Origin of the sequence: Deinococcus seoulensis (assembly GCF_014648115.1) — a bacterium.
Taxonomy (GTDB): domain Bacteria; phylum Deinococcota; class Deinococci; order Deinococcales; family Deinococcaceae; genus Deinococcus; species Deinococcus seoulensis.
Genome location: NZ_BMQM01000003.1, coordinates 110,106 through 166,275 on the forward strand (window position 1 = coordinate 110,106; position 56,170 = coordinate 166,275).

55 protein-coding genes (2 of these 55 only partly in view) are annotated in these 56,170 nt (G+C 70.3%); 26 read left to right on the plus strand and 29 right to left on the minus strand.

What is annotated here, in order from left to right; genetic code table 11:
- From IEY70_RS03875 to IEY70_RS03890, 4 genes are all read right to left on the minus strand, one after another.
- Window positions 1-1,482, minus strand: partial view of an AAA family ATPase gene (locus tag IEY70_RS03875; RefSeq protein WP_189063687.1) — the 5' portion only. 759 nt of this gene lie to the left of the window's left edge; the window shows 1,482 of its 2,241 coding nt (coding positions 1-1,482); the start codon lies at window positions 1,480-1,482; its stop codon lies off the left edge, out of view.
- Entirely contained in the window at window positions 1,479-1,796 is a 318-nt protein-coding gene (gene clpS / locus IEY70_RS03880) for an ATP-dependent Clp protease adapter ClpS (protein WP_189063688.1), read from the minus strand. The genes IEY70_RS03875 and clpS overlap by 4 nt, the downstream gene beginning before the upstream one ends.
- A gap of 122 nt (window positions 1,797-1,918) precedes the next feature.
- Entirely contained in the window at window positions 1,919-2,476 is a 558-nt protein-coding gene (locus IEY70_RS03885; RefSeq protein ID WP_189063689.1) for a desiccation-associated late embryogenesis abundant protein, read from the minus strand.
- Between the two features lie 95 nt (window positions 2,477-2,571).
- On the minus strand, window positions 2,572-2,943 hold the full coding sequence (locus tag IEY70_RS03890) for a hypothetical protein (RefSeq protein ID WP_189063690.1): 372 nt from the start codon (window positions 2,941-2,943) through the stop codon (window positions 2,572-2,574).
- A gap of 95 nt (window positions 2,944-3,038) precedes the next feature.
- Between IEY70_RS03890 and IEY70_RS03895 the strand changes: the two genes are divergently transcribed.
- Both IEY70_RS03895 and IEY70_RS03900 read left to right on the plus strand, forming a co-directional pair.
- Window positions 3,039-4,013 (plus strand): DUF1517 domain-containing protein, encoded by a 975-nt coding sequence (locus IEY70_RS03895; RefSeq protein ID WP_189063691.1) that lies wholly within the window; start codon window positions 3,039-3,041, stop codon window positions 4,011-4,013.
- Window positions 4,014-4,105: 92 nt separating this feature from the next.
- Complete coding sequence (locus IEY70_RS03900) at window positions 4,106-4,432, plus strand: HNH endonuclease (RefSeq protein ID WP_189063692.1); 327 nt, start codon at window positions 4,106-4,108, stop codon at window positions 4,430-4,432.
- 58 nt (window positions 4,433-4,490) lie between these two features.
- Here IEY70_RS03900 and IEY70_RS03905 read toward each other — a convergent pair whose 3' ends face one another.
- Together IEY70_RS03905 and IEY70_RS03910 are read right to left on the minus strand one after the other, a co-directional pair.
- Complete coding sequence (locus IEY70_RS03905; protein WP_189063693.1) at window positions 4,491-5,237, minus strand: c-type cytochrome; 747 nt, start codon at window positions 5,235-5,237, stop codon at window positions 4,491-4,493.
- A 144-nt stretch (window positions 5,238-5,381) separates the two neighbouring features.
- A complete protein-coding gene (locus IEY70_RS03910; RefSeq protein ID WP_189063694.1) occupies window positions 5,382-6,209 on the minus strand; it encodes a phosphatase PAP2 family protein in 828 nt (275 codons plus the stop codon).
- Between the two features lie 102 nt (window positions 6,210-6,311).
- On the opposite strand from IEY70_RS03910, the gene IEY70_RS03915 reads away from it, so the two are divergent.
- A complete protein-coding gene (locus tag IEY70_RS03915) occupies window positions 6,312-7,889 on the plus strand; it encodes an ABC transporter ATP-binding protein (RefSeq protein ID WP_189063695.1) in 1,578 nt (525 codons plus the stop codon).
- A 209-nt stretch (window positions 7,890-8,098) separates the two neighbouring features.
- Here IEY70_RS03915 and IEY70_RS03920 read toward each other — a convergent pair whose 3' ends face one another.
- The 3 genes from IEY70_RS03920 to glgP all read right to left on the minus strand — a co-directional run bounded on the left by IEY70_RS03920 (window position 8,099) and on the right by glgP (window position 12,318).
- Window positions 8,099-9,013, minus strand: a complete 915-nt coding sequence (locus IEY70_RS03920; protein WP_373290743.1) for an EamA family transporter — start codon at window positions 9,011-9,013, stop codon at window positions 8,099-8,101.
- A 104-nt stretch (window positions 9,014-9,117) separates the two neighbouring features.
- Entirely contained in the window at window positions 9,118-9,630 is a 513-nt protein-coding gene (locus IEY70_RS03925; RefSeq protein ID WP_229777600.1) for a carboxymuconolactone decarboxylase family protein, read from the minus strand.
- Between the two features lie 171 nt (window positions 9,631-9,801).
- Window positions 9,802-12,318 carry an alpha-glucan family phosphorylase gene (gene glgP / locus IEY70_RS03930; RefSeq protein WP_189063696.1) on the minus strand — a complete coding sequence of 839 codons (2,517 nt, stop codon included), beginning with the start codon at window positions 12,316-12,318 and terminating at the stop codon, window positions 9,802-9,804.
- Window positions 12,319-12,464: 146 nt separating this feature from the next.
- Between glgP and IEY70_RS03935 the strand changes: the two genes are divergently transcribed.
- Window positions 12,465-12,983 carry a hypothetical protein gene (locus IEY70_RS03935; RefSeq protein WP_229777601.1) on the plus strand — a complete coding sequence of 173 codons (519 nt, stop codon included), beginning with the start codon at window positions 12,465-12,467 and terminating at the stop codon, window positions 12,981-12,983.
- Between the two features lie 391 nt (window positions 12,984-13,374).
- Here IEY70_RS03935 and IEY70_RS03940 read toward each other — a convergent pair whose 3' ends face one another.
- The 3 genes from IEY70_RS03940 to IEY70_RS03950 form a co-directional block, all read right to left on the minus strand.
- On the minus strand, window positions 13,375-13,635 hold the full coding sequence (locus IEY70_RS03940) for a hypothetical protein (RefSeq protein ID WP_229777602.1): 261 nt from the start codon (window positions 13,633-13,635) through the stop codon (window positions 13,375-13,377).
- A 111-nt stretch (window positions 13,636-13,746) separates the two neighbouring features.
- Window positions 13,747-14,838: an enolase C-terminal domain-like protein gene (locus IEY70_RS03945; protein ID WP_229777603.1), complete on the minus strand. Its 1,092-nt coding sequence runs from the start codon at window positions 14,836-14,838 to the stop codon at window positions 13,747-13,749.
- Window positions 14,835-15,620 (minus strand): ATPase, encoded by a 786-nt coding sequence (locus tag IEY70_RS03950; protein ID WP_189063699.1) that lies wholly within the window; start codon window positions 15,618-15,620, stop codon window positions 14,835-14,837. Before IEY70_RS03950 ends, IEY70_RS03945 begins: the two co-directional genes overlap by 4 nt.
- A gap of 117 nt (window positions 15,621-15,737) precedes the next feature.
- Here IEY70_RS03950 and IEY70_RS21245 point away from each other — a divergent pair, with 117 nt between their 5' ends.
- The 3 genes from IEY70_RS21245 (at window position 15,738) to cysK (ending at window position 18,985) form a co-directional block, all read left to right on the plus strand.
- Complete coding sequence (locus tag IEY70_RS21245) at window positions 15,738-15,872, plus strand: hypothetical protein (RefSeq protein WP_268243801.1); 135 nt, start codon at window positions 15,738-15,740, stop codon at window positions 15,870-15,872.
- A 140-nt stretch (window positions 15,873-16,012) separates the two neighbouring features.
- Window positions 16,013-17,908, plus strand: coding sequence for a PRC-barrel domain-containing protein (locus tag IEY70_RS03955; RefSeq protein WP_189063700.1), 1,896 nt, complete (start codon window positions 16,013-16,015; stop codon window positions 17,906-17,908).
- Window positions 17,909-18,028: 120 nt separating this feature from the next.
- Window positions 18,029-18,985: a cysteine synthase A gene (gene cysK / locus IEY70_RS03960; protein ID WP_189063701.1), complete on the plus strand. Its 957-nt coding sequence runs from the start codon at window positions 18,029-18,031 to the stop codon at window positions 18,983-18,985.
- Between the two features lie 73 nt (window positions 18,986-19,058).
- Here the strand turns inward: cysK and IEY70_RS03965 are convergent, their stop codons facing one another.
- A complete protein-coding gene (locus tag IEY70_RS03965) occupies window positions 19,059-19,796 on the minus strand; it encodes a DUF937 domain-containing protein (protein ID WP_189063702.1) in 738 nt (245 codons plus the stop codon).
- Between the two features lie 409 nt (window positions 19,797-20,205).
- On the opposite strand from IEY70_RS03965, the gene IEY70_RS03970 reads away from it, so the two are divergent.
- The 5 genes from IEY70_RS03970 to IEY70_RS03990 all read left to right on the plus strand — a co-directional run bounded on the left by IEY70_RS03970 (window position 20,206) and on the right by IEY70_RS03990 (window position 23,929).
- Window positions 20,206-21,069 (plus strand): ABC transporter permease, encoded by an 864-nt coding sequence (locus tag IEY70_RS03970; protein ID WP_189063703.1) that lies wholly within the window; start codon window positions 20,206-20,208, stop codon window positions 21,067-21,069.
- Window positions 21,062-21,880, plus strand: coding sequence for an ABC transporter permease (locus IEY70_RS03975; protein ID WP_189063704.1), 819 nt, complete (start codon window positions 21,062-21,064; stop codon window positions 21,878-21,880). Before IEY70_RS03970 ends, IEY70_RS03975 begins: the two co-directional genes overlap by 8 nt.
- A 115-nt stretch (window positions 21,881-21,995) precedes the next feature.
- Entirely contained in the window at window positions 21,996-22,952 is a 957-nt protein-coding gene (locus IEY70_RS03980) for an ABC transporter ATP-binding protein (RefSeq protein WP_189063705.1), read from the plus strand.
- Between the two features lie 4 nt (window positions 22,953-22,956).
- Entirely contained in the window at window positions 22,957-23,328 is a 372-nt protein-coding gene (locus IEY70_RS03985) for a hypothetical protein (protein WP_189063706.1), read from the plus strand.
- 34 nt (window positions 23,329-23,362) lie between these two features.
- Window positions 23,363-23,929 carry a DUF2179 domain-containing protein gene (locus tag IEY70_RS03990; protein WP_229777604.1) on the plus strand — a complete coding sequence of 189 codons (567 nt, stop codon included), beginning with the start codon at window positions 23,363-23,365 and terminating at the stop codon, window positions 23,927-23,929.
- 127 nt (window positions 23,930-24,056) lie between these two features.
- Here the strand turns inward: IEY70_RS03990 and IEY70_RS03995 are convergent, their stop codons facing one another.
- Entirely contained in the window at window positions 24,057-25,709 is a 1,653-nt protein-coding gene (locus tag IEY70_RS03995; protein ID WP_229777605.1) for a glycine betaine uptake BCCT transporter, read from the minus strand.
- Window positions 25,710-25,961: 252 nt separating this feature from the next.
- Here IEY70_RS03995 and IEY70_RS04000 point away from each other — a divergent pair, with 252 nt between their 5' ends.
- Window positions 25,962-26,600, plus strand: coding sequence for a DNA-3-methyladenine glycosylase (locus IEY70_RS04000; RefSeq protein WP_189063707.1), 639 nt, complete (start codon window positions 25,962-25,964; stop codon window positions 26,598-26,600).
- On the opposite strand, the gene meaB is transcribed toward IEY70_RS04000, so the two are convergent.
- The 4 genes from meaB to scpA form a co-directional block, all read right to left on the minus strand.
- Window positions 26,584-27,555 carry a methylmalonyl Co-A mutase-associated GTPase MeaB gene (gene meaB, locus IEY70_RS04005; protein ID WP_189063708.1) on the minus strand — a complete coding sequence of 324 codons (972 nt, stop codon included), beginning with the start codon at window positions 27,553-27,555 and terminating at the stop codon, window positions 26,584-26,586. The two genes, IEY70_RS04000 and meaB, sit on opposite strands and share 17 nt — an antisense overlap.
- Window positions 27,531-28,067 carry a hypothetical protein gene (locus IEY70_RS04010; RefSeq protein ID WP_189063709.1) on the minus strand — a complete coding sequence of 179 codons (537 nt, stop codon included), beginning with the start codon at window positions 28,065-28,067 and terminating at the stop codon, window positions 27,531-27,533. Before IEY70_RS04010 ends, meaB begins: the two co-directional genes overlap by 25 nt.
- Window positions 28,061-28,411, minus strand: coding sequence for a hypothetical protein (locus tag IEY70_RS04015; RefSeq protein ID WP_189063710.1), 351 nt, complete (start codon window positions 28,409-28,411; stop codon window positions 28,061-28,063). The genes IEY70_RS04010 and IEY70_RS04015 overlap by 7 nt, the downstream gene beginning before the upstream one ends.
- Window positions 28,412-28,526: 115 nt before the next feature.
- The gene (gene scpA, locus IEY70_RS04020) at window positions 28,527-30,680 is read right to left on the minus strand and encodes a methylmalonyl-CoA mutase (RefSeq protein ID WP_189063711.1); all 2,154 of its coding nucleotides are present in this window, start codon (window positions 30,678-30,680) and stop codon (window positions 28,527-28,529) included.
- Between the two features lie 248 nt (window positions 30,681-30,928).
- Between scpA and rpe the strand changes: the two genes are divergently transcribed.
- The 4 genes from rpe to nspC all read left to right on the plus strand — a co-directional run bounded on the left by rpe (window position 30,929) and on the right by nspC (window position 35,309).
- On the plus strand, window positions 30,929-31,603 hold the full coding sequence (rpe, locus tag IEY70_RS04025) for a ribulose-phosphate 3-epimerase (RefSeq protein ID WP_229777606.1): 675 nt from the start codon (window positions 30,929-30,931) through the stop codon (window positions 31,601-31,603).
- A gap of 1 nt (window position 31,604) precedes the next feature.
- Complete coding sequence (locus IEY70_RS04030; RefSeq protein WP_189063712.1) at window positions 31,605-32,333, plus strand: 2-phosphosulfolactate phosphatase; 729 nt, start codon at window positions 31,605-31,607, stop codon at window positions 32,331-32,333.
- A 112-nt stretch (window positions 32,334-32,445) separates the two neighbouring features.
- Window positions 32,446-34,038: a hypothetical protein gene (locus IEY70_RS04035; RefSeq protein ID WP_189063713.1), complete on the plus strand. Its 1,593-nt coding sequence runs from the start codon at window positions 32,446-32,448 to the stop codon at window positions 34,036-34,038.
- Between the two features lie 47 nt (window positions 34,039-34,085).
- Window positions 34,086-35,309 carry a carboxynorspermidine decarboxylase gene (nspC, locus tag IEY70_RS04040; protein ID WP_189063714.1) on the plus strand — a complete coding sequence of 408 codons (1,224 nt, stop codon included), beginning with the start codon at window positions 34,086-34,088 and terminating at the stop codon, window positions 35,307-35,309.
- Window positions 35,310-35,980: 671 nt separating this feature from the next.
- Here nspC and IEY70_RS04045 read toward each other — a convergent pair.
- A complete protein-coding gene (locus IEY70_RS04045; protein WP_189063715.1) occupies window positions 35,981-37,267 on the minus strand; it encodes a DUF4384 domain-containing protein in 1,287 nt (428 codons plus the stop codon).
- Window positions 37,268-37,559: 292 nt separating this feature from the next.
- Between IEY70_RS04045 and IEY70_RS04050 the strand changes: the two genes are divergently transcribed.
- Window positions 37,560-38,072, plus strand: coding sequence for a hypothetical protein (locus IEY70_RS04050; RefSeq protein ID WP_229777607.1), 513 nt, complete (start codon window positions 37,560-37,562; stop codon window positions 38,070-38,072).
- A 4-nt stretch (window positions 38,073-38,076) separates the two neighbouring features.
- Here the strand turns inward: IEY70_RS04050 and IEY70_RS04055 are convergent, their stop codons facing one another.
- Entirely contained in the window at window positions 38,077-38,853 is a 777-nt protein-coding gene (locus IEY70_RS04055) for a DUF554 domain-containing protein (RefSeq protein ID WP_189063716.1), read from the minus strand.
- A 357-nt stretch (window positions 38,854-39,210) separates the two neighbouring features.
- Between IEY70_RS04055 and IEY70_RS04060 the strand changes: the two genes are divergently transcribed.
- The gene (locus IEY70_RS04060; RefSeq protein ID WP_189063717.1) at window positions 39,211-39,414 is read left to right on the plus strand and encodes a helix-turn-helix domain-containing protein; all 204 of its coding nucleotides are present in this window, start codon (window positions 39,211-39,213) and stop codon (window positions 39,412-39,414) included.
- 112 nt (window positions 39,415-39,526) lie between these two features.
- Window positions 39,527-40,333 (plus strand): hypothetical protein, encoded by an 807-nt coding sequence (locus tag IEY70_RS04065; protein ID WP_189063718.1) that lies wholly within the window; start codon window positions 39,527-39,529, stop codon window positions 40,331-40,333.
- Here the strand turns inward: IEY70_RS04065 and IEY70_RS04070 are convergent.
- The 4 genes from IEY70_RS04070 to IEY70_RS04085 are packed head-to-tail and all read right to left on the minus strand — an operon-like array spanning window position 40,272 to window position 44,163.
- Window positions 40,272-41,249, minus strand: coding sequence for a phosphotransferase (locus IEY70_RS04070; RefSeq protein ID WP_189063719.1), 978 nt, complete (start codon window positions 41,247-41,249; stop codon window positions 40,272-40,274). The two genes, IEY70_RS04065 and IEY70_RS04070, sit on opposite strands and share 62 nt — an antisense overlap.
- On the minus strand, window positions 41,246-42,502 hold the full coding sequence (locus IEY70_RS04075) for a cytochrome P450 (RefSeq protein ID WP_373290745.1): 1,257 nt from the start codon (window positions 42,500-42,502) through the stop codon (window positions 41,246-41,248). Before IEY70_RS04075 ends, IEY70_RS04070 begins: the two co-directional genes overlap by 4 nt.
- 33 nt (window positions 42,503-42,535) lie before the next feature.
- Window positions 42,536-43,501, minus strand: coding sequence for a DivIVA domain-containing protein (locus IEY70_RS04080; protein WP_189063720.1), 966 nt, complete (start codon window positions 43,499-43,501; stop codon window positions 42,536-42,538).
- Entirely contained in the window at window positions 43,498-44,163 is a 666-nt protein-coding gene (locus IEY70_RS04085) for a YggS family pyridoxal phosphate enzyme (RefSeq protein WP_189063721.1), read from the minus strand. Before IEY70_RS04085 ends, IEY70_RS04080 begins: the two co-directional genes overlap by 4 nt.
- A gap of 373 nt (window positions 44,164-44,536) precedes the next feature.
- Between IEY70_RS04085 and bamA the strand changes: the two genes are divergently transcribed.
- The 4 genes from bamA to IEY70_RS04105 all read left to right on the plus strand — a co-directional run bounded on the left by bamA (window position 44,537) and on the right by IEY70_RS04105 (window position 51,146).
- Complete coding sequence (gene bamA / locus IEY70_RS04090) at window positions 44,537-47,119, plus strand: outer membrane protein assembly factor BamA (protein WP_308425506.1); 2,583 nt, start codon at window positions 44,537-44,539, stop codon at window positions 47,117-47,119.
- Between the two features lie 345 nt (window positions 47,120-47,464).
- Window positions 47,465-49,027, plus strand: coding sequence for an Rqc2 family fibronectin-binding protein (locus tag IEY70_RS04095; RefSeq protein ID WP_189063723.1), 1,563 nt, complete (start codon window positions 47,465-47,467; stop codon window positions 49,025-49,027).
- Window positions 49,028-49,094: 67 nt separating this feature from the next.
- Window positions 49,095-49,460 carry an aspartate 1-decarboxylase gene (gene panD, locus IEY70_RS04100; RefSeq protein WP_189063724.1) on the plus strand — a complete coding sequence of 122 codons (366 nt, stop codon included), beginning with the start codon at window positions 49,095-49,097 and terminating at the stop codon, window positions 49,458-49,460.
- 330 nt (window positions 49,461-49,790) lie between these two features.
- Complete coding sequence (locus tag IEY70_RS04105; protein ID WP_229777609.1) at window positions 49,791-51,146, plus strand: HD-GYP domain-containing protein; 1,356 nt, start codon at window positions 49,791-49,793, stop codon at window positions 51,144-51,146.
- Between the two features lie 217 nt (window positions 51,147-51,363).
- Here IEY70_RS04105 and IEY70_RS04110 read toward each other — a convergent pair whose 3' ends face one another.
- Window positions 51,364-52,257 carry a carbohydrate kinase family protein gene (locus tag IEY70_RS04110; protein ID WP_189063725.1) on the minus strand — a complete coding sequence of 298 codons (894 nt, stop codon included), beginning with the start codon at window positions 52,255-52,257 and terminating at the stop codon, window positions 51,364-51,366.
- 235 nt (window positions 52,258-52,492) lie between these two features.
- Here IEY70_RS04110 and IEY70_RS04115 point away from each other — a divergent pair, with 235 nt between their 5' ends.
- Both IEY70_RS04115 and IEY70_RS04120 read left to right on the plus strand, forming a co-directional pair.
- Window positions 52,493-52,816 (plus strand): hypothetical protein, encoded by a 324-nt coding sequence (locus IEY70_RS04115; RefSeq protein ID WP_189063726.1) that lies wholly within the window; start codon window positions 52,493-52,495, stop codon window positions 52,814-52,816.
- Between the two features lie 44 nt (window positions 52,817-52,860).
- A complete protein-coding gene (locus IEY70_RS04120) occupies window positions 52,861-53,901 on the plus strand; it encodes a vWA domain-containing protein (protein WP_189063727.1) in 1,041 nt (346 codons plus the stop codon).
- Window positions 53,902-53,931: 30 nt separating this feature from the next.
- On the opposite strand, the gene IEY70_RS04125 is transcribed toward IEY70_RS04120, so the two are convergent.
- The 4 genes in view from IEY70_RS04125 to IEY70_RS04140 are tightly spaced (each overlapping or abutting the next) and all read right to left on the minus strand, a layout consistent with a single transcriptional unit that may run on beyond the window.
- The gene (locus IEY70_RS04125) at window positions 53,932-54,450 is read right to left on the minus strand and encodes a GNAT family N-acetyltransferase (protein WP_189063728.1); all 519 of its coding nucleotides are present in this window, start codon (window positions 54,448-54,450) and stop codon (window positions 53,932-53,934) included.
- Window positions 54,447-55,061, minus strand: a complete 615-nt coding sequence (locus IEY70_RS04130) for a QcrA and Rieske domain-containing protein (protein ID WP_229777610.1) — start codon at window positions 55,059-55,061, stop codon at window positions 54,447-54,449. Before IEY70_RS04130 ends, IEY70_RS04125 begins: the two co-directional genes overlap by 4 nt.
- Window positions 55,037-56,095 carry a c-type cytochrome gene (locus tag IEY70_RS04135; protein ID WP_229777611.1) on the minus strand — a complete coding sequence of 353 codons (1,059 nt, stop codon included), beginning with the start codon at window positions 56,093-56,095 and terminating at the stop codon, window positions 55,037-55,039. Before IEY70_RS04135 ends, IEY70_RS04130 begins: the two co-directional genes overlap by 25 nt.
- On the minus strand, window positions 56,092-56,170 hold the 3' portion of the coding sequence (locus IEY70_RS04140; protein WP_189063729.1) for a cytochrome c-type biogenesis protein. The gene runs 467 nt beyond the window's last position; 79 of the gene's 546 nt are visible here — the last part of the coding sequence; the start codon falls outside the window, past its right edge; its stop codon occupies window positions 56,092-56,094. Before IEY70_RS04140 ends, IEY70_RS04135 begins: the two co-directional genes overlap by 4 nt.

The following is a 56,170-nucleotide window of genomic DNA, read 5'->3' on the forward strand; positions in this document are numbered from 1 at the left end:
GAACGCCCCCTGCGGTTTCTGCGGGTCGCGCAGGCCCGCGCGGGCCAGTTTCACGGCGCTTGCCACGGCGTCCACGGCCGCGTCCTGCCCGAACACCCGCGCCCGCAGGTCCGCGCCCAGCGTCGCCAGTGACGTGACCTCCTCGGCCCGCACCGCGCCCAGCGGCACGCGCGCCATGCGGGCCACCGTGCCCTCGATGTCCGGCACGTCGATGGTGCCGCCCTTCCCCGTACTGCTGCGCGCCGCGCCGGACTCGTCGAGCACGTCGATGGCCTTGTCCGGCAGGAACCGGTCCCGCAGGTACCGCACCGAGAGCCCCACCGCCGCCTCCAGCGCGCCCGGCGTGAACGTCACCCCGTGATGCGCCTCGTAACGCCCGGACAGCCCCTGCACGATCTTCAGGGCGTCCTCCTCGGACGGCTCGGGCACCTCGACCGTCTGGAACCGCCGCCACAACGCCCGGTCCTTCTCCAGGAAGCGCAGCTCGGCCGGCGTGGTCGCGCCCAGCACCCGCAGGCCATGCCCGTGCGCGCTGCCGCGTGCCAGCGCGGGCTTGAGGAGGTTCGCGGCGTCCACGTTCCCGCCCTCGGTCGCCCCGGCCCCCACCAGCGTGTGCAGCTCGTCGATGAACAGCACCGCGTTCCGCCCGTCCAGCGCCGAGAGGACCGCCTTCAGCCGCGCCTCGAAATCGCCCCGGTAGCGTGTGCCCGCCAGCAGGGCCCCCAGGTCCAGCGCGAACACGCTGGCGCCCTTCAGGAAGCCCGGCGCCCGCCCGTCCGCGATCCGCTGCGCCAGCCCCTCGGCCAGCGCGGTCTTGCCCACGCCCGGCTCGCCGACCAGCACCGGGTTGTTCTTCCCGCGCCGCGCCAGAATGTGCACCGTGCGCTCCAGTTCCGCCTCGCGCCCGATCACCGGATCGAACTGCCCGGCCCGCGCCAGTGCCGTCAGGTCCGACGCGTACGCCTCCAGCGGGTCCACCTCCGGCGCCGCGCCCTCAGCGCCGTCCGGGGCCGCGCCGTCCACGCCCGCCACGCGCCGCTCCCGTTCACGGCCCGGCACCTTCGCCGCCCCGTGAGACACGAAATTCAGCACGTCCAGCCGCGACGCCCCCTGCGCCTCGATGGCCGCGCGCGCCGGACTGTCCTCCTCCTCCAGCAGCTCGACCAGCACCCGCGCGCCGTCCGCCTCCTGCCCGCCCTTCCCGCTGGCGTGCAGTTGCAGCACCGCGCCCTCCACGACCCGGTGAACGCCCAGCGTGAAATCCGGCTCGGCGTCCGGCACGGCGTCCAGCGCCGACAGCACAGACTGAAGATCGTCCCGCAACCGCTCCACGTCCACGCCCACGGCCAGCAGCGCCTCGCGGCCCTCCGGGTCGTGCGTCAGGGCCAGCAGCAGGTGCTCCAGCGTCACCAGCTCATGCCCCGCCTCCCGCGCGTAATCCGCCGCGCGGCCAATCGTCACCTGTAAGTGATCACTGATCATTCGCCCGCCTCCGGTTCGGCCACCACGCGCAGCGGGAATCCCTCGTGCCGCGCGGCCGCCATCACCTGCGCCACTTTCGTCTCGGCCACGTCCCGCGAGTACACGCCCGCCACGCCCTGCCCCTTGTGATGCACGGCCAGCATGATCAGCTCGGCCTCCTGTTCGGACTTGCGGAAGAAGCGGCGCAGCACCTCCACCACGAATTCCATCGGGGTGTAATCGTCGTTCAGCAGCAGTACCCGGAACAGGCGGGGCCGCTGCGTTCGCGTGCGCTCCAGCGTCTGGGTTCCAGAGTCAAGGTCCCGGCGTGTCATGCCGCCGAGTGTAGCGGCCCCGCGCCGCCCCTGCCGGAGCGGGCGTCACGGTCCAGCGGGGCAGATCGAGAGGCCGCGCCCCCTCCGGTGGGGGAGGGGGCGCGGCGCTGGCAGAAAATGGATCAGGATTTCTTGGCGTCGCGGGCAGCACCCTTGACGTCGTTGGCGGCCTTGGTGGCGTCGGCCTTCACCTCGGCGACCTTGGCCTGCGCGTCGGCCTTGACCTCGGCGGCCTTGTCGGCAGCGGCGTCCTTCGCGTCGGCAGCGGCGTCCCTGGCCTTGTCAGCCACGTCGGCGGCCTTGTCGCTGGCGGTCGCGGCGGTGTCCCTGGCGGCGTCGGCGGCTTTGCCGGAGGCGTCGGCCACGGCGCCTTTCACGTCACCGGCGACTTCCTTGACCTTGTCGGCGGCGGCCTGCGCGCCACCGGCGGCGGCGTCCTTGACCTCGCCTGCCTTGTCGGCAATCACGGCCCCGGCGTCCTTGGCGGCGTCCTTCGTCTTCTCCCAGCTCTTGGTGACGCTCTGGCCGACGTCCTGCGCGGCGTCCTTGAGGCCCAGGTCCGCCAGTTTGGCGTCCAGGGCGCGGCGGTTCTGCTCACGGCTGAAGTAGTAAGCGCCGGCGCCCACCAGGGCACCCAGGACCAGCAGACGTTTCACGGGAAAATGACGATCACTTTTCATGAGAGTCAGCCTACGCCCCGCTCATCTGTGCAGGATGAGCCACGATTCAGGGGCAGTTCACGCCCCCGCCGTTCCCCGCGCGGACCGCCGGGCGTTCAGAGCAGACCCAGGCGGCGCGCCAGTTCACGCCCCAGCACCCATTCCTCGGGTTCCTCGGTGTCCTCCACGCGCACCAGCACGCACTCGCGGCCCAGGTAGAACGCCACGATCTTCTCCCAGGCTTCATCCTCGGTGTCGGCCGTCTCCTCGATGTCCTCCAGGGTGCCCCACACGTCGCCGTCCACGTCGGCGCTGCGCAGCGCCTCGGCGTGCCCGCTGAGCACGTAGGCGTCCACGGCCTCGTCCCGGCGGTACGATTCGCCCTCCTGGCGCAGGTCCAGGCGTTCATCCCGTTCGAACAGGCTGTCCAGGAAGGCGTCCCACTGCCCGGCACTCAGGGTTATCACGTCGCGTCGCTCGTCACTCACGCGGGCAGTGTACCCGCCCCGCACACCCGCGCATGAAGCCCGCCCAAAGACCCGCCCCTGGAACGCCCCGCCGCGCCGACCCGTACACTGCACCCATGCAGCCCGCCCAACTCAGTCCCGGCGTCCGTCGCCCCCTCCTTCTGAGCGCCCTGCTGCTGACGCTGCTGGCCCTGACGGTTCTGCTGCTCACTCCTGCCCACGCGCAGTCCGGCGGGGGTTTCGGCGGTAGTTCCCGCAGCTCCGGTGGTTCCAGCAGCTCCGGAGGTGGGTACAGCGGCGGCAGCTCCAGCCGGGGCGGCGGGTACAGCGGCGGCGGCTATAGCGGAGGCGGGTACAGCGGCCCGATCATCATCAACGGCGGCGGCGGGTACGGGTACAGCAGCGGTGGCGGCGGCGGCCTGATCACCATGATCATCTTCGGCGTGGTGATCTTCGTGGTGATCAGCAGCATGCGCCGCAGCCTCGGCGGGGGCGGCAAGGGCCTCGCCGGGCTCAGCGGGACCGCGCAGGCCGTCAGCGTGCAACTGCTGCTGGCCGAGGGTGACGAGGTCAAACGCGCCCTGCAACGCGTCGCGCAGAACGGCGACCCCGACACCAACGCCGGACTGACCCGCATGATGCAGGAAGCCGCGCTGGTTGCGCTGCGCCACCCGGAACGCTGGGTGTACGGCAACGTGCAGCGCGCCCAGGGCTCCGCGAGCACCGCCGACAGTCAGGTGGGCGCCTGGGCCACCGAGGCCCGCGCCGCCTTCACCGAGCAGACCACCAGCAACTACCAGAACCGCGACCCCAACAGCGGCTACGCCCGCCGCGACGACTACACCTTCAAGCACGACGCCGCCGACCAGTACCTCGCCGTGACGCTGGCCGTCGCCGCACATACCCTGGCCGCCCTGCCGCCCGCCGGAGCCACCAACGCCGCCGAGGCCCGCGCCGCCCTGAGCGCCATCAGCGCCGTCGCGCCCGGCGACCTGATCCGCGCCGAGGTCGTCTGGAGCCCCGACGCCGAGGGTGAATTCCTCAGCGAGGACGAGGCCATCCAGAAGTACCCCAACCTGACCCGCCTGTAACGGCCTTCGACTAACGGCCTCCAACCCATCTGCCCGGCCAGACTGTTCAGCGTCAGACAGTCCGGCCCTCGCGTGCGCCCGTATCCTCACGCATGGCCCGCCGGTCCCCCGCACCCACCTGGCCCCCGCCACCCAGCCCCGCGCCCACCTGCGCCCTGTGCGGCCGGGCCGTGCCGAACCTGACCGAACACCACCTGCTGCCCCGCTCGCAGGGCCGCCGCCAGGGCGTGCGCGTGGCCGACCTGCCCACCACGCTGCTGTGCCGCCCCTGCCACAGTTTCCTGCACCGCACCTTCAGCAACGCCGAACTGGCCCGCGACTACCAGGACATCGGTGCGCTGCGCGCCCACCCGGACGTGCAGCGCTTCGTGCGCTGGCTCCGCACGCAACCCGCCAGCAAGGGCGTGCGGGTGCGCTGATACGGACTCCGGGAAGTGGCCCGCCTCTGCGGTGCAGGGCGGGCCATTCCCCGGTGCGTCACTTCAGGGTGGCGACGTACGCGGCGACGGCGTTCAGGTCGGCGTCGGTCATGGGCGCCAGGGCAATGTGCATGGCGTCCGGGTAGGGAATGCCGGTCACGGGACCGCTCTTGTAGGCCCGCAGTTGCTCCAGGACGGACGCGGCGGTGCGGCCCGTGATGGCGGGCACGCCCACGGCCTCGGCCCCTGCGCCGGTCTCGCCGTGGCAGACCGCGCAGGCGATCACGCCGCGCGCCGCCGCGCCCACCTGATACAGGGTCTCGCCGGTGGGGGCGGCTCCCGTCGCGGGCGGAGTCGCGGGTGGGGTGGTGGGCGGCGCGGGTTCCGTGGTCGGTGGGGGAGTCGCCGGGACGGGGGTGGGGGCCGGAGCGGCCGCCGGGGCGCTGCTGTCGCCGGAGTAGAAGGCCGCGATATCCACGATGTCCTGGTCGCTCAGGCGCGAGGCGACGTTCTGCATGGTGCCGTTCGGCCGGGTTTTCGCGCGGAACGCCAGGAGTGCGGTGCGGATCTGCGGGGCTGGCTGGCCCTTCAGGACCGGGGCGCGCCCGGTGGGGGCGTGGCAGCCGGCGCAGCCGCCGCTGAGGGTCTCGCCACGCGCGGCGCTGGGCGTCAGGGCCGCCAGGGCGCTGTCGGTGGTGGCCGGAGTGGTGGTCGGAGAGGTGGCCGTCTGCGCCAGGACCACCGGAGCGCCGAGGGCCAGCAGGCCGGGAAGAAGGAACCGTGAGAGCCGTTCGCGTGTCTGCATGTGCCTGACCTCCACTCTGAGAAGAACGCCGTGTGCCTGCCGAACCGATGATCCCGCAACTGAATTGCTTGTTGAAACGTGCAGATAGTGTACGCCTTCTCACGGTTCAGTGCAGCGCGAACCCGCCCCCGGGCGCACCCAGGGTCAGTGGACGACCCGTTCACCCGTCACGGCGGCCTGTGCCGGCCCCACGGGCAGCCAGCGGCGCAGCAGCAGCGGCACGCCCTCGGCCGCCACCAGCACCAGCAGCGCGTACCGCAGCGCCCGCACCAGCCCGACCTCCTTGATCCCGTCCGGCAGCGCCCCCAGCCCGAAGTACACCGCGAACACCACCACCAGCCCGGCCACCGCCACGATCAGGCGGCCGCTCACCGTCGTGGGCGGCGTGAAGCGCGGCTGCACGAACCAGAACCCGGCCGCCATGCCCAGCCCCGCTGCGAACTCGCGCGGCGTCCCGGCGGGCAGCAGCGCCGCCACGATCAACGCGCCCAGCGGCGGCGCCCAGCGCAGCGCGCCGCCCTGCGGGAAGGTCACGCGGGCCGCCACCAGCGCGAACAGCGCGCCCAGCGTCAGGCCCACGATCACGTCACTGGGGTAGTGCACGTTCAGGACCAGCCGCGACGCGGCAATCAGCACGATCAGCGCGGCGGCCGCCCAGGTCACCCACGGGCGGCGCAGTTGCAGCGCCACGCCGCCCCACAGGGTCGCGGCCATCTGCGAGTGCCCGCTCGGCAGGCCCGGCCCGCCCGCCGTGGCCCGCGCCGCCTCCGACGCGGCCGCCGGGTCGTTCGTGAACGGGCGCGGCAGGTTCAGGCCGTACTTCAGCGCGGCGTTCACCAGGTAACTCAGCGCGAACGCCGTGCCCAGGTTCCGGCCGCCGCGCGGACTGACCAGCCATGTGTACAGTGCGAGTGCCACGATAAAAACCTCGTCGCGTCCCAGGTTCGTGACGGCCAGCCAGAAAGATTCCATGATGCCCGTATTGTGACCCAACCCGCGCGCGGGGGTACACCCGGCCGGGCGGGTGGGGGCAGAGGATGCGCGGCCGCCTGTCTGGACAGTAAACTGAGGGGTATGACCGTTCCCACTGCCGACGTGCTGCGCGAGGTGCAGCACAACTCCCCGAACGCGCTGGAGTTGCGCGGCGTCACCAAACGATTCCCGCTGGTTCTCGCCAACGACAACATCTCCATGGAAGTCCGCTGGGGCAGCGTTCACGCCCTGTGCGGCGAGAACGGCGCCGGCAAGAGCACCCTGATGAAGATCGTGTACGGCATCCAGCCCCCCACCAGCGGGCAGATCGTCGTGGACGGCGAGAGCGTCGACCTGACCGACCCCAGCGAGGCCATCAAACGCGGCATCGGCATGGTCTTCCAGCACTTCATGCTCGTCGAGACGCTGACCGTCACCGAGAACGTCATCCTGGGCATGGAACCCACCCGTGGCGGCGCCATCGACTACGCCGGCGCCCGCAGGCGCGTGGCCGAACTGATCCGCCAGTTCAACTTCGACCTGAACCCCGACGCCATCGTCGGTGAGCTGCCCGTGGGTCTCCAGCAGAAGGTCGAGATTCTCAAGACCCTGTACCGCGGCGCGCGCATCCTGATCCTCGACGAACCCACCGCCGTCCTGACCCCCAGCGAAACCGACGAACTGTTCGACTTCCTGAAAAACCAGTACGCCGCCAGCGGCAACGCCGTGATCTTCATCAGCCACAAGCTGCACGAGGTGCTGCACATCAGTGACACCATCAGCGTCATCCGTGACGGCCGGATGATCGGCACCATCCCCGCCCAGGGCGCCACGACCGAACTCCTGGCCCGCATGATGGTGGGCCGCGACGTGAGCCTGAAAGTCAGCAAGGCCCCCGCCCAGCCCGGCGAGGTCGCCCTGAACGTCCAGAACGTCGTCGTGAAGGGCGAGCACGGCAACGCCGTGGACGGCGTGAGCTTCCAGGTACGCGCCGGGGAGATCGTGGGCATCGCGGGCGTCGAGGGCAACGGCCAGAGCGAACTGGTCGAGGCCATCACCGGCCTCCAGACGTACCAGGGGCAGATCACGTACCTCGGGAAGGTCGCGCGCGGCGTGCGGGAAGTCGAAGCGTCCGGCCTGTCACACGTGCCCGAGGACCGCAACGAACGCGGCCTGGTGCTCGACATGACCACCGCCGAGAACTACATCCTGGGCGAACACGACCGCGCCCCCTTCGCCGGACGCGGCGGCCTGCTGAACCGCGACGTGATCGAACAGAACGCCCGCGACCTCAGCGAGAAGTACGACGTGCGCCCCCGCTCCACCAGCCTCCAGGCCGGACGCTACTCGGGCGGCAACGCCCAGAAACTCATCGTGGCCCGCGAGATGCGCAAGGGCCCAAAAATCCTGGTCGCCAGCCAGCCCACGCGCGGCGTGGACATCGGCGCCATCGAATTCATTCACGCCCGCATCGTCGAGGCGCGCGACCAGGGCCTCGCCGTGCTGCTGATCAGCGCCGACCTGGGCGAGGTCATGAACCTCAGCGACCGCATCCTGGTCATGTACGAGGGCCGCGTCGTCGGTGAAGTCGACGCCGCCGGAGCCACCGAAACGCAACTGGGCCTCCTGATGACCGGCAGCGGCGAGGCCATCAACACCCAGGTCAGCTGGCAGGAGTAACAGGGTAGAAGGGGAGTGGGCAGTGGAACGGAGGCAGGCCGCCGGGCCACTGCCCACTCCCTGTTGCCCTCCTCATACGGGTTCCGTTTGTTTCGCCAACAATCCGGAACTTCACCGCCCCTGCCGGCTCCACGTCCGGAACCCGTTTTGCTCCCACTCGCTCCGCTCGGATCGAACGGGCTTTGCAGCCCATTCAATCGGAGTCCGTATCAGTTCACGGGGTCCGGTTCGCCGTGAGGGGCGGCCTTGCCGGTCAGGTTGATCCCGGCACTCGCCGCGATCACGCAGACCAGCGCCGCCCACTGCGCTGGCCCCAGGCGCTCGCCGAGGAACAGCAGGCCGCTGAGCGCCGCGATGGCCGGCTCGACGCTCATCATCACGCCGAAAATGCGGGCGGGAATGGCGCGCAGGGCACGCATCTCCAGCGTGTACGGCAGGGCGCTGGACAGCACCGCCACACCCAGGCCCAGCAGCAGCGTACCCGGAGCGAGCAGGCGCGTTCCCGCCTCGGCCACCCCGAATGGCAGTGTGATGAGTGCCGCGACGATCATGCCGCCCACCACGCCGGTCGTGCCGGGCACGCGCCGCCCGACCGCGCCGCCCGCCAGGATGTACAGCGCCCAGAACGCCCCGGCCAGCAGCGCCAGCCCGATACCTGCCGCAGGGACGGGCGCGTGCGCCCCGCCGGTCAGGAGTTCCCCCAGCGGCGAGATCAGCGCGATGCCCAGCGCGGCCAGCAGCACCCACGCCACGTCGATGGCGCGGCGCGACAGGATCAGTGACAGCGTGAGCGGCCCGATGAACTCCAGCGTGACGGCCAGCCCCAGCGGCAGGAACCGCAGCGCCTCGTAGAACGCGAGGTTCATCAGGCCCAGCGCCGCGCCGTACGGCACGATGGCCGCCCAGTCGGCCCGCGTCAGCTGCCGCAGTCGGGGGCGCAGCACCAGCGTCAGCAGCGCGGCGGCCAGCGTCACGCGCACCGTGGTCGTCCCGGCCGCGCCCAGCGTGGGGAACAGCGTCTTGGCGAACGCCGCGCCGCCCTGAATGCTCAGCATGGCCAGCAGCAGGGCCGGAATGGGCGGCAGGCCCGGTCGGAAACGGGCAGCGGGACGGGCAGCAGTCATGCCGGGCATTAGACCACCTGCCCGGCTGCGCTCCGGTGGCGGGCGCTAGAAGTCGCCCTGGGCGCGTCTGCACTGCCGGGACGCACACGCTGCCAGGACACGCGTCAGTCCTGCCCCGGCTCCGTCTGTCCCTGTTCAATCTGTTCCTGCGCGGCCTTCCGTTCGGCCAGCACGCGCCCGGCGATGTTGAAGCCGTTCAGTCCGGCAGGCACCCCGGCGTAGATGGCCACCTGATGCAGCACGTCGCTCAGGTCGCGTTCGCTGACGCCGCTGTTGGCGGTGGCGCGCACGTGCCCTTCCAGTTCACGGTCGCGGCCCAGCGCCGCCAGGATGCCCAGCGTGACCATGTGCCGCTCGCGGTCCGTCAGGCCGCCGCGCCCCCACACGGCCCCCCAGGCGTACTCGGTCAGGAACCGCTGGTAGTCCGCGCCGAAGGCCTCCGGGTCGCCCGCGAAGGCGCGGTCCACGAAGCCCTGCCCCATGATCTGCGCCCGCCGCTGCTTGCCGAGCTTCAGCATGTCACTGTCAGGCGTCTGGCTGCCAGGAGTCGGGCTGTCGAGAGTCTGGCCGCCGTGGCTCGGGGTGGGGTGTTCGCTGCCGTCTGTCTGGTCGCTCATGCCCCACGCTACCCGCTGGGGTGATGCTCCGGGTATGGCCGAGCTGTCACCCCGTGCAGGGCAGCAGGGCGCGGCGGCCGGGCACAACGGCACCCCCCCGCCGGACTGGGCGGGGGGGTCCGTGGCGCCGGGTCAGCGGCAGCTCAGCTTGGTCTGCTCAGGCCTACTTGCTCAGGCCCACTTGATCAGGCGGGCTTCCAGGTCGTTGCTCAGGCCGTCCACGACGGGCAGCATGCGCACGCCGACCGAGTACAGGCCGCTCTCGTTCAGGGGCACGTCGGCGCTGAAAGTGCCGTCGCCGCGGCTGGTCAGGGGCACGTGGGTCAGCTGGCCCGCGCGGTTCAGGACGGCTTCCACGCGCAGTTCGGTCAGGTTGATCCCGGCGGGGTTCACGGTGGCCGTGACGGGCACGGTCTGGCCGGGCTGGCTGGTGGCGGGCAGGGTCGCCTGGGCGCTGAGGGTGGTGTACGGCCACTGCTGGCGCACCCAGCCTTTCCAGCTGGCGATCTCGCGGGCGCGGGCGCTGTCGCTGGCGGCCAGTTGCGCGCCGCGCGCGGCGATGGGTACGTAGTACTTCTGCACGTAGTCGATCACCTGACGCTGCATCGAGAAGCGCGGGCTGCACGTCTCGATGGCGCGGCGGACGGTGTGCGCCCACGAGGCGTCCCCGGTGTCCTGCCCGTAGTAGCGGGGCACGATGTCGTTTTCCAGGATGTGGTACAGGCTGTAGGCGTCGGCGTCGTCCTGCACGTTCAGGTCGGCGTACTCGCGTTCCTCGCCGATGGGCCAGCCGTTGGTGGTGTCGTACCCTTCGCGCCACCAGCCGTCCAGCACGCTGAAGTTGGGGCTGCCGTTGAAGCTGGCCTTCATGCCGCTGGTCCCCGAGGCTTCCAGCGGGCGGCGGGGGTTGTTCAGCCAGATGTCCACGCCCTGCACGAGGTGACGGGCGACGTGCATGTCGTAGTTTTCCAGGATGACGATCTTGCCGCGGAACTCGGGTTCCTGCGAGACCTTGTAGATCTCCTGGATGAAGGCCTTGCCGGGGTTGTCGGCCGGGTGGGCCTTGCCGGCGAACACGAACTGCACCGGGCGGTCCGGGTGGTTCACGATGCGGCTGAGGCGTTCACGGTCACGGAACAGCAGTGTGGCGCGCTTGTAAGTCGCGAAGCGGCGCGCGAAGCCGATGGTCAGGGCGTTCTCGCTGAGCAGCGTGTCGGTGGCGGCCACGTCGGCGGCGCTGGCGCCGTTACGGACCTTCTGCTCGCGCATGCGGCCGCGCACGAAGGTGATCATGTCGCGTTTCATGACCAGCTGCACGCCACTGAGCTGCGCGTCCGTGAGGTTCTCGACGGCCTGCCACATCGCCTCGTCTTCCAGGCGTTCGGTCCAGTCGGCGGGCAGCACCGTGCCCAGCAGGTCGCGCATGGCCTGACTGGTAAAGGTCAGGTTGTGCGCGCCGTTCGTGACGTGCCCGATCGGGACTTCCTCGGTCTCGGCGCCGGGATACAGGAACTTCCACATGTCGCGGCTGACCTCGCCGTGCAATTCGGACACGCCGTTCGCGGCGCGGCTCATGTTCAGCGCGAACACCGTCATGGAGAACGTCGGGACCGGGTGACCGTCCCACATCTGCTCGTGTTCGGCCAGTGCGTACAGGTCGTCGCGGCTGGCGGCCAGCTGGGCGGGCCACGACCCGATGTAACGGTCCATCAGGTCGTAAGCGAACGCGTCGTTCCCGGCGGGGACGGGCGTGTGCGTGGTGAACAGCGTGGAGCTGGCCACGGTTTCCACGGCGGTCCGGAAGTCCAGGCCGGCCTCCACGTACTCGCGGGTGCGTTCCAGGCCCAGCAGCGCGGCGTGCCCCTCGTTCATGTGGTACACGTCGCCGGGGATGCCCAGCAGCCTCAGCGCGCGGATGCCGGCCACGCCCAGCAGCACGTACTGCTGCACGCGCAGTTCCTGGTTGCCGCCGTACAGGCGGGCGGTCAGTTTGCGGTCCTCGGGGCTGTTCTGCGGGACGTTGGTGTCCAGCAGCAGCACCCGGATGCGGCCCACGTTCAGGTTCCAGATGCGCGAGTGCACGGTGCGGTTCCCGATGACCACGCTCACGCGGGCTTCCTCGCCGCTCTGCGTCAGAGCGGGCGTGATGGGCAGGGTGGTCAGGTCGAGTTCGTCGTAGGTTTCGTTCTGCCAGCCGTCCTTGTCGAACAGCTGCGTGAAGTACCCCTGGTGGAACAGCATGCCGACCGCCGTGAAGGGAATCCCCAGGTCCGAGGCGCTCTTGCAGTGATCGCCCGCCAGCACGCCCAGGCCGCCCGAGTAGATGGGCAGCGACTCGTGGTACGCGTACTCCATGCTGAAGTAGGCGACGGGTTTCATGTCCGGCACGTTCCGGGCGGCCCAGGTGTCCTTCTTGCCCATGTAGGCGTCGAAGTCGGCCATGACCTGCGCGTAGCGTTTCAGGTACTCGGGGTCGGCCGCGACTTCTTTCAGGCGCGACTGCGGGACTTCCAGCAGGGTGCGTACCGGGTTGTGCTGGAAGCGCTCCCAAATACCGTAGTCCAGTTCCTGATACAGCGCCTGAGCGTGCGGAGTCCACGACCAGTACAGGTTGTACGCGAGTTCAGACAGCCTTGCGATGCTGTCGGGCAGCTGAGGCAGCACCGTGACCTTCCCAATGACGTTCATACCAGATGAGCTTACACCACACACTTCCCGCTCACCTAAAAGCGCCGCGTGCGTGCAGGACGGCCAGAACGAACGCCTGTTTAGACAGCTGCCGGGGGCGTGGTCCCCCCCCGTTCACGCCTGGCCCGCATGTCACGATGAGCGGCGTGACCCGCCCACCCCCCAAAGGCCCACCTCCCGAAGGCCTGCCCCCGGAAGGCCCGCCCACCGATCCGCACGCCGCGCTGATGGACGAGGGCGACCGGCTCGCCCGCCACCTGACCCAGACCCTGCACGCCACCCTGCGCGACCAGCCCCGCCTGACCTTCCTGGGCCGCAGCCTCGCCCTGAACCTCGTGAACGCCTTCATGCCCACGCTGGAGCACGTGACCCGCCGCGCCGGTCACCCCCTGCGCGCCGCCCTGACCCTCGACGACCGCGCCCGTCCACTGATTCACACCGCCACCCCGGACGGCGAGCCCGGCCCCAGCGTCAGCGTGGACGACCTGCTACGCGACCTGCTGTTCCTGCGCGGCGGCCTGCACCCCGCCGTGCAGGAGCACCTGCGCGGCGCGCTGAGCGGCAGCGAACACCACGCGACCCGCGCCCTGGTGGACTGCCTGCGCAGCCGCCCCGTCCTGGACGCCATGCAACGCCAGATTCAGACCCTGATGCGCGCCGTATGAAACGGACTCCGATTGAATGGCTTACAAAGCCGTTCAATCCGAGCGGATGCGAGTAGGAGAGAAGCGGATTCCGGACGTGGAGTTGGCAGATCGGTGGTGTTCCGATCTGTCAACGAAATAAATGGAATTCGTATGATCAATGGTGCGGACAGGTTCATCCCTTCAGGGCAGACCAGCGATGAACACGCAGTGTTTACTCCTCCCCCTTGAGGGGGGAGGCCGGGAGGGGGTGAGCAGGAATGGCGTTCCAGAAGACGTTTTCCATGCTTTTCCCCTCTGCCGCTTGAACAGTGTCCGCACCATTGCTGCCCCTGACGATAGAAGAACAGGCCGGAGGCACCCTGCCTGGGCGTCCGGCCTGTCTGTATCGGGGCTGTCTGTATCGGGGCTGTCAGCGGCGGGGTTCGCCGGGTTGCTGGACCGGTGCGGGCGCCTGCAGGTGACGGACCAGCAGGACCAGTACCACGCTGGCGTGCAGCGAGAGCAGCATGAACAGGTTCAGGGTGGGTTCCATGACGTAGCCGACCGCGCCGACCAGCTGGAACAGCGTCAGGATCAGCAGCCCCTGGGCGCGGCGGTCGGGGAGTTGCAGGTAGACGTAGGTGCCGCCCGCCATGCTGAACATCAGAGGCAGGAGCAATGCGTTAAGCATTTCTTGATCCATACCTCATTATTCTGCGTGATCTGTCACAGGCATCTGTCCTGTCTGACCCACCCCGGCCTTCATTCGCGTTCCTGGCTGCGGAACAGGGCCGCGCCGCTCCTACCCGACGCGGTAACGGGCCACTTTCGCCGGATCGAGCGCGTGACCGCTCAGGGCCGCCACGTCCAGCCAGCCGTCCCGGAACTCGATGGGCGCGTTCAGCAGGTCGTCCTGCAATTTCAGGACGAAACTCAGTTCGCAGGGTTCGGTCACCTCGGCCTGCGTGGACAGCAGCGCCGCGTGCAGCGTGCCCAGGCCCGTGCTGGCCTGCGATCCCACCATGCCGCGCTTGCCGTGCGCGGCGGCCCGGCGCAGCATGGTCAGGCCATCCGTGAAGCCGTTGCGGGCGGTTTTCACGTTCAGCACGTCGAAGGTATCGAAGTCCAGTTCGCGGTCCAGGTCGGCCGGGGTGAAGCAAGAGTCGTCCGCCACGACCGGCAGTCGCCCCTGCGCGTGAAGCGCGGCCCGCGCCCGCAACTGCCGCGCCGGGAGCGGTTCTTCCACGTACATCAGGCCCGCCTCACGCATGGCGTCCAGCGCCGCCGGGGCCGATTCTGGGCTCAGGGTCTCGTTGCTGTCGGCGTACAGCAGCACGTCAGGGCCGAACTCGGCGCGCAGCGCCCGGATCACGCGCAGGTCGCGTTCGTGCTCGCGGCCCACCTTCACCTTCAGGCAGCGCACCCCGGCCTGCACCACGCGCCGCGCCTCGTCCAGCATGTCGTCCGGACTGGCGATACCCAGGATGAAGCTCACGCGGACGCGGGTGTTCGGTCCCATCAGCGTGCCGAACAGGCTGCTCCCGGCGGCGCGCGCGCGGGCGTCGTGCAGGGCCATGTCCAGCGCGCCGCGCGCCGTGTGGTTGTTCACGACACTGTTCCGCACCCGATCCAGTCCCGCCTCGTCCGTGATCGCCACGCCGGTCAGGCCCGTTTCCAGGTGCGCGAGGATGCCCAGCACGCTGGCGGGCGTCTCGCCGTAGATGGTGGGGCGCGGCGTCGCCTCGGCCACGCCCACCGTGCCGTCCGAGAGCGTGACCTGCACCAGCACGTGCTCGGCAGCACTCAGGGCCGAGTGCGCCCCCCACGCCAGCGCCGAGGTCAGCGGCAAGCGGTACACCAGTCCCTCGACCCGCGCGACGGTGGGCACGCTCACGCCGCACCCCCCGCCCATTCACGCACGGCGGCCGCCACGCCCGCCGGGTCCAGCGCCACGGTATCCAGCACCAGCGCCCGCGCGGGCGGCAGGGTCCGCAGGAACGCCTCGGCCGCCGCCGGGTCGTAGTTGCGCCGTTCGGACACCACGATCTTCACCTTCGCCAGCACGTCGCCCGGCGCGAACCCCTGAGCGGGCAGGTCAGCCAGGGCGTCCAGTTCCGCCGGGGTGAAAACCTCTGCCGCGCCCTTCAGGTCGGCCAGCGATTCCCGCAGCGTCCCGCTGCCCTGGGCGCCGCTCACCTGATCGAAGGCGTCCGCGCGGCCCAGCAGGCGCCGCACCCGCACCGCGTCCGGCGCGCCCAGCGCCACGAACCGCCACGCCGGGAACGACTGCGCCGCGTACCGCACCTCGTCCAGCCCGCGCAGCCCGTCGAACACCGGCGCCCCGCCCCAGTGACCCGTGTCGGCCAGCAGCGACCCCAGCGCCTGCGCCATGCCGCCCGGATGGGCCTGCCGGTACTGCGCGGTCAGCCGGAAGCGTTCCTCACGGTCCCGCACGGGCGCGCCCGCCAGCGGCAGGATCATCACGGCGTCCGTCACCTCGCGCCGGTCCGGCAGGACCCGCACGCCCCCGTCCGCGCCGATCAGGGCGGCCAGCGCGGTGCTCTTGCCCACGCCGGTCACGCCGACCAGCACCGTCAGTGGCAGCTCGGACAGTCGCCGCTCGTGCGGGGCGGGGGGCGCGGCGTCGGCACGCAGGAACGGCAACTCACTCGACATGCCCAGAGCGTAGCGTCCACCCCAGGTAAAGGCGGCACCAAGGTTCAGTCAAGTACCCATCACCCGCCCCGCGGGAGAACGGCGCGCGGCGTTCATACACTCACGACTGGAGGCTCCATGACCCGACTCAAAGGCAATCCCGGCGGTAACGGCGGCAAGATCCTGATCGTCCTGATCATTCTGATCGTCCTGTTCCTGCTGGCGTACTTCCTGTACCTCAAACCCCAGGGCCTGCTGAACCTCGGCTTCTGAAGCCCGGCACAGGCCGTGGCCGCGCAGCGTGCCCGGCGCCCACCCCCACCCGAAGCCCATCCCCACCCGACGCCCACCCTCACCCGGCGCCTCCCCCATCCCCCCCCCTCGGCGTCACCGCAGTTCACCGGAGTTCTCACATGATTAAAGGCAAGGAAATTCTGGGTCGTCCCATCATCGCCGTCAGCAGCGGCGAGAGAATCGACACCGTCCACGACGTGATCTTCGACCATCAGGCCAATCAGGTCCTGGGCCTGCTGGTCGACGAGGGCGGCTGGTTCAGTGCCGCCAAGGCCGTGCCGTTCGGCGAGATCCGCTCGATCGGTGAGGACGCCATCATGGTCGGCGCGCCCGACGCCGTCACCACCACCCGCGAGGACGGCCGCCTGAAAGAAGCGCTGGACAGCAAGAGCAGCCTGATCGGCCTGACCCTGATGACCACCGACGGCCAGAACCTCGGGAAGATCGCCGACGTGTTCTTCGACGAATACACGGGCCGCGTGGAAGGCTACGAGGCGACCGGCGGCCTGTTCGCCGACCTGAGCAGCGGGCGGACCTTCGTGCCCGTCCCGGAAAGCGTGCAGATCGGCGTGGACACCGCCATCGTGCCGGTCGAGGTCGCCAACGCCATGCAGGAACAGGACGACGGTGGCCTGCGCGGCGCGTTGCAGACCGCCGGGCAGAGCGTGGCAGGCGTGTACTACGACGCCGCCGACAGCGTGAAAGGTGCGTACGGGAACATCGCGGAAGCCACCCGCGAACGCCAGAAGGAGTACGTGGTCGGCAAGACCGCCGGGGGTGACATCACCGCCGAGGACGGCCGCGTGATCGTCGCGCAGGGCGAAACCATCACCGCCGCCCAGGCCGACGAGGCCGAAACCGCCGGGAAACTCGCCGCGCTGGCCACCGCCGCCACCGGCGGAGTGATCGCCGACGCGTACGGCAGCGCCCGCGACCGCGTGCAGGAAACCTACGCCGACGTGAAGGACGCCACCGCCGAACGCCAGAAAGCCTACGTGACCGGCAAGACCGCTGGCAGTGACATCACCGCCGACGGCCACCTGATCGTCGCGCAGGGCGAAACCATCACCGCCGCGCACGCCGACGAGGCCGAAACCGCCGGGAAACTCGCCGCGCTGAGTGCCGCCGCGACCGGCGGAGTGATCGCCGACGCGTACGGCAGCGCCCGTGACCGCGTGCAGGAATCCTACGCCGACGTGAAGGACGCCACCGCCGAACGTCAGAAAGCCTACGTGACCGGCAAGACCGCCAGCAGCGAGATCTGCACCGACGCGGGCGAGGTCATCGTGCCCGCCGGCGCGACCATCACCACCTTCCAGGCGGACCGCGCCGAGCAGACCGGCCGACTGGCCGCCCTGACCGCCGCCGCGACCGGCGGGGCCATCGGGAGCGGCGTGCAGGGCCTGCGGGAACGCGCCGCCCTGGACCCGAACACCCTGGAAGCTGCGGTGGGACGCCGCGTCCGCAGCGATGTCCGCGCGCCCGGCGGGAGCCTCGTGGCCGCGCAGGGTCAGATCGTGACGCAGGCCATCGCCGACCGCGCCCGCCACCTGGGCGTGCAGCAGGCCCTGATCGACGCCACGACCGGCGGCGCCGCCGGCACGTCCGGACCCGCTGCCGGGGCCGCCGTCGCGGGCGGACTGGCCAGCGTCAGCGAGGGCGCCGGGAACCTGCTCGACCGCGCCAGGAACTGGCTGGGCGACAAGCGCGAGCAGGCCAGTGAGGTCATCGACCAGCGCCAGCAGGAAGCCGAGGAGCAGAAGGTCCGCGACGCCCTGGGCCGCCCCGTGACCCGCGTGATCCTCGCACCCGACGACTCGATCATCCTGAACATCGGCGAGATCGTCACCAACCGCGCCGTGCAGGCCGCCCGCGACGGGAACGTGCTGGACATCCTGGTCAGCAGCGTCAGCAAGGAAACCCCGCACATCGACCCGCTGGCCAGCCGCCCCGACGCGACCGGCGAGGCCGCCCTGCCCGAACAGGACGCCCCGGACAGCCAGCCTCCCCGCTAAGCACCAGAGGAGGAGGCGGGGAGCCGCGCGCCGTGATGGGTGCGCGGCTCCCTGTGTTGTGGGGCGCCCCTGTCTGCTTCCCCCCGATTCCCGCGCCGCGCAGGGCCTATCCTGGGCGGCATGATCGAGTCGCTCATCGGCCACACGCCCCTGCTGCAACTGAAACGCGTGACCGGCCCCGACATGGCCGACGTGTTCGTGAAACTGGAAGGCCAGAATCCCGGCGGGAGCATCAAGGACCGCACCGCGCTGGGCCTCGTCGAGGACGCCGAACAGCGCGGCCTGCTGAAACCCGGCGGGACCATCGTGGAACCCACCAGCGGCAACACCGGCATCGGGCTGGCGCAGGTGGCGGCCGCCAAGGGGTACAAACTGATCCTGTGCATGCCCGCCCAGATGAGCGAGGAACGCAAACGCACCCTGGTCGCCTACGGCGCCGAACTGATCCTGACCGACCCGCAGCGCCGCATGCTGGCCGCCATCGAGGAAGCCGAAGCCATCGCCGAACGCACCGGCGCCGTCATGATGGGCCAGTTCACCAACCCCGCCAACCCCGCCGTGCACGAGGCCACCACCGGCCCCGAACTGTGGGAGCAGATGGACGGCCGCATCGACGCGTTCGTGTACGGCAGCGGCACCGGCGGCACCATCAGCGGCGTGGGCCGTTACCTGAAACGCATGAACCCGGACGTGCAGATCATCGCCTGCGAACCCGCCCGCAGCAACGTCCTGAGCGGCGGCGAACGCGGCGACCACGGCTTCCAGGGCATGGGACCCGGCTTCATTCCGCAGAACCTCGACCGCAGCGTTCTGGACGGCGTGGTGCAGGTCTGGGAGGAAGACGCCTACCCGCTGGCCCGCCGACTGGCGCAGGAGGAAGGCATCTTCGTGGGCATGAGCAGCGGCGCCATGGCCTGGGCCGCGCTGGACGTCGCCCGCCGCCTCGGCCCCGGAAAGCGCGTGGCGACCATCGCCTGCGACACCGGCGCCCGCTACCTGACCACCAGCCTCTTCGCGGGCGGCAGCGACACCCCGCCCGGCTACCAGCCCCGCTCACGCGAACGCACGGATAACTGATACAGACTCCGATTGAATGGGCTGCAAAGACCGCTCAATCGGAGTCCGTATCAGGCGTGTGTGCGGCCTCGCCTCAGCGGCGCGCGCCGCCGAACATGCCGATCAGGTCGTCCAGGGCGCTGCCGTCACCGTCGCTGTCCAGCGCGTTGTTCAGGGTGCCCAGCAGTCCGCCGCCCGCCTGGGTGGGTTGTGCCTGCGGTTGCCCGGCGCCGCCCAGCACGCTGCCCAGCAGTCCGCCCAGCCCGCCGTTCTGCGCGGACTGGTTCTGGACGCCGCTGTTCTGGTGGCCCTGCGCGGGTGCGCCGCCCAGCATCCCGCCGAGCAGGCCGCCCAGCCCGCCGGCCGCGCCGCCGCCCAGCAGGCCACCCAGGACGCTGCCCAGGTCCGCGCCGCCACCCTGGCCGCCCTGTCCCTGTTTCTGGCGGCTCAGGTAGGCCAGGACCAGCGGGGCCAGCATGCTCATGATCTGCATCGCCATCTGCGGGTCGATCCCGGCGCGTTTGCTGACCGCCTGCGCCGCCTGCTGCTGCTGACCGCCGAACACGTGCCCCAGGATCTTCTGGCCGTCCTGCGTGTCGGGCGTCTGCCCCTGCGTGAAGGCGTCCAGGGCGCTGCCGTCGTGGCGGCTCAGGGCGCCGTTCAGGGCGTCCAGGCCGCCGGGTTGCGCGGCGTTGCGGGTCAGGGCGCCCAGCAGCAGCGGCAGCGCCGCCTCGATGGCCGCCTGCGACTGGCCGGGGTTCGCGCCGGTGTTCTGAGCGACGGTCTGCTGGGCCTGTCCCATTCCTCCGAGCATGTTGAAGATGTCCATCATGGTGTGCCTCCTGTTCCGGCGCGTGCGGCCGGTGGTTCGTGCGGGTGGGTGAGGGGCAGTGGCGTGGCAGGGAACTTCCGGTGCGCCGTGATTCAGGCAGGAAGACAGCGGCCCCGCAGTACCTGCCCAGGCACGCATCCCCGGTCAGACGGAACCGCTGTCTGCCCAGCGTACCCCCTGCGGCCCGCCCGGCCCCCGGCGCGCCCGGAACTCCCCGGTGGGGGAGAGGGTGGGGGCATGGATGGGGGAGGGAGGCCGGGCGTACCGCGCCTGCCCGGCCCCGCGTGCGTGCCCTCTGCCATGCGGCGTATGTCGCTTGCGGGACCGCTCGGGTAGGCTGACCGCTTCCAGTTCGGCAACCGGGACGCCTGCACGCAGGACGCCCGGTCTCTGGAGAGGGGGAGACTGTATGACCATTCAATCACCGCCCGCCCCGCAGCGTCACGCGGGCGCGGCCGGTTCCGGCGTGGCGCTGTATGCCGCCGTGGCGCGGCTGGGCTTCCGGCGGCCCTTCGCGTACCCGCAGGCGGCCCTGTGGGGCGTCGTCACCAACGCGTTTTTCGGGCTGCTGCGGGTGTCGGTGCTCGTGGCGCTGTTCGGCGCGCGGCCGCAGGTGGCCGGGTACAGCGTGACCGACGCCGTCACGTACACCGCGCTGATGCAGGCGTTCATCATGGCGCTGGCCCTGTTCGGCTGGACGGACTTCATGCGCACCGTTCACCGGGGCGAGATCGGCACGGACCTGCTGCGCCCCATGAACCTGCTGGGCTTCTGGGCCGCGCAGGACGCCGGGCGGGCAGCGGCGCAGTTCGCGCTGCGCGGCCTTCCGATGCTGCTGATCTTTCAGCTGGGCGCGGCGTTCACGGGCGGCGGGCTGCACTGGCCGGCCGGGCCGCTCGCGTGGACGCAGACGATCCTGAGTGCCGCGCTGGCCTGGGCGTGCGGGTTCCTGTTCCGCTTTCTGGTGAACTGCGCGGCGTTCTGGTCCCCGGACGCCGCCGGATTCGGCCGGTTCGCGTGGGCGCTGCTTGGCCTGGGGTGCGGGTTCCTGATGCCGCTGGCGTTCTTCCCGGCGTGGGCGCAGGCGGCGCTGGCCTGCACGCCCTTTCCGTCCATGCTGAACACCACCGTGGAACTCTGGCTGGGCCTCAGGAGTGGCCCCGGCGCGTGGGTGGCGCTGGGCACGCAGCTCGCCTGGACGGGCGCGCTGCTGGCCGTGACCACCTTCACGCTGCGGCGCGGACTGCGGCGGCTGGAGGTCGCCGGTGGCTAGCCTGCGCCACCACACCCGCCTGTACTTCCGGCTGCTGGGCGCGCAGGTCCGGTCGCAGGGCGCGTACCGCACGTCGTTCCTGCTGGACTCGCTGGGCACCCTGCTGATCACCGCCGCCGAGTTCGCCGCGCTGGTGCTGGTCCTGCCGCGCTTCGGCAGCCTCAGCGGCTGGACGCTGGGTGAGGTGTGCCTGCTGTACGGCCTGGCGGAACTGGCGTTCGTGCTGATGGACATCCTCTTCGGCGGCTTCGACGCGCCCAACCTGTCCGGGCACGTCCGGAGCGGCACGTTCAGCACCTTCCTGCTGCGCCCGGCCCCGCTGACGTTGCAGGTGTTCGCCTCGGATTTCGCGCTGCGCCGCGTGGCCCGCGTCGGACTGGCCGCCGCCATCGCCGGGTACGGCCTGACGCACGCCGGACTGTCCCTGAACCCGCAGACGTGCCTGCTGCTGCTGGGGGCCGTGCTGGGCATGATCGCCTTTTTCGGCGCGCTGTTCGTGGTGGGCGGCACCCTGACCTTCTGGACGGTGGACAGCGTGGAAGCCATGAACGTCCTGACGTACGGGGGCCGCACGCTGATCAGTTACCCCATGGACATCTACGGGCGCGCGCTGCGCCGCACCTTCACGTTCATCATCCCGGCGGCGTTCCTGTCGTACTTCCCGGTGCTGCGTGTCCTGGGCCGCCCCCTCCCGGACGGCCTGCCCGACTGGGCCGCGCTGCTGCCGCTCCCGGTGGGCCTGCTGGCCCTGGGCGCCGCCCTCGGTTTCTTCCGGTTCGGGGTGCGCCACTACCAGGGAACCGGCACGTGACCCGCGCGTCCTACCCGCCCCGCGCTACCCTGAACGCCCCGCACCCCACAGCCGGGCAGGGCGTGCCTTCAGAACGGGCGTTCAGCGCAGCGGGGTTCAGAGCAGGAGTTCAAGCATGATCGAAGTTCAGCACCTCAGTAAATCCTTCCGGGTCCGGCAGGGCGGCCTGCTGTCACCCGCCACCGGCATCATGACTGCCGTCCGGGACGTCAGTTTCAGCGTCGGGCGCGGCGAGATCGTCGGGTACCTCGGCCCGAACGGCGCGGGCAAAAGCACCACCATCAAGGTCCTGACCGGCCTGCTCGTCCCGGACAGCGGCGAGGTCACGGTCGGCGGCCTGACCCCCTGGAAGCACCGCCGCGAGCACGTCGCGCGGCTGGGCGCGGTGTTCGGGCAGCGCACCACGCTGTGGTGGGACCTGCCGGTCCGCGAGAGCCTGGAACTGCTGCGCCACGTGTACCGCGTACCGGAGGGTCGTTTCCGCGAGAACCTCGCGCTGTTCACGGACCTGCTGGACCTCGGGCCGTTCCTGAACACACCCGCCCGCTCCCTGAGCCTGGGCCAGCGCATGCGCGCCGACCTGGCCGCCGCGCTGCTGCACGACCCGGAACTGCTGTTCTTGGATGAACCCACCGTCGGCCTGGACGTGATCGCCCGCGAACGCGTCCGCGAGTTCGTGGCGCACACCGCGCGGGAACGTGGCGTGACCGTGCTGCTCACCACGCACGACCTGACCGACGTGCAACGCCTCGCCGGGCGCGTCATGATCATCGACCACGGGCAACTGCTGTTCGACGGGCAACTGAACGACCTGCAAGCCCGTTACGGCGGCGCGCGCGAGGTGCAGGTGGACTACGAGACGCCGCCCGCCGACCCGCGCATTCCGGGCCTGGAATTGCTGAACGCGGGCGGCGTGCGCGCCGTGTACGCCTTTCACGGCCCGGCCGCCGCGCCCATCGCGCTGATCACCGCCCACGCGCCCATCCGTGACCTGACCGTCCGCGAACCCGACATCGACACCACCGTCCGCCGCATCTACGAGCAGGACCTGCTGCACGCCGGGGTACGCTGACCGCATGACTGATTCCGGACACTCCGGCCCGGCCCCCAGCGTGAGCACGGGCGCCCTGTTCCTGGTGATCCTGACCTTCGCCGTGGCGGCGAACACCGTGTCCCTGCTGATCATCCCGGACGACCGGGCCGCGCGGCTGGTCCTCGCGGCGCTGCCGGTCGCCGGGTTGATCTGGACCGCCGTGAACGTGTGGCGCACGCGCGCGGTTCCCGGCGCGTGGCCGACGTGGCCGGTCATGCTGACCCTGTGGACCGTGTCGGTGTCGCACAGCACGCTGCAACTGGTCCTGGGACAGCCTCTGTCTCCTGTCCAGTGGAGTGCGCTGGGGCTGAGCACGGCCGCCTGCGGGCTGACCCTGCTGGTGTCGCGCCGCTGACCCTTCTCATACGGGCCTTACCTAGGCTGCGGGCGTGGAAGGCCTGACCCTGGACATGCTGATGGGCGCACTGCTCATCTTCGCCCTCAGAATCGCAGACGTGTCGCTGGGCACCCTGCGGATCGGGATGCTGGTCCGCGGGAAACGCCGCATGGCAGGCGTCCTGAGTTTCTTCGAGTCCATCATCTGGCTCGCGGCGGCCGCGCAGGTGCTCGGCAAACTGGAAAGCCCACTGCAGTTCGTGGCGTACGCCGGCGGGTACGCCACCGGGACCATGCTCGGCGCGAACATCGAACGCTGGCTGGCCGTCGGGAAGGTCGTGCTGCGCGTCATCGTGCCCGTCAGCGCCCCGGACGTGCACGACGCGCTGCGGCAGGCCGGGTTCTTCGTGACGACCGTGAACGCCAGCGGCCGCGACGGCGAGGTCCGCGTGATGTTCAGCGTGATTGCCCGCAAGAAACTCCGCGCCGCGCTGCGCGTCGTCGAGGGCACGTACCCCAAGGCGTTCATCACGGTCGAGGAGGTCACGACCGCGCAACTTCAGGAGGTCGCCACCCGCGAGGACCGCCTGTCACGGCGTTTCCGGATGATCCGGAAGTAGTGGGGCGCAGCGAAGGCAACAGGCAACAGGCAACAGACAACAGACAACAGACAACAGACAACAGGCAACAGAAAGGCGGGGCCGCCTCCGGGAGATGGAGGTGGCCCCGCCTGCATGAAGCTACGGGTCAGGGAGTGGGTGGAGTGACCGGCCGGGCGGGATCGGCGGGGGAGGCCGTGGCATGGGAGGCCTGGGCAGGGGAGGCCTGGGCAGGGGAGGCCTGGGCAGGGGAGGGCGCCGTTCTGGTGGGGCGGGGCGTGCGGTTCTCGCTCTGCAGGGCACGCATCAGGGACACGCACATGCCCAGCATGATCACGCTGAACGGCAGGGCCGCCACGATGCTGGCGTTCTGCAACCCGCTCAGGCCGCCGCTGAGCAGCAACGCCACCGCGATCAGGCTCTGCAACACGCCCCAGCCGAGCTTCACGCGGCCGCTGGGGTTCTCGCTGCCCTCGCTGGACAGGCTGCCCAGCACGTACGTGGCCGAGTCGGCACTGGTGATGAAGAACGACGCGATCAGCAGGGTCGCCAGGACGACCAGCACGCCACTCAGCGGGAAGTGCCCCAGCAGCGCGAACAGCGCCGTGGATACGTCGGCTTTCGTGGCGTCCATGACCGCGCTGTCGCCAGTCAGGGATTTCTGGAGGGCGCTGCCGCCGAACACGCTGAACCACGCGAAACTCACGAGGCTGGGGACCAGCAGCACGCCGGTCACGAACTCCTTGATGGTCCGCCCGCGCGAGATGCGCGCGATGAACAGCCCCACGAACGGCGCCCACGCGATCCACCACGCCCAGTAGAACAGCGTCCAGCCGCCCACCCAGGTCTTGCCGCTGAACGGGGTCAGGCGGGTACTCATGCTGATGAGGTCCTGCGCGTACCCGCCGACGCTGGTGGTGAAGGTCTCCAGCAGGAAGCGCGTGGGGCCCAGCACGAACACGGCCAGCATCAGCAGCGCGGCCAGCACCATGTTGGTGTTCGAGAGAATCTGGATGCCCCGCGTCAGGCCGGTCGAGGCGCTGATCAGGTACAGGACCGTGACCACCCCGATGATCGTCAGCTGGGTGGGCACACCCACGCTGAGGCCGAAGGCGCTGTTCAGGCCGCTGTTGATCTGCACCGCCCCGAAACCCAGCGAGGCGGCCACGCCGAACACGGTCGCGATGATCGCCAGCACGTCGATCAGTTTCCCGACCGGACCCTCGACCCGGTCACCCAGCAGCGGCCGGAAGGTGCGGCTGATCAGGGCCTTCTCGCCCCGCCGGAACGAGAAGTACGCGATGCTCAGCGCGACCACGCTGTAGATCGCCCAGGGGTGCAGGCCCCAGTGGAAGAACGAGTACTTCAGGGCCGTGCGGGCCGCGTCGGCCGTCTGGGCTTCCACGTTGCCGGGCGGGGTCAGGTAGTGCGAGACAGGCTCGGCCACGCCCCAGAACACCAGCCCGATGCCCATGCCGGCGCTGAACAGCATGGCGAACCACGAGGAGCGGCTGAACTCGGGTTCCTCGTCGTCCCGGCCCAGTTTCACGCTGCCGTGACGGCTGAACGCCAGGTACACGCAGAAGATCAGGAAGGCCAGCACGGCCAGCAGGTAGTACCAGCCGAAACTCTCGGTGGTGAAGTTCATGGCGGCGGTGGCGGCCGCACCGAACCCGTCTGGATTCAGCAGGCCCCACAGCACGCAGATGGCAATGATGGCCATGGAAAGGTAAAGAACCACGGAATGAACCTCCAGGGTCAGGGTCGCGGCAGTCGGGGCGTCCGGGAGTCGGGTGGGCACTGCGGGGCAGGATGACCGGGCGCCGCTCTGCGCGACGTGAAAGGCAACGGTCCGTCTGGCGTGCCCGGTGACCCTGCCGGGCCGTGGACCGGTCCGGTGTGACGGCCGGGACGCGCCGCGCGGAGAGGCGGATGGACCCCCCTGGCTGACCGGTGGTCACGGGGGCGGCCCGTCACCTTACCCAGCGCTCATGAGGGTCATGAGGCGGTTCCCTGAAGGCCACCCGCACTGACCGCGCGGTAGGCTCGGCGCATGACCGCACCCCTGCCGCCCGCCCACTTCGACGGGAATCCCGTGCAGATCGCCCGGAACCTGCTGGGCGGCACCCTGGTCCGCCGCCTGCCCGACCATGAGAGCACCGTGGGAATCAGCCTCATGGGAACCATCGTGGAACTCGAAGCCTACGACTGCCCCCGCGATCCCGCCTGCACCGCCGGACGCTTCCACGCCGCCCGCAGTGCCGACATGGCCATCCCGCCCGGCACGTGGCTGTTCTGGACAGCGCACGGCCACCCGCTGCTGCAGGTCGCCTGCCGCGAACAGGGCGTGGCCGCCAGCGTCCTGATCCGCGCCATCGAACCCCTGGAGGGACTGGGGCACATGCTGACCTTCCGGCCCGTCACCCGCGAACGCGACCTGACGAACGGCCCCGCCAAACTCGTGTACGCCCTGGGCCTGGACCCCGCCCGGATCAGCGGGCGGCCCGTGAACGCCCCGGAGCTCCACCTCCTGCCGCCCCCCGCACCCCTCCCCGACGAGATGGTGCAGGTCACCGCCCGCATCGGCATCCGCGAGGGGCGCAACCTCCCGTGGCGTTTCACGATCCGCGGGAACCCCTGGGTGTCGCCCGCCACGCCCAGCATGGACCTGAGCGTCAGCTCCGGGGAGTAGGGGCGGGACCACCCAGCAGCGCCGCGACGCCCTGCACCGCCGTCAACCGCCCCGCTGCCACGTCCGCCCGCAGTGCCTGCAACTGCGCGCCGTCCAGGCCCGCCTGGAACGCCCGCCACGCCGCCTCGCGCAGCAGTTCGTCGAACCACTGCGCCGCCTGCCGCTGCCGTTTCTCGAGCAGGTTCACGGCGGCGCGGTACGCCTCGACGGTCGCCCACACCGCGTCCAGCCCCTCACCGGTCAGCGCGGAGGCCCGCAGTGCCACGGGTCGCCACGGCGCGTCATGCGGGGTGAGCAGCGTCAGCGCGGTGCGCAACTCCGTCTGGGCGCGCACCGCCGCCTGCGGGCTGACGTCGGCCTTGTTCACCACGCACACGTCCGCGAGTTCCATGATCCCCCGCTTGATGCCCTGCAACTCGTCCCCCGCGTTCGGGAGGGTCAGCAGGAGAAAGAGGTCCGTCATGGCTGCCACCTGCGTCTCGCTCTGCCCCACACCCACCGTCTCCACGAGAATCACGTCGAAACCCGCCGCCTCGCACAGCGTGATCGACTCGCGCGTGCGCCGCGCCACGCCGCCCAGCGTGCCCCCGCTGGGGCTGGGGCGGATGAACGCATTCGGATGCACCGTCAGGCGCGGCATGCGCGTCTTGTCACCCATGATGCTGCCGCCCGTCCGGGCCGAACTGGGGTCCACGGCCAGCACCGCCACCCGGTGCCCCGCGTCGGCCAGCCGCACCCCCAGCGCCTCGATGAACGTGCTCTTGCCCACGCCCGGCACGCCCGTCAGGCCGATCCGCACCGACCGCCCCGCACGCGGCAGCACCTCCGACAGGAGGGCCTGCGCCTGCGCCTCATGCTCGGGCCGCGTGGACTCGACCAGCGTGATCGCCTTCGCCAGCGCCCGCCGCGCGCCCGCCAGCAGCGGCAGCGTCAGGGGATGGGCAGCGGCGGGCAAGTGAACCTCTCTATCAGCTCGGCGGGGCGCAGTTCGCGTTCCAGGGTCGGCCAGGGGACGCGGTGCTCGGGGTGCACGTCGCCCCACTCGCGGGTCTGCACGACCTGCCCGTCCGGGCCGATCAGCCGTTCGATCCGCGCGGCCACTGTGTCCTGGCCGGGCGTGCGGCGCAGCACCCACGAGTACGCGCGGGGGCGGCCCGCGTCGTCCCAGTCGATGCGCTGCTCGGTCCGGTCCGGGTTCCAGCCGGACGCGGCGCGCAGCACCAGCCGCCGCACCGTGCCGCGCGCGTCCGTCCACGTCTGCACGTCGAAGAACGCGTCCATGATGCACCCCATCGACGAGCCCTGGAACGCCCGCCACCCTCCCATCGCCGCGTCGTTCCCGCTCACGACCGCCCGCGCGGACGCGGCAGGGGAGAGGCCCACCGGACCACTCAGCCCGCCCGCCAGTGCCGCACCACCCGACAGCGGCGCACTCAGCAGCAGCGCCAGCATCACCCGTTTCAGCATGTCAGCCCCTTCGGCGCCGCCCGCAGGTACGACCTCAGCGGCGTCGTCACACCCCGCGCGCGGAACCCCGTTTCCTTCACCAGTCGCCCCCGCGCGTCGAACGACCCGCGCACGTCCAGCAGGCGACCCGCGAAGCCACTCCAGCTCACGCTGAGGCCCGTCAGTCGCCCCGCCCGGTCGTAACTCTGCCGCACCCGCAGCGTGTTGTCCGGCACCAGCCGCGCGTACGTCAGGCTCCGCACCCGGCCCGAGCGGTCCAGCAGGAACGTCGTGTCCCCCCGCTCGCACACCCGCAGGCCCCCCACCTGCGCGGGCGGCCCCGCAGGCGGTGCGGGCAGGGTCATCCCCACCGCACCCGCACCGCTCAGACCAGCCATGCCCAGCACGGCACACGCCGCCACAGCCCTCAGTCGCTTCAGCATGCGGGCAGGTACGCGGAGGAGGGGGCCAGGGTTGCGTTCACGCCTGCTCGCGCGCCCGCAGGAGGTTCAGTACTTCGCGGGCGCTGCTGAGGATGGGCGTGCCGGGGCCGAAGATGCCCGCCGCGCCCGCCTCGCGCAGGGCGGGGTAGTCCTGTTGTGGGATGACGCCGCCCACGACGACGAGGATGTCCCCGGCGCCCTGTTCGCGCAGCGCGGCGATCAGCTGCGGGACGAGGGTCTTGTGCCCGGCGGCCTGACTGCTCACGCCGACGACGTGCACGTCGTTCTCGATGGCCTGCCGCGCGGCCTCGTCGGGCGTCTGGAAGAGGGGGCCGACGTCCACGTCGAAGCCCAGGTCGGCGAAGCCGGTGGCGATGACCTTCGCGCCGCGGTCGTGGCCGTCCTGTCCCATCTTCACGACGAGGATGCGGGGGCGGCGGCCCTCGGCCTCGGCAAAGGCCTCGATCTCGCCCTGCAGGGCGGCGAAGCCCTCGTCACCGTCGTACCCGGCGGCGTACACGCCACTCAGGGTGCGGATCTCGGCGGCGTGGCGGCCCCAGGCGCGTTCCAGGGCGTCGCTGACCTCGCCGACGGTGCAGCGGGCCTGCATCGCGGTCACACTCAGGGCCAGCAGATTGCCTGACCCGCTGCGGGCGGCGTGTTCCAGGGCGTCCAGCGCGGCCTGGACGGCGGCATTGTCGCGGCTGGCCTTCACGTGGTTCAGGCGGGCGATCTGCGAGTCGCGCACGGCGGCGTTGTCGATGTCCAGCACGTCCACGCTGGTCGCCTCGGCCGGGCGGTACTTGTTCACGCCGACGATCACGTCCTCGCCCCGGTCGATGCGGGCCTGTTTGCGCGCCGCGGATTCCTCGATGCGCAGTTTCGGCACGCCGCTCTCGATGGCTTTCGCCATGCCGCCCAGTTCCTCGACCTCGCGCATCAGTTCCCGCGCCTTCTCCGCGAGGTCGTGCGTGAGGCGTTCCATCAGGTAACTGCCGCCCCACGGGTCCACGACGTGCGGGATGCCCGTCTCCTCCTGAATCACCAGCTGGGTGTTCCGTGCGATGCGGGCGCTGAAGTCGGTGGGGAGGCCGATGGCCTCGTCGAAGGAGTTCGTGTGGAGGCTCTGCGTCCCGCCGAACACGGCCGCCATCGCCTCGACGGTCGTGCGGATGACGTTGTTGTACGGGTCCTGCTCGGTCAGGCTCCAGCCGCTCGTCTGGCAGTGGGTGCGCAGCGCGCGGCTCATGGGATTCCTCGGTTCGAAGGGCGCCATGAGTTCGCTCCAGAGCAGGCGGGCGGCGCGGAGCTTGGCGACCTCGGTGTAGAAGTTCATGCCGATCCCGAAGAAGAAACTCAGGCGCGGCGCGAACTCGTCGATGTGCAGGCCCTTCCCGAGCGCGGCCTTCACGTACTCCAGCCCGTCCGCGAGGGTGTACGCGAGTTCCAGCGCGGCGTTCGCCCCGGCCTCCTGAATGTGGTACCCGGAAATACTGATCGAGTTGAAGCGCGGCATCTGCTGCGCCGTGAACTCGATGATGTCCGCGATGATCCGCATGCTGGGCGCCGGAGGGTAGATGTACGTGTTGCGGACCATGAACTCTTTCAGAATGTCGTTCTGGATGGTCCCGGACAGCTGATCGAGGGTCGCGCCCTGCTCCAGCCCCGCCACGATGTACCCCGCCAGGATCGGCAGGACCGCGCCGTTCATGGTCATGGACACCGACATCTCGCTCAGCGGGATGCCGTCGAACAGCACCTTCATGTCCTCGACGCTGTCGATGGCGACCCCGGCCTTGCCCACGTCGCCCACCACGCGCGGGTGGTCGCTGTCGTACCCGCGGTGCGTGGCGAGGTCGAAGGCCACCGACAGGCCCTTCTGCCCGGCGGCGAGGTTGCGGCGGTAGAAGGCGTTGCTGGCCTCGGCGGTACTGAAGCCCGCGTACTGCCGGATCGTCCAGGGACGCGCGGCGTACATGGTGGCCCTCGGGCCGCGCGTGAAGGGCGGCAGGCCCGGCAGGGTGTCGGCGTCCAGGCCCTCGGTGTCCTCGCGGGTGTACAGGGCTTTCAGGGTCAGGCCCTCGGGCGTCACGCGGTTCAGCGTGCCGGGCTCCGCGCCGCGCAGGTCCTTGCGGGCCAGGGTTTTCCAGGCGTTCAGGTCGGCGGCCTGGGGGGTCGTGGGTTGGGTCATGCAGTGGACCTCCGGCGGGTCAGGAGAGGCGGAGTGAGGGGCGCGGGCCGCGCACTCCGGAAGTGAAACGACTTGATGCGCCCATCATGCCACGCACTCAAACGCACGTTAGGCCCGCGGGACGCGGCGTTCCCGCAGGCGTGACAGGGTGCAGCGCCCCACCACGCACCCATGAATTCAGCTCATCTGTAATAGCAGAGGCGACCATCTGTTCCTGACGTAACGCATGCAATGTTAGACTACCGGGCGTGACTGCCGAACCCGATTCCTCCAGACGCGTGAAACTCGCGCCGAGCATCCTCGCCAGCGACTTCAGCCGCCTCGGCGAGGAACTGAACGCCATCGCCGGAGCCGACTGGGCACACGTGGACGTCATGGACGGCCAGTTCGTCCCGAACATCTCCTTCGGCCTGCCCATCCTCGCCGCCGCCCGCGCCGCCAGCCCCCTGTTCATGGACGTTCACCTGATGATCGACCGCCCCGAACGCTATCTGAAAGACTTCGCGGACGCCGGAGCCGACGGCCTGACCGTCCATGTCGAAAGTACCCCTCACATCCACCGGGCCGTGCAGCAGATCCGCGAACTCGGCAAGAAAGCCGGCGTGACCCTCAACCCCGGCACGCCCCTCGAAACCCTGCAACCCCTGCTGCACGACGTGGACCTGATCCTGATCATGAGCGTCAACCCCGGCTTCGGCGGCCAGAAATTCATCCCGCACAGCCTCGAGCGCATCCGCACCGTCCGCCGCTGGCTCGACGAGACCGGCAGCGCCGCCGAGTTACAGGTCGACGGCGGCGTTGGCCCCACCAACGCCCGCGCCGTCGTGAACGCCGGGGCCAGCAACCTCGTCGCCGGAAGCGCCGTGTTCGGCAGGGACGGCGCCCAGGCCGGACTGGAACGCCTGCGCGAGGCCCTGAAATAACATGCGGCTCCGCGTCGACCTTCTCCCACACGGCAACTACCCGGATGTCGTCATCATCATCGACGTGCTGCGCGCCACCACCACCGCCGTCGCGTACCTCGAACGCGGCGCGCAGGCCCTGCTGCTGACCTCCACCCCCGACGTCGCCCTCGCCCTGCGTCCCGAAGGAGAAAGCACCCCCTACCTGCTCGGCGGGGAACGCGGCGGCCTGCCCATCCCCGGCTTCGACTTCGGCAACAGCCCCGCCGAGGCCGCCGGGCAGAACTTCACCGGCAAGACGGTCGTCATGAACACCACCAACGGCACCGGCGCCGCCCACACCGCCGCGCAGAGCGGCAAGCACGTGTTCCTGGCATCCCTGACGAACGCGCACGCCGCCGCCCGCCGCGCCCGCGCCGCCGCCACCGAGGAGATCGCCATCGTCTGCGCCGGAACCGACAACCACGTCGGCCTGGAAGACGTGTACGCCGCCGGCGTGCTCGCCGAGTACCTGCTCGCCATGGGTGAATTCAGCATCGACGACGGCGCCCGCATCGCCCTGACCGTGCGCCGCAACGGCGGCAATCCCCTGGAAGCGCTGGGCAGCAGCGGTCACGGCCAGCACCTCAGCCGCCTGGGCCTGGGCGAGGACGTGCGCTACGCCGCCGGCCTGAGCACCAGCACCATCGTCCCCACCCTGACCCGCGACGACAGCACGCCCGAGCAGACCCTGAAATTCATCGCCGGGTAACCCCGTCCCGTTCCGCGCCTCTGCCCGGCGCCGTTCCTGCCCGCCCACCCCGCCGGTGGTGCGGGCAGATTCGCTTGGCAGACCATGGGGCGAGCCCTAACATGAACGCCGCATGAACGGCCCGGACCTCCTGAACCTGCTGCGCAGCGGCGACATCGACCCCCTGCACACCCACCTGAGCGACCTGCAGGCGCAGTTCGAGGCCGGGAAACTGCACGAACGCGACCTGCTGCGCGCCTTCCAGCCCTTCCAGACCTCCGACCTGACCCTGAGCGACGGCTTCCAGAAATGGACCGAAACGCACCCCGGCACGTACGCCCCGCACGTCGCGCTGGCAAACTGGTTCCTGGGACGCGGCTGGGAAGCGCGCGGCGGCCATACCTCCAACCGCGTCAGCGACCAGGGCTGGCGTTCCCTGGACCACTTCCTGACCCAGACGGACGGCTGCGCCCGCCACGCCGCCACCCTCACCGACAACCCCCTGGCCGCCTGGAACGTCATCGGACTGGCCAGCAACACGCGCGGCTGCCAGCTGAGCCTGCACGACGTGCAGACGCAGCAGTACCCGGACTGGTTCACGCGCGGCGTCGCGGACAATCCAGGCAGTGTCGCCCTGCGGCGCGTCATGCTGCTGCACCTGCGTACCGAGTGGGGCGGCAGCGAGGAACACATGCTGACCTTCGTCCGCCAGCAACAGGACGCTGGACAACTCGGCCAGACCGACATGCAGCGCCTCTGGGCGGAATTCCACAGTCACGTGGCGCACCACGCGCAGCATTTTGCGCGGGATCCGGACCGTGCCATTGAACGGGCCAGTCTGGCCGCCGATCTGTACCCGCCGAAAGCAGAGCAGTTGTTCATCGCACTGACGAACGCTGCGTCTCCGGGACCGGCGCGCCTCGCAGCTCTACGCCGGTTCCTGACGGCGGCTGAACAGGACCCGGCGGTAAGTCTCAGCGGGAACTTCTACTGGGCCCTGGCCAAAGCCGGTTCATGGATTCAACCGCAACTGCCTGCGCTGCATACGCTCATCGCGCGGGAACTTCACCAGGGTGACGCGCAAGGAGCCGTGAGTGTTGCCCGTCTTCGCCACAGGCACCCGACCTGGAAGCTGCCGGACCCGTTGCCTGCGCTGCGGGTGGCGCGCGATCAGGGTCACACGGAGGCTGCTGAGGAGATCGTATACGCCGCCGGGCCCTCGATATCAGATACCGAGGTGCGCGGCGACATCCTGAAAGCGGCCGACCTGCTCAGCGGAGACATGAGCTGGCGGGTCTACCAGGACTTCCCCGCGTATCAGCAGCAGTTCAACCTGACGGCACGTCAGCGGTTCAAGTACCTGCACCGCGCCGCAGACGGGGGGAATAACGACGCCCGCGTGGAACTCGCACAACAGCTGCGCGCCGGGAAGGTCGAACTGGGCGGTGATGGCGTCCTGCGTCCCGTGGATACCCCACCGCTCCAGTCGAGCCTGGATTACGCCCGGCACCTGCTCGAACGTGCCGTCGCCGTCGATCACGAACCCGCGCGACATCTCCTGAACGACACCGCCGAGCAGGAATGGAACGCGGATCAGGCGACCCGGCTGGCGCCCTCCGTTCAGAAACCTGCGGCTGCGCGGAGTCACTGGTGGGACGGCTGGTGGAAGGTCATGCTGGTGCTGGCAGGTCTGCGGTTGCTCGCAGCCCTCTTCGGGCATCACTGAACGCCCGCTGACCTTCGGTGGGCCTCGCAGCGGGTAGGCTGTGGGGCGTGACTGTACTTGATTTTGCCCTGCCTGCCGTGACGCCCGTGGATTCCGTGGACTGGTCGGCGATTCCCAGTCCGGCGTTCGTGCTGGACGAGTCCCGCCTGCGCCGGAATCTGGCCCTGATCTCGCATGTGCAGCGGGAGAGTGGCGCGCAGATTATCGTGGCATTCAAGGGTTTCTCGATGTGGTCGGCGTTCCCGGTGTTGCGTGAGTACGGGATCACGGGCGCGACGGCCAGCAGTCTGAACGAGGCGCGTCTGGCCCGCGAGGAGATGCAGGGCGAGGTGCACGTGTACGCCCCGGCGTACAGCGACTCGGAGTTCCCGGCGATCCTGGCGCTGGCGGATCATCTGGTGTTCAACTCGTTCAGTCAGTGGGAGCGCTTTAAACCGCAGGTGGTGGCGGCGCGCGAGGCGGGCCGGACGGTGCACGTGGGCATCCGCGTGAACCCGGAGTACGCCGAGGTCGAAACCGACCTGTACAACCCGGCCGGGCCGTTTTCCCGTCTGGGCGTCACGCGCCGGGAGTTCCGCATGGACCTGATGGACGGCGTGGACGGTCTGCACTTCCACACGCTGTGCGAGAAGGACAGCGACACGCTGGAGCGCACGCTGGAAGTGCTGGAACGCAACTTCGGGGACGTGCTGTCGCAGGTGAAGTGGGTGAACTTCGGCGGTGGGCACCTGATGACCCGCGAGGGGTACGACATCCCGCGCCTGATCCGCGTGGTCCGCGCGTTCCGCGAGCGGTGGGGCGTGCACGTGATTCTGGAGCCCGGCAGTGCGTTCGGCTGGCAGACCGGGTGGCTGGTGAGCAGCGTGCTGGACGTGGTGCATAACGTGAAAGACGCCCTGCTGCTGGACATCAGCGTGTCGGCGCACATGCCGGACGTGCTGGAAATGCCGTACCGGCCGCGCATTCTGGGCGCGGGCGACCCGCCGGAACTCGATCATCACCGCGAGACGAGTGAGGGCGCGGGCGGCCACCCGTACCTGATCGGCGGGACGACCTGCCTGGCGGGCGACGTGGTCGGCGAGTACGTGTTCGACCGGCCCCTGTCGGTGGGGGACCGCGTGGTGTTCGACGACATGATTCACTACACGATGGTCAAAACGACCTTCTTCAACGGCGTGAAGCACCCGGATATCGGGATTCTGCACCTGGACGGGTCGTACGAGTGCGTGAAGTCCTTCGGGTACGAGGAGTTCAAGGCGAAACTCAGCTGAACCCGGTTGATCGCGTATGGACTCCGCTTGAATAGCGTGCAGAGCCGCTGGGTCCGAACGGACTCGGAGAGCTGCGCAGCAGAGCGAGTGGGAGCAAAACGGCAGTCCGTATCGGGGGCTCATTTCAGGGCCGACGTATGCGCGGCGCACTCCCGCTGGTGGGGGGTGCGCCGCTCCCTGAAGACGTGAGGCGGATTGGGACCCGCCGGGGGCCGCGCACAGTGCGGCGCCTGCGGGGTTGCGGTGGAGGCCGGGGGGCGGCGAGGGTGCAGGTGAGCGTGTCCCCGGATCGAACGCGTGGTGCCCAACAGCCAGCTAATTGGTATTAACCTGTTGGGGTGGCGTCAGAGTACCCTCGCTGCCTGACCCGCACCTGAACACCCCGTTCACGGGCCTCATACGGGCTCCGTCTGTCTCCCTCCTGCCCGTTCTCTCCTGCTCGCGTCCGCTCGGACCCAGCGGCTCTGTGAGCTATTCAAGCGGAGTCCGTATCCGTCGGAGTTCGTCGTTAACTGCTCAGCAGGGCGATCTCAGGGGTTGAAGTTGGGCATGAGCACGTCACCCCATGCCTGCCCCACGGGTCCACCCTGCTCCCATGCGCGTGGAGCCGGACACGGAAACAGCAACCCGGTGGTGTACCGGGTCGCTGAACGGGCAGGCAGTTGTCCGCCTTACTTGCGGTAGATCTTGATCTTGCCGTTCACGGTGCGGATGGTGCCGCCCTCGAAGTCCGCTGCCCAGGCGCCGCTGATCTGGTACTGGTCGCGGGTGGGGAAGCCCAGGAACGACCCGCTGCCGCCCAGCCCCTGGTAGCTTTTCAGGACGGCGCCCGTCAGCCAGAACGTGCCGTACTTCTCGGTGCCGTACAGCGCGCCGTTCTGGAAGAACCCGTACAGGCCGCTGGTGCCGTAGGTGTTGCGCGGAATGACCTTCTCGTCACCGGCGGCCCAGCCCAGTCGGCTGGGGGGACGCGCGCCGTTACTCTCGGCGTTGGCGAGACTCAGGTAGCGTTCGAGCAGCATGCCGTGCACGGCGTACGATCGGCTGCTACCGTTGGCGTGCAGCAGGACCGCGTCGCCGTACGAGCCGACCCCGCTGAACTTCTGCCACGCGCCGTTACTCCAGGTGCTGACGTAACTGGTCGCCTCGCCCAGCGTCTCGCTGCCTTTCAGGCGGGCGTACGCGTCGACCATGGCCTGATCGCGGCTGCCGTCCTGCCGTTCGCCCGCGCTGATCTGAGCCGACTGGGCGGGCGGCGTGGTGGGCTGCTGGGGCGGGCGCGGGGTGGGCTGCTGACCCTGCGCGGGCGGGTTGCCCACGCGGAAGGTCACGACGTCCGTCGTCCAGCCGTCGGCGGGCAGGGGGTTCACGACGATGCTCAGGGCGCGGGCCAGGTTCTCCTGCCCCTCGACCTTCACCTGCGCGAAACCCTGGTTCTCCGCAAACCGGGCAATGTCGTTCAGGTCGAGTTCCTTGGTGCTCGCCAGGGCCAGCAGGCGGTCCTGACCGTTCGGGCCGCCGACCGTGAAGGTGTACTTCGCGCCCTGCGACGGGAACACGCGGGTCACGCCGGCCTGCACGAAGTTGCTTTCCTCGTAGGTGTTCGGGAAGAACAGGTCGATCTGACCGTTGGCGTTCACGTTGAACAGGTACACGAAGGCGTCCCGGTTGGTTTTCAGGCCCACGCTGAGCTGCTCGCCCTTGCGGTACACCGGGTTGCCCTGGCCGTTCGCGTCGCGGTTCACCCACACCTGCACGTCCAGGTCCGTCTCGACCGGGTTCACGATGATGCTCTGCGCGCTGATTTTGGCGGGGCTGGCCGAGGCGACGCTGCCTGCGCCCAGCAGCGCCGAGACGATCAGCGTGGCGCGCAGTGCGGCGGACGGGAAACGGCGGGTGTCGGCGGTGGATTCGTTCAGGGATTCGTTCAGGGCGGTGCTGTTGCGGTCGGTGCGCATGGTGGTGCCTCCTTGAGGGCTGAGGGGACGTGGTCGTCTGACTGTGGGTCGTCTGGCTGTGGCCTGTCGGCTCTGTGGTTGACCCCACCGTAAGCCGTGAAACTGACCCACGCCTGAAGAAAAAGCCGTCCTGAAAGGATTTCCGAAGGTCACCTGAAGAAAAGGACGGCGCCTGTGCCTCCCATGAGCCGCCCCTGACGACCCATTCAGCAGGGCCGGGCGTGGCTGCTGGGCCGGGCGGGTTCGGCCGTTCCGCTGCGGTCGCTGCGCGGGGGTACGCTGGGGTATGTCCGTGCGCCGCGCCGCAATTCCACTGTCTGTTCCTGCCTGCGCGGCCGCGCTGTGCCTGGGCGGCCTGACAGGAGGCGCGCGGGCCGCCGCACCGGAACGGCCAGCCCAGGACTGGCCCGCACAGAACTGGCCTGCGCAGGACTGGCCCGCACTGAACGGACCCGTACAGGGCATTCAGGCGGCGCAGGCACGGCCCGCCCCGTTGCCTGACCCCTGGCCCGACGCCCTGGTCCTGACGCGCCTGTTCCGGCTGCCCGCCGGACAGGCCGACGCGCAGCGGCTGATCGCGGCGCTGGACCTGACCGTGGCGCAGGTCCGGGAATTGCAGCGACTGGCAGGCAGCGAAACGCTGTACGTGCAGGGCGCCGCCACGCCGGCCACGCAGGCGAAACTGGCCGCCATGCGCGCCGAGAAGGACCGCAAGGTGCGCCTGCTGCTGGGAGCCGAGTACGGCCTGTTCCGTCAGTTGATCCGCGACTGGTGGCGCGAGCAACTCCGGCGCGCCGGAGGGTGACCGGTCAGCCGGTCAGGCGGGTCGCGGCCCACAGGGCCAGCGGGGCCAGCAGCAGCGCCGGGAGCAGGCTGCCCACGCGCACGCGGCGGTCTTCCATGCCCAGTCCGGCCAGCATCAGGTTCCAGCTGATGCCGATGATGGTCAGGCCCCCGGCGCCCGTGATCAGCAGCACGTACGGGTTGGTTTTCAGGATGGCGGGGTCCGCGCCGCCCAGCAGGCCCGCCGCGAAACTCCCGGCCGCGAGGCTCAGGCCACCCTGAATCAGCAGGACCGTCACGGCACTGAACCCCACCCCGATCCCGTACGCACCGGCCAGCGCCAGGGCCGCGATGCCGTCCAGGGTGCTTTTCAGCACGTAGGTGCTGCTGTCGCCGGTCAGGCCGTTCTGAAGGCCGCCGATGACGGTCATCGGGCCGATGCAGAACAGCAGGCTGGCCGCCACGAACCCTTCCGTGAAGCGCCCACCGCCCCGGAACTGACGTTTCAGACGGTCGCCCAGGCGGCCCAGCGCCTCCTCGATGCCCAGCGCCTCGCCGATCACGGCGCCCGCCGCGAGGCTGATCAGCGCCAGGATCACGCCCGGAATGCGGCCGCCCATCACGCTGTTCAGGCTGCCTGCCATGTCCAGCGCGATGAACAGCGTGACCAGACTGAGCGTCTGCAGCAGCGTGCGCTGCGTGCGTTCGGGCAGGCGCGCGCCGATGGTCAGGCCCAGCAGGGTGCCCAGCAGGACCGCGCCGACGTTCACGAACGTGCCAGACAGTTGCGACAGGAGACTCATCAGGCCCGACTGTAGCGCGCCCCGCCCCGGTTCCTCCGGGCATGTCCGCACCGGCCCACCGCTGTGCCGCTGCGTCCGGCCAAAGCGGCGGGCGGTACTGTCTGAGGAACAACGCAAGGAAATCTTGACCTGCCCCTGACCGCCCGTGTGATACCTTCTTCGCAAGTTGAAACGAGTGACCGTCCCCCACCCCTCCCCGCTCCTCTGGTGCGGCGGGCCGGGCGGCGCGAGTGAGACTCGCCGTGTGCTGAAAACTGAGGGTGCTGTGTGTGGGGCTGCCGTGTGGTGGCCCCACTTTGCGTTACGTCGCTGCGCCGCACCCTACTTCGTTTGAGACTTCGTTTGAGGAGGCCCGCCATGACCTTATCCGACCAGTACCAGAACATGCCCAAGTTTCTCAAGGTCAGCGAGGTCGCTGAGTTCACAGGAACGCACGAACGCACGGTCCGCCGCTGGATCCGCGACGGCCGCCTGGGTGCCGTCGAGCATCCCAGCGGTCTGCGCGTGCCCCGGCGCCTGCTGTGGCGTTTCCTGGGTCTTGACCTTGCCCTGAGTGCCTGAACCCCACCGACTGACCATCCCCTGCTGAACCCTTCTTCTGGCGATCCACCGGGACTGCCCGCCGCAGCGTGACAGCAGCGTCTGTTGTGCATGGCGTGAAATACTGCCGCGCATGACGGACCTGCCCGCCGCCCTGACCGCCGAGGAAACCCGCACGCTGGACACGGCCCTGAGCCTAGACGCGGCACTGAACCTGGACATGGCCCTGAACCTCGGTGAGGCGCAGGCCCGCGCGGTCCTGGCGGCCCTGCCATCCTCGCGGGGTGCGCAGGCGGCGGCGCGCGCCCTCGCGCTGGGCCGCCCGCACCTGACCCTGGAATGGACAGATGAACCGCTGCTGCTGGCCGCCGCGCACCTGCGCCTGGGCCGCCCGGACGCCGCGCTGGGTACCCTGGGTGGTCTGCCGGACACCGCCCGTCCGGCCCTGCTGCGCGCCCGCGCGGCCCTGCAAGGCGGCGCGCTCGACGCACTGGCGCAGGCCACCCACGCCCGCACCCTGGCCCGCGCCGACGGGGACGGTGGGGCGCTGGTGGTCGCCGCGACCCTGCTGGCCGAGCATCACCTGCGGGCAGGCGCGCAGCACGAGGCCCTGCGCACCCTGGCCGAGGGCCTGAAGGTCGCCGAGATGACCGGCCAGCCCGCCGACCCGCACCTGCTGGCCGTCCTGGCGCACGCGCAGAAACCCCTGAACGCCCGCAAGGCCGCCGCGACCGCCGCCAAGGCCCTGGACCGCAGCGAACCGGGCAGTCCGGCGCGCGTGCTGGCCCTGCTGGCCCTGGACCGCCCCGAAGACGCCCACGCGCAGGCGCAGCGCGGCTCGCTGGCAGCGGCGTGGTGGGAACCGTTCGCCAGGCTGGTCAGCGCAGCCCGGCCTCCTGCCACAACGCCGGAAACGGACGGTACGGCGGCGGACGGATGAACGCACGCGGCGCCGGGTTTCCCTCCAGGTACACGCTGCGGTACGTCCAGACGTTGCGTTCCTGAAGCGCGCCGTACAGCTCTGCCCCGGCACGCAGTTCGTCTGCCGCCAGCGGCTGGTGCGCCCGGTAGGCCCGCAGGAACGCGGCCCCCAGCACGGTGTCCAGCGCGAAGCAGAAATGCAGGGCGCGCACGATCTCCCAGGCGCGCGGGGCGAGGCGGGGCTGCTCCCAGTCGATGATCGCCGCCGGACGCTCCCCCAGGAAGAACACGTTCCCGTCGTGGTAGTCGCCGTGCAGGAAACGCCGGGGCAGGTGGTCGGCCACCGGGGTGTCGTCTGGCGCGAAACGCAGGTGCGTCAGGCGCTGGCGGGTGCGGGCCAGTGCCCAGCCGTCCACCTCGTCCGGGTGGGGGAGGGCCAGGATGGCTGCCTCGACCTGCCGTAACTCCTGCCGGGTGGCCCCGGCGCTGGCGGGCGGGCCGAGCACCGACACGGGAAAGTCCACGCTGCGTGGCAGTCGTCCGTGCAGATCGGCCAGGAACGCGCCCAGCGACCCTGCGTGGGCGGGGGTGAGGCGGGCGCGCGGAATGGGCGCACCGGGAGCCACCTCGAACAGGGCCGCCCAGCGGCCACCCAGGTCGGTCACGGTGTCACCCGCGTGGGTGGGCAGGACGCGCGGCGTGGGAATCCCGGCGGCACGGGCCACCCGCACGGCCGCGTGTTCCCGCCGCGCCCGGTCCAGGCGCGGGTCGCGGTACACCCGCAGGTGAAAGGCTCCGGCCTGCGCCTGCACGCGGTACGCGGCGTTCACGCTGCCGCCCCCCAGCGGCGTGACCGACTGGACCGCGCCGACCGGCCACCGCGCCTCTATCCCTGGCGCCGTGACCTCCGCTGCCGTGGGTACAGCCGCGTTCACGGTGGGGTGACCTGCACGGTCAGGCGGTCCAGGCCGCGAATCACGAAGCCGCCCGTGTACTGCGCGGCGTCCGGGCCGCCCAGGTGCAGGTCCGGCAGGGCGCGGCACAGGGCGCGCAGGCTCATGGCGAGTTCCAGGCGGGCCAGTGGGGCGCCCAGGCAGTAGTGGATGCCCAGCCCGAAGGTCAGGTGCGGGTTCGGGTCGCGGTCCAGGCGCAGTTCGTCCGGCGCGTCGAAACGCTGCGGGTCGCGGTTGCCGCTGGCGTACAGCAGGCTCACGCGGTCGCCGGGGTTCAGGGGCGCGCCGCACAGCGTCAGGGGTTCCAGCGCGATCCGCTCGAACATCGGCAGGGGCGTGTCGAAACGCAGCAGTTCCTCGACGGCGCGGCGGAACACCGGCAGGCTGTCCTCTTGCGGCGCGGCCTGCACCAGCGTCTCCCAGTGCTGCCGGTCGCGCAGCAGGGCCTGCACGCCGGCGCTCAGGCCGTTCACGCTGGCCTCGTGCCCGGCGTTCAGCAGCAGGATGCAGGTGTCGATCAACTCCTGCGCGGTCAGGCGGTCGCCGTCCTGTTCGACCTGCACGAGCGCCGTGATCAGGTCGTCGCGCGGTTCGGCGCGCCTCTGGGCGGCCAGTTCGCGCAGCAGCGCACTGAAGTCCAGCACGGCCCGCTCGGCCGCCGCCTGCTCGGGCGCCCCGGCGGACGGTTCGTACAGTTTCACGATGGCCGCCGACCAGGGGCGCAACTGCGCGCGGTGTTCTTCCGGCACGCCCAGCAGTTCCGCGATGACCGTGACGGGTAGCGGTTCGGCGTACGCGCTGACCAGATCGAACGATCCCTGTTCGCGCAGGCCGTGCAGTTGCGCGGTCAGGAGTTCCTCGATGCGCCCCTGCAATGCCTCCACGCGGCGGGGCGTGAACGCCAGTTGCACCAGCGAGCGCAGGCGCGTGTGCTTGGGCGGTTCGCTGTCGAGCAGGTGGTTACTGTTGAACGCGTCGAAGTTCGCCTGCGCCGGGTCCGGGCGCGGCCAGCCCAGTTCGTCGCGCGAGTAGCGGTGCAGGGCGCTGCGCCCGAAGCGACGGTCGCGCAGCACGGCGCTGATCTCTGCGTGGCGGGTCAGGACCACGCGGTTCATGCCGGGGTCCACGAACGCCGGGGTCTGCGCCCGCAACTGCGCCAGCAACGGGTACGGGTCACGCACGAACGCCGGGTCCGACACCGGCAGCGTGAAGGTCGGCAGGACCTGCGCGGGCAGAGCGCTCACAGGCACCCGCTCACAGGCACCCGCTCACAGGAACTGCTGCCCCTCGATGCGCGGACCGGTGCTGTCCGGTTCGTCCTGCCGCCGCGCCTGCACGTCACTGTGCGGTTCGCTGCCGTGCGGTTCGCGGTTGTGCGGTTCGCTCACGGCCGCGCCGGGCACGACCAGCGCGTGCCGGATCACGTCCCGCTGCGCGGGCGGCGCGGCCGTGCGGGATTCGGTGTCAGCGGAGGCGTCCGGCAGGGCCGGGTCGGCGGTGGGCGCGGCCGTCAGGGATGCGTCCGGGGTCGGGTCGGGGCGCACGTCGGTCAGGTCCGGCAGGGCCGCGCCTTCCAGCGTGGCGTGCTGCGGCAGTGACGGCGCAGGCAGCGCCGTGTCCTCGGGCAGCACGTGCCGCCCGGACAGTTCCGAGAACGACGCCATCAGCGCCCGGTACCCGCTCAGGAACTGCGTGTACTCCTGCCGCGCCCCGGTCAGGCGGGAGGTCAGGTCCGCGTGCCGCTCCGTGAAGGCCCGTTCCAGCGCCGCGATCCGCTCGGCCTGCGCCCGCTCGCGTTCCAGCGTCAACTGGTGGTGGTCGCGTTCCAGGTCCGCGAACCGGCTGCGGAACGCGGCTTCCAGCGCCGCCAGCCGCGCCTGATGCCCGCTTTCCAGTTCGGCGCGGCGGGCCTCGGCGTCGCGCACCACCGAGTCGCGTTGCAGGCTCGCCTGCGCGATCATCAGGTCGGATTCCCGCGCGGCGTTCTCCCGCAGTTCGTGCGAGATGCGTTCGGCCGCCACGACCGCCCGGCGGATCTCGTCCTCGTTCTGACGGCCTTCTTCCAGCTGGCGTTCCAGTCCCGTGATCTGCTCGCGCAGCGCCTGATGCTGTTGCAGGTGCGCTTCCAGATCGTCGGACAGGTCATTCAGGAACGCGCGCACGGCGGCCCGGTCGTACCCGCCCATGCGGGTCGGGAATTCCTGATGACGCACGTCTAGGGGTGTGAATTTCACGAGAACAGACTCCTTCCCACCCGGACCAGGGTGGCTCCTGCGCGAACGGCCAGCGGGTAATCCCCGCTCATGCCCATGCTCAACTCTGACAGACCCAGGTCGTGGGCGCGCCGGGCCGTGTCCGTGAACAGGGCCAGCAGCCGCGCCTCCCGCTCCGCCGCGCCCAGGTCCGTGTCGTCCAGGTCCGCGTGGTCGGGCGCCATGACCATCAGGCCGCGCACGGTCAGGCCGGTCGCCTGCACCTGCCGCAGCACGCCCGGCAGGTCCGCCCCGTCCACGCCGTGCTTCTGCGCCTCGCCGTTATGCAGTTGCAGCAGCAGGTCCGGCGCGCGCCCCCAGCCCTGCGCGGCCTGCGCGATCGCCTCGGCCTGCCACGCGGCCTCGATGCCGTGCACCAGCGTCACGGGCCGCAGGTACTTGACCTTGTTACGTTGCAGCGTCCCGATGTAATGCCATTCCAGGTCCGGGCGCAGCGCCGCCTTGTCCCGCAGTTCCTGCGCGCGGCCCTCACCCAGCGGGAACGCGCCGTGGGCCAGCACGTGCGCCTCGATGCTGGGCAGGTCCTGCCCCTTGGTCACGGCGACCAGCCGGGCGCTGCCGGGCGCGCGGCCCGCCTGCGCTTCGGCCTCGCGGATGGAGGCCAGGACGGCCGGGACGCTCAAGGTCGCTCCTGTGCGGGAAGAGGCGCCGCCGGGGCGCGGCCGGGCCTGGGTTGATGAACGATCACGCCGCCCATTCTCACTCAGGTGCTCCGCCCGCTCAAGGGGCTGCCCGCGCGCCCCCGCGCCCGGCCGTCCGCGCGGCGTTTCAGCGCAGGCCGGGGCGCGCGTGGGGTGGCGGCCGGACCGCGCAGGGCGGGACCGGGAGGGCCGGGGAACGCTCCTTCGCAAGCTGGCCGCAGGAAACCTTCACCCTTCTCAGGGTCACAGCGGCAAGTGTGAGCGGAGTTGCTCGCCGCGCCCAGCCCCCAACCCTTCTCCCGGTGGGGGCGATTTCCGGGTTCCGTGCGAAACTAGGAGAAGAATGCGACACCCCATGACGCTCGCCGTGACCGTCCTCCTCGCCGCGCCCGCCGTCGCCCAGACAGCCGGGACCGTGCAGGACGTGACCGTGGTCGGAACCAGCGAACTGCTGGCCAACTTTGTCCGCGCCACCCTCAGTGCCCAGACCGGCGCGCCTCTGTCCAGCATCAACCTGCGCCAGGTCGAGCAGGAAGTCGTGGCCAGCGGGTACTTCAAGAGCGCCGTCGCCGAACTGCGCAGCGTGGGCGGCAAGGACACCCTGGTCATCACGGTCGTCCCGAACCCCACCATCAAGGACGTGACCGTCACCGGCCTGACGTTCCTGCCCGCCGACGGCTTCAAGAAGAGCGTGGGCGACCTGCTGAACATCGCGCCCGGCGCCACCCTGAACACCCAGCGCATCGACGAGGCCAAGACCGCGCTCGCCAGCAACTTCCAGGGCGAAGGCTACCCGTTCGCGCCCAGCATCAGCGCCGACGTGAAAACCGAATCCGACGGCACCGTCACCGTGAACTTCATGGTCGATGAGACCGCGCCCATCACCCGCGTGGAGGTCGAGGGTGTCACGCTGCTCCCGGCCAGCACCGTCACCGCCATCTTCAAACCCCTCTACGACGCCCGCAAGTTCACGCCCGACGCGTACTACGCCGCCGTGCAGCAACTCCAGCAGGCGTACGACGACGCCGGGTACATCCAGGCCGGCGTGAACCCCCAGACCACCACCCTCCAGGGCGGCGTCCTGAAAGTCCGCGCGCTCGAAGGCAGGATCGCCGCCGTGGACCTCAGCGACCTCGGCGACCCCGCCGTGAAACTCCAGTCCGCTGCCGGGCAGCCCATCAGCCTCGCCAGCCTCCAGGCGGACGTGCGCACCCTCGCCAACCAGACCGGCAAACCCGTCGGTTTCGCCATCCAGCCCGACCCGGCCAACCCCGGTCAGGTGACCGTGCTGTTCGGCTCGGCCGGTGTCGCCAGCGGCCCCGTGCAGTCCATCGAGGTCCGGGGCAACACCCTGGTCCCCACCGCGACCCTGCTGGCCGCCGTGAAGACCAAGACCGGCGACGTGTACAGCCCCCAGCTGGCCCAGGACGACTTCCTGGCGCTGCGTGACGCCTACCGCAAGGCCGGGTACGAGATCAGCACCCGCGACGCCATCACCTTCGAGAACGGCGCGCTGGTCTTCAACATCCGCGAGGTCAAGGTCGCCGGGTACGAACTGCAGTGGCAGGGCAAGCACAACACCAAAGACCGCGTGATCCTGCGCGAACTGCCCGAAACCGGCAAGGCCTTCAACCAGAAGGAACTGTACGACGCGCTGGGCCGCATCAGCCGCCTGGGCTTCGTGCGCGTGGTCACCCAGAGCGTCCGCAGCGACCCCGCCAACCCCGAGAACGTCACATACGTGCTGGGCCTCGCCGAGACCACCACCGGCATTCCCGTCCAGCTGGGCCTGACCTACGATTCCTTCGCCGGCGGTTTCGGCGGTGACGCCGGGTACACCAACAGCAACGTGTTCGGCCTGGGCCACAACTTCACGGCCTCGGTCGGCGGCGTGCAGAACGACGCCGGGCAGAACCTCGTGGGGAACGTCTCGTACACCATTCCCTGGCTGGACCTGGACTTCCTGGACTTCCGCAAGACCCCCACCAGCCTGTCCGTCAGCGCCGGATCGAACGTGGTCGGCAACAACCCCCTGATCAGCACCGACACCGACACGCCCGCCAAGACCGACACCGGCTGGGACTACACCACCCGCAGCAACTCCTTCAGCGTCAGCGCCGGGCGCAGCCTCGCGAAGAACCTGTACGGCCGCGTCAGCGTGGGCACCGGGTACTCCACGTACTACCTCGAGGCCCTGAAGGACAAGGAAAACGTCGTCGAGTACACGGACGCCAGCGGCACCAAGCAGACCCGCACCTTCGATCAGGCGTCCGTGGAAGGGCTGGTTCCGGACTCCTCGCTGACCACCCGCGTCAGCACCGGCCTGAGTTACGACAGCACCACCAACCCCGAATTCCCCGACAGCGGCGTGCGCGCCGGCGTGACCGCCGGGTACAACTTCGGCCGTCAGAACAACGAGAACGTCCGCTGGGGCGACCTGGAAGGCGGCGCCAGCACCTACTACGGCCTGGGCCGCACCCTGGAGAAATCCCTGGGCGTCACCAGCAAGCAGCAGGTGTTCGCCGTGCGCGCCAACGCCGGCACCATCCTGGGCGGAGCCACCGCCCCCACCGGCACCGGCTACTCCATCGGCGGCGGCAGCAGCGCCAACGCCGCCCGCCAGATCCGCGGTCTGGACGACGGCGCACTGTTCGGCACCAACTACCTGACCGCCAGCGCCGAGTACCGCTACGATTTCGGCCTGAACTCCGGCATCGCGCAGGGCCTGTACGGCGTGGTCTTCGCGGACGCCGGCAGCGCCTGGGGAAGCGCCACCGCCACCAACACCGACTTCAACCTGAAGTACGGCGTCGGGGCCGGCGTGCAGCTGAACCTCGGCATCGGCGGGGCGCTGCTGCCCAGCCTGCGCTTCGATTACGGCTTCAGCCCCCAGACCGGCACCGGTAAGTTCTACTTCCGCATCGGCAACTTCTTCTGAGATGGACTCCGATTGAATGGCTTACAGAGCCGTTCAATCCGAGCAAAGCGAGTAGGAGCCGAAGCGGGCTGCCGGGCGTGGAGTTGGCAATCCGGTGAAGTTCCGGATTGTCAATGAAACAAACGGCAGTCCGTATGACCAGCGGGCGGCGCGGTTCTCCAAACGGGGGGCCGCGCCGCCCGCTGCTGTCCTGGCCGGGTTGGCAGGGGAGAGGCCCAGCCCTCCGGCCAGGAACCATGAAGTGTTCCCTCCCGCCTGCGCCATTTCACGCACGCGCCCGCAGCGCCCGGAGCGGTAGCATGCCCGGATGACGTTCCCACCCCTCTGCCCCCCCCGAGGCCCCGCATGGAAGGGCTGATGCTGGCGCGGGTGCTGCGTGACCTGAGTCCGCAGCTGCCCCTGCGCACCCTCGGCTGGGTGTTCCCGGACGAGACGACGGCCGCGCTGCTGCTGGAAGGCGCGGGCCTGAGCCGCACCAATCTGGTGCTGTCGTACCGGCCGCCGCAACCCGTGGTGTTCCTGTCCCGCGAGCGTCTGCGGGGTGACCCGCGCAGTCCCTTCCAGCGGTTCCTGGCGAACCGCGTGCGGGGCGACCTGCTGGCCGCCGAGCAACTGAAACTCGACCGGGTGATCGCGCTGCACTTTTCCGGCGAGACGGGATTCGTGGATCAGGCGCCCACCCGACTGCTGTTCGAGGTTACGGGCCGCAACGCCAACCTGCTGGTCCTGGATGCCGGAGAGGGCTTCTCGGGCCGGGTGGTCATGGCCGCGCGGGAGATCACGGGCAGCCGCAACCGCTTCCGGACCATCCGCACGGGCGGGCCGTACACGCCGCCCCCACCGTACGAGAAGCTCGACCCGCGCACCCTGAGTGCCGATCAGGCGCGCGAACTGGCCGCGCTGCCCATCGGCCGCTGGCGCGAGCGGCTGGACGGACTGGGGCCGCTGCTGAGCGCCGAACTGGCCCGCCGCGCCGACCTGAGCCCCGACCAGCCGCCCGGCGAACGCTGGCCCGAGGCGCTGGCGGCCGTGCAGGCCGTCACGCTGGACCCGACTGTCAGCGAGGGCATCATGGAAGGCGGCGCGCGCGAGGCCGCCCGCAGCGAGAAGGCCGCCACCCTCCGCCGGGCGCTGCGCGAACCGCTGGAGAAACGCGTGACCCTGCTGCGCAACCAGCTGGCCGACGTGACCCGTGCCGAGGCTGGCCTGACCGACGCCGCGCAGGACCGCGAGGAAGCCGACCTGCTGATGGCCTACGCGCACACCGTTCCGCCCGGCGCCAGCAGCGTCCTGCTGAGCGCCTTCGACGGCAGCGGCGAGCGCCCGGTCGCGCTGGAACCCAACCTGAGTGCCGTGCAGAACGCCGAGAAACGCTATGCCCGTGCCCGCCGCCGCGAGGACGTGTACCTGCGCCTCGCCGAACGCGAAGGCCCCCTGCGCGCCGAACTGACCGAGGCCGAGGCCCGCGTGCGCGACCTGGACCTCGCCCCGCTGGAACAGCTGAGTGCGCTGGCCGCGCAGGTGCAGAGCGAGAAACCCGAGAAGAGCACCTACGGCACCCGCTTCGTGACCCCCTCGGGCCTGGAAGCCATCGTGGGCCGCAACAACAAGGAGAACGCCACCCTGACCCACCGCATCGGCCGCAGCATGGACTGGTGGTTCCACGCGCAGGGCTACCCCGGCAGTCACGTGCTGGTCCGCAGCGGCGCGCGCGAGCTGGACCTGCCGGACATCCTGTTCGCCGCCCGGCTGGCCGCCGCCAACAGCAAGGCGCGCGGCAGCAGCAACGTCCCGGTCGACTACACCCGCATCAAGTACGTCTGGAAACCGCGCGGCGCGCCCGCCGGGCAGGTTCACTACACCGACCAGAAGACCGTCTTCGTGGACGGCACGCTGCCCGGCAGCTGACCAGAAAGCCTGCGTCCCGTAACGTCCCTTCCAGTGCGGCCGGGCCGGGCGGGTACAATGCCCGCTCGTGGAACGCATCATGTTCAGGGCCAAGATTCACCGCGCGACCGTCACCCAGGCGGACCTCGACTACGTCGGCAGTGTCACCATCGACCAGGACCTGCTGGACGCCGCCGACATCCTCGTGAACGAGCGGGTGGACATCTACAACATCACCAACGGCAACCGCCTCAGCACCTACGCCCTCAGCGGCCCGCGTGGCAGCGGCGTGATCGGCATCAACGGGGCCGCCGCGCACCTGATGAAACCCGGCGACATGGTCATCATCGCCGCGTACGGCAACTACAGCGACCAGGAGGCCCGCACGCTGGAACCGAACGTGGTACTCGTGGACGAACGCAACCGCATGATCGCGATGCCCGGCACACCCTGACGCCCGGTCGGCCCTCACGCCACACCGGCGGGCGCCGGATGAAGGTCAGTTATACGGACTCCGATTGAACGGCCTGCAAAGACCATTCAATCCGAGCGGATGCGAGGAGGAGTCGAAGCGGGTTCCGATCTGTTGACGAAACAAACGGAATCCGTATGAATGCCGTGTAGCTCGGCGTTCCCACCGCTCCGGGCAGTGTCCGGGCAGTGTCCCGGCGGGGGGCGGGGCCTGGAATCCCCCGCGAGTGGGCCTGACGGGTGTACGTGGAGTGTTCACGCGCCGTGAACAGAATCTTTAACAAAAGTTTAGGCAGGTGCTACACTCCGTAGCGTGTCCCGCACGCCCCCCTGGAGTTACCTGCTCCTGCTTCTGGCCGTCGCCCTTCTCGGCTACGCCGCCTACGCGGACCTTCAGGGTCTCCTGGCGGCCAGCGCGGTCCTGATCGCTGCCGCGACCGGCACGCTGCGCGGCCCGCTGCGCTGGTCGGCGCTGGTGGCGTACCCCATCGGGTTCATCGTGTCGCTGGCACTGCCCGGCCATGAAGGCAACCCCATGGACCTGCTGGGCGCGCTGATCGTGATCGGCGGCCTGGGCTTCATGCTCCTGCGTGAGCAGGGCAGCCTGCGGCAGGTCGCGTGGCAGAGCAACACCATCAACGCCCTGCGCGCCGGCAGCGAACGCCTCGCCGAGGCCCGCGACGCCGACGCCATCATCCGCGCCGGGGTCGGCATTCTGGACAAGTTGCAGGTCGCCCCGAACCTCGCGTTCGTCGCGTACCGCCAGGGCACCCCGCACATCCTGGCCGCCAAGGGCGCCTTCGAGGCGTTCCTGGAACGGCCCATCCACCCCAGCGACAACGACAGCCGCAGCGTCCAGGCCGACCACTGGGTGGCCGAGGAAGCTCTGGCGCTGCTGAAAAAACCCCAGCGGCAGAGTTACCACGTCGCCCCGGTGTACGGCCGCGCCTCCACCCACCTGGGCGTGCTGATCCTGACCCGCAACGACGGCAGCCCCTTCGACGAGGACGAAACCAGCGTCGTCGCCGCGTACGCCCGCCTGCTGGGCGCGCAGCTGGGCCAGTGGAACGCCATCCGCGACCTGCGCGACGCGAACGACCTGACGCTGCGCTCGCTGGGCGCCGCACTGGAACGCCGCGACGACGACACGGGCGGCCACACCAACCGCGTGGTCAGCATGAGCGTACGCCTCGCGCGGCGACTCGGCTGGGACGAGGATCAGGTCAAGGCGCTGCGCTGGGGCGCGTACCTGCACGACCTGGGCAAACTCGCCATTCCGGACGGCGTGCTGCACAAACGCGGCCCCCTGGACCCCGACGAACGCCGGGTCATCCAGACGCACACCACCATCGGGTACGACATGCTTCAGGACCTGCACTTCCTGCCGGCCGAGACCCTGGACCTCGTGCGCTACCACCACGAACGCTGGGACGGCACCGGCTACCCCAGCGGCCTGCGCGGCTCCAGCATTCCCGACACCGCCCGCCTGTTCACGATCATCGACGTGTTCGACGCCCTGACCAACGCCCGCCCCTACAAGCCCGCCTGGACCCGCGAACGCGCCGTGAACGAGATCCGCATGCAGGCCAGCCGCCAGTTCGACCCGCAGTACGTGGACGCCTTCCTGCGCATGATGGCCGAACACGACGACGCCCACCTCGTGCTGTAACAGCCCGGCAGGCGTCGAAAGTCAATGGTCGATAGAGCGGGCCTTCCCTCTATCGACCATCGACTTTCAACCATCAACCCTTATACGGATTCCGTTTATTTCGTTAACAGATCGGAACACCACCGCTCTGTTAACTCCACGTCCGGAATCCGCTTCGACTCCTACTCGCTCCGCTCGGATTGAATGGGCTGCAAAGACCATTCAATCCGAGTCCGTATTACAGGTTCAGGTCGGCCCGCGTGGGGGCGTACGCGCCGGCGTACGCGCAGGCGGCGGCGGCGGCGGCCAGTCCGACGCGCAGGTGCTCGCTCCACAGGGCGTCGGGGCGTTCGGCGGCGCTGACCAGCAGGCCCGCGCACAGGGCGTCCCCGGCGCCCACGGTATCCACGACCTGCACGGGCGCGGCGGGCAGGTTCGCCTGTCCGGCCGCGTGGTACAGGGTCGCGCCCTGCGCGCCGCGTGTGACGATGATGGGCGCCTGGGCGTTCAGGCCGCGCAGGCGGCGCAGCACGTCCGCTTCGCTGACGCCGGGGAAGAAGAACGCGAGGTCCTCGTCACTGAACTTCATCAGGTCCGCGCGCCGGGCGACCGCCTCGAACACCTTCGGGTAGTCCGGGTGGCGGTGCGTGATGCGGGCGTTCGGGTCGAAGCTGATCTTCACGCCGGCCGCGCGGGCCGTCTCGATCAGGCCCAGCAGCGTGTCGGCCAGCGGCCAGCGCGCCAGGCTGATGCCGCCCACGTGCAGCCAGCGGGCCTCGCGCAGCCACCCGGCGGGCAGGCGGGTCGGGTCGAAGTGCAGGTCGGCGCTGTTCTCACCCAGGAAGCGGTACGCGGGCGGGTTGGCGCTGTACACCACGGCCAGCAGCGTCGGGGCGGGCAGGCGCTGCATGAAGCGCATGTCCAGCCCGGCCTCCACGGACGCGCGGATCAGGTCGTCCCCGAAGTTGTCCTGCCCGACCGCCCCGGCAAAGGCGCTGGGCACGCCCAGGGACGCGCAGGCCCGCGCGACGTTCCAGGCCGCGCCGCCCGGATGGGCGTGCCAGGCGTTCCCTCCGGCGGTCACGAGGTCAGTCAGGGCTTCCCCGGCACTCACGATGAACGGTAATTGCATTCCATTCAATCTACCGCGCGTGGCGGCGGGCCGGGCCGGGTCGCGTACACAGGCGGCCGGGATGGGCCGGTCATGGAGCGGGCCGGTCACGGAATGGGCGGCGCTGATCACGGCCTGATCACGGTCCCTGAGGAAGATGAATTCAGGCGAGGTTCAGAGCCGCTTCCGGGGGGGAGTCAACAGCCTGAACCCGCCCCCCATCCCGCCCTCACCCCGGCCCCCAGGAGGACACCGCATGAAGGATGCAGCCACCCACACGCCCACACCCGCCCCCGGCACCCCTGCACCGCAGGCCGCCCCGGCCGCCCTGAGTCACAGGGAACGCGACCTGGGCCGCTTGATCCGTGAGATCGACACCCTGCGCGGCGACCTGCGCGCCCTGGCGGACACCCCGCACCTGGACGAACTGCTGAAGTTGATTCCCCGCCCCGGCTGGACCACCCCGGCCGAATTCGAACTGGTCAGCGCGGGCGTCCGGCAGCTGAACGCGCACGTGCATCTGCTCCGGGACGCGCAGGAGCGGCTGCTGCGCGGCGCGCGACTGGTCGGCCACACCTGACGCTCCCCTGCACCCCTGCACTCACGCATACAGGAGAACCCATCATGCCCCAGCACACCCGGTCCCGGTACGTTCCGCTGCCCATGCCCCTCCGCCCGCGCCGCCGCTCCCTGGGCGGCCTGCTGGGCCTGTCGCTGCTGCTGGCCTCGTGCGGCGGCCCCGCCGGAACGCCCGCCCCGACCACGCCCACCGCCACGACCATGCAACTGAACGGCACGCGCGTCCTGAGCCCCACGCAGGTGCAGTTCGGCGTGACGCCACTGAGCGGCACGCAGACCGCGACTGGCACGCTCAGCAACCCGTCCGTGACGTTCAGTACCGCCGGCGTGAGTGGCACGGTCAGCGTGTGCGGACAGGTCAGCGTGCAGAACACCGTGACGGCCGCCGTCACTCTCGACGCGACCGGCAGCATGCGCAGCACCGACCCGGAAGAGAAACGCCGCGCGGCCGCCAAGGCCTTCGTGGCCCGCATGACCGGCACCAGTCAGGCGGCCGTGCTGTCCTTCGAGGCCAGCAGTACGCCGTCGGCCAGCATGATCGGCAGCGTGCTGCACCAGGACCTGACGGCGGATCAGACGGCACTGAACACCGCCATCGACAACGCCACGTACGCCAGCGGCAGCACCAACTTCTACGACGCGGTCGTGGACGCCGTGAAGGTTGCCAGCCGCGCCGGGCGCAGCAACCCGATCGTGCTGGCCCTCACGGACGGCATCGACAACAGCAGCAGCAACTCGCCGAACGACGCCATCGCCGCTGCGAAGGCCGCAGGTGTGCCCGTGTACGCCATCGGCCTGGACGCCACGGGCAGCCTCGACTTCGCCGAGATGGAACGCATCGCCAGCGAAACCGGCGGGCTGTTCCGCAGCAACATCGCTGCCGGTGACCTCGACGCCTACTTCTCGCAGCTGTACAACGCCTTCACCGCGCAGGGCTGCCTGGAACTGAACCTCGCCGCCGCGCCCGCGCCCGGCACCACCGTCACCGGCACCCTGTCCGTGGACGTGTCCGATTACGGCAAGGCCACCTCACGCCTGAGCGTTCCGTTCAGTTACGCCGTCCGGGACACCAGCGAGCCCAAGTAACGACCCATGTGCAGCGGGCGGCGGTCTCCGTTACTGGAGGCCGCCGCTCTGTGCGCGGACGGGCAGGCGGTACAGGATGACGGTCAGGCCGAACACGTCGCGCTGCCCGCAGCGTTCAAACCCGAACGAGTCGTACAGGTGGTGCAGGGCGGGCCGCGAGGCGTCGGTATCGAGTTTCAGCCAGGGACGCCCGGCCAGGGCGGTCACGCGCGCCGCCTCTTGCAGCAGCGTGTGCGCCAGCCCCTGCCCCTGCGCGGACGGGTGCACGGCCAGCTTGTGCAGGTACAGCGCCTCGCCCGGCGGGTCGTGCGGCCAGAAGGGCGGGTCGCTGGTCAGCAGGCAGAAGCATCCGACGGGCTGACCGGGCGCATTCCACGCGACGTGCCACCCGCCGGGCGGGTAGTGCCGCTCCAGGTGCTCCGGCGTGAGCCTGTCCGGCGGCCAGAGCGTACGCCCGCGCGCCTGCAACTGCGTGGCGGTGGCCGTGAGCACGGTGCTGGCGGCCTGCACGTCCCCGGTGGTGAAGGACAGGGGGGCTTGGGTGTTCATCCCGTGAAGTCCGGGGCGGGTTCGATCCCGGTGGCCCACAGGTCCGCGCCGCGCCGCTCCAGTTGCACGCGCGGCAGCGGCAGCAGCGCCTTGCCGAACACCGCCTCGCCGGAGCGCAGCGGATCGAACACGCTGTAGTGGCAGCGGCAACCCAGTTGCGGGTGCTGCTCCTCGCGCGGCGGGCGGTAATTGAACGCGAAGGCCAGGATCTCCGGGTCGCGCACCAGGTTCACGTTGCAGCCCAGATGCGTGCAGACCCGCGAGTACGCGATCAGGAACGACCCGCCGTCCGGCAGCGCGCCCGGCACGTCCTGCGGCACGCGCAGCGCCGTGCAGGGCCGCCCGGCATACGTGAAGGTCTGCTCGGCCCACTCGCCGTTCAGGTCGCTCAGGGCCGCCACGCGCTGCGGGGTCGCGGGCCGGAAGTCAGGCGTTCCGGCGGTGCGTTTCCCGGTGGTGACGCGCGTGGCGTACCAGCCCATGTACCCGAACGCCCCGGCCGTCCCGGCGACCGGCAACAGCCACCAGCGTTCCAGCAGCGCGCGGCGGGTCAGGCGGCGGGCCGGAGTCCTGTCACCCGGCACGCTCAGCGGCTCCCGGTGTCCTGCCACCTTTCCAGCAGGTTCAGCAGGGCGTTCAGGTCGTCCGTCTTCAGGTCCGGGAAGGCAGGCATGGCCCCCTTGCCCTGCACGATGACCTGCCGCGCGGCCTCGCGGGTCAGGGCCGAGTCGCGCAGGCTGGGGCCGATCCCCCCGCCGCCGCTGGGGCCGTGGCAACTGGCGCAACTGGCGGCGTACACGCGCAGGGCCGGGTCGCTGCTGTTCTGGCGGGCGCGGATGGCGGTGATCAGGTCGTCGGCGTCCCGCCCGCCGGGGTCCAGGGTGCGGTAGCGTTCCAGCGCCGTCAGCGCCTGATCGTCCTGCCCGAAGCGGGCCAGCGCGAAGCCCAGCAGCAGCTGCGATTCCGGTTCGTTCGGCGCGAGTTGCGCGCCCGTGCGGATCAGCAGCGCGGCCCGCTGGGCGTCCTCGGCACTCAGGGTCTGCCCGCTCTGCTCGCCGCGCGTGAGCAGCAGGATGCCCAGCCGCCGCAGCGCCTCGGGTTGCCGGGGGTCGAGTTTCAGGGCGTTCCCGTACGCCGTGACCGCCTGATCGTACGTCGAGGAATCGAACGCCGCCTTGCCCCACGCGAGGTAATCGGCGGCCGCGCCGGTCCGCTCGGCCTGCGCTTTCAGGCCCGGCAGGCGCAGCGTGGCCTGCACGTTCGCCGCCTCGGCCGGTTGCAGGGACGCCAGTTGCCAGCGCGGCACGAACGTCACGGCCCCCACCACCGTCAGGGCGAAGGCGGCGACCAGTGCGCCCAGCGCCAGGGTGCGGGTGCGCGGCGCGGGGCGCGGGCGGGGCGGCAGGGCGTCCAGGGCGCGCAGGGTCAGCGCGGCGCGGCGTTCCAGGTCCGGGCGGCGGCGTTCACCGTCGGGACCGTCGGGCAGCGCGGCCAGTTCGGCGTACAACTGCGCCTGCTGGGCGTTCAGGCGGTCGCGTTCCGGGGCGTCCGGGTCGCTGGGCTGCCCGGCCCGCAGGGGTTCCAGCACCAGCCACAGCGCGGCCCCCGCGATCAGGATCAGCAGGATCAGACTCAGGACGCTCACGCGTTCCCTCCGCCGGGGTGGTCGCCGGGCGCGCGGGTCTCGCGGCGCACCTGTTCCAGGAACGGGTCGAAGGCC

Coding starts and splice junctions, on each gene's coding strand:
- IEY70_RS03950 (WP_189063699.1), bottom strand. CDS start 15,620: ATGTCGAGTGAGTTGCCGTTCCTGCGTGCCGACGCCGCGCCCCCCGCC.
- IEY70_RS03900 (WP_189063692.1), top strand. CDS start 4,106: ATGGCCCGCCGGTCCCCCGCACCCACCTGGCCCCCGCCACCCAGCCCC.
- IEY70_RS03965 (WP_189063702.1), bottom strand. CDS start 19,796: ATGATGGACATCTTCAACATGCTCGGAGGAATGGGACAGGCCCAGCAG.
- IEY70_RS03940 (WP_229777602.1), bottom strand. CDS start 13,635: ATGCTTAACGCATTGCTCCTGCCTCTGATGTTCAGCATGGCGGGCGGC.
- IEY70_RS21245 (WP_268243801.1), top strand. CDS start 15,738: ATGACCCGACTCAAAGGCAATCCCGGCGGTAACGGCGGCAAGATCCTG.
- IEY70_RS04060 (WP_189063717.1), top strand. CDS start 39,211: ATGACCTTATCCGACCAGTACCAGAACATGCCCAAGTTTCTCAAGGTC.
- IEY70_RS04015 (WP_189063710.1), bottom strand. CDS start 28,411: ATGACCCTGCCCGCACCGCCTGCGGGGCCGCCCGCGCAGGTGGGGGGC.
- scpA (WP_189063711.1), bottom strand. CDS start 30,680: ATGACCCAACCCACGACCCCCCAGGCCGCCGACCTGAACGCCTGGAAA.
- IEY70_RS03955 (WP_189063700.1), top strand. CDS start 16,013: ATGATTAAAGGCAAGGAAATTCTGGGTCGTCCCATCATCGCCGTCAGC.
- glgP (WP_189063696.1), bottom strand. CDS start 12,318: ATGAACGTCATTGGGAAGGTCACGGTGCTGCCTCAGCTGCCCGACAGC.
- IEY70_RS04055 (WP_189063716.1), bottom strand. CDS start 38,853: ATGAGTCTCCTGTCGCAACTGTCTGGCACGTTCGTGAACGTCGGCGCG.
- IEY70_RS04115 (WP_189063726.1), top strand. CDS start 52,493: ATGAAGGATGCAGCCACCCACACGCCCACACCCGCCCCCGGCACCCCT.
- bamA (WP_308425506.1), top strand. CDS start 44,537: ATGACGCTCGCCGTGACCGTCCTCCTCGCCGCGCCCGCCGTCGCCCAG.
- IEY70_RS03925 (WP_229777600.1), bottom strand. CDS start 9,630: ATGAGCGACCAGACAGACGGCAGCGAACACCCCACCCCGAGCCACGGC.
- IEY70_RS04065 (WP_189063718.1), top strand. CDS start 39,527: ATGACGGACCTGCCCGCCGCCCTGACCGCCGAGGAAACCCGCACGCTG.
- IEY70_RS04045 (WP_189063715.1), bottom strand. CDS start 37,267: ATGCGCACCGACCGCAACAGCACCGCCCTGAACGAATCCCTGAACGAA.
- IEY70_RS04035 (WP_189063713.1), top strand. CDS start 32,446: ATGAACGGCCCGGACCTCCTGAACCTGCTGCGCAGCGGCGACATCGAC.
- IEY70_RS04125 (WP_189063728.1), bottom strand. CDS start 54,450: ATGAACACCCAAGCCCCCCTGTCCTTCACCACCGGGGACGTGCAGGCC.
- IEY70_RS03920 (WP_373290743.1), bottom strand. CDS start 9,013: ATGACTGCTGCCCGTCCCGCTGCCCGTTTCCGACCGGGCCTGCCGCCC.
- cysK (WP_189063701.1), top strand. CDS start 18,029: ATGATCGAGTCGCTCATCGGCCACACGCCCCTGCTGCAACTGAAACGC.
- IEY70_RS03985 (WP_189063706.1), top strand. CDS start 22,957: ATGACTGATTCCGGACACTCCGGCCCGGCCCCCAGCGTGAGCACGGGC.
- IEY70_RS03905 (WP_189063693.1), bottom strand. CDS start 5,237: ATGCAGACACGCGAACGGCTCTCACGGTTCCTTCTTCCCGGCCTGCTG.
- IEY70_RS03970 (WP_189063703.1), top strand. CDS start 20,206: ATGACCATTCAATCACCGCCCGCCCCGCAGCGTCACGCGGGCGCGGCC.
- IEY70_RS04010 (WP_189063709.1), bottom strand. CDS start 28,067: ATGCTGAAACGGGTGATGCTGGCGCTGCTGCTGAGTGCGCCGCTGTCG.
- IEY70_RS04095 (WP_189063723.1), top strand. CDS start 47,465: ATGGAAGGGCTGATGCTGGCGCGGGTGCTGCGTGACCTGAGTCCGCAG.
- IEY70_RS03915 (WP_189063695.1), top strand. CDS start 6,312: ATGACCGTTCCCACTGCCGACGTGCTGCGCGAGGTGCAGCACAACTCC.
- IEY70_RS03910 (WP_189063694.1), bottom strand. CDS start 6,209: ATGGAATCTTTCTGGCTGGCCGTCACGAACCTGGGACGCGACGAGGTT.
- IEY70_RS04000 (WP_189063707.1), top strand. CDS start 25,962: ATGACCGCACCCCTGCCGCCCGCCCACTTCGACGGGAATCCCGTGCAG.
- IEY70_RS04030 (WP_189063712.1), top strand. CDS start 31,605: ATGCGGCTCCGCGTCGACCTTCTCCCACACGGCAACTACCCGGATGTC.
- IEY70_RS04110 (WP_189063725.1), bottom strand. CDS start 52,257: ATGCAATTACCGTTCATCGTGAGTGCCGGGGAAGCCCTGACTGACCTC.
- IEY70_RS03980 (WP_189063705.1), top strand. CDS start 21,996: ATGATCGAAGTTCAGCACCTCAGTAAATCCTTCCGGGTCCGGCAGGGC.
- IEY70_RS03895 (WP_189063691.1), top strand. CDS start 3,039: ATGCAGCCCGCCCAACTCAGTCCCGGCGTCCGTCGCCCCCTCCTTCTG.
- IEY70_RS04120 (WP_189063727.1), top strand. CDS start 52,861: ATGCCCCAGCACACCCGGTCCCGGTACGTTCCGCTGCCCATGCCCCTC.
- clpS (WP_189063688.1), bottom strand. CDS start 1,796: ATGACACGCCGGGACCTTGACTCTGGAACCCAGACGCTGGAGCGCACG.
- IEY70_RS03885 (WP_189063689.1), bottom strand. CDS start 2,476: ATGAAAAGTGATCGTCATTTTCCCGTGAAACGTCTGCTGGTCCTGGGT.